Origin of the sequence: Pseudomonas sp. NFACC04-2, assembly GCF_900119265.1 — a bacterium.
Classification (GTDB): domain Bacteria; phylum Pseudomonadota; class Gammaproteobacteria; order Pseudomonadales; family Pseudomonadaceae; genus Aquipseudomonas; species Aquipseudomonas fluorescens_AA.
The window spans coordinates 1-48,087 of the sequence record NZ_FPJC01000031.1 but is presented as its reverse complement, the minus strand read 5'-3'; the positions used below and the strand labels follow the sequence as shown (position 1 = coordinate 48,087).

Here is a 48,087-nt window from a genome sequence, read left to right as displayed (position 1 = left end):
CACCCGGCAACCGCCAGAACTCGTCGGAAAATTCTTTTTGAATCAAATTTTTGTCCGACCATTCCCACAAAAGCCTGGTTGACTGTGAGGGTGGTGTGTATATCCGTTTCTGCGGTTGCGGCCGCTGGCGGTTCCGCCCTGACGGCGGCTCACTTTTGAGAAGCGCAAAAGTAAGCAAAACGCTTCTGCCCCACCACTTGGCACCTCGCTTTGGCTCGGTGTGCCCTCACTCCGGCATTGCTCCGTGGGCCCGCCGCGAAGGGCCATCCATGGCCCAGCGCGGCTATCCCGGCATCCATGCCGGGATGCCCACTACGCAATACCTGCGTTCGGCCATCGTGGTTAACGGGGCTCCGAGATCAACGTCCACCGCGAGGCGGCCTGATAGCCGACCTGGTTCTGGGTGATCGCGTTTCTCCTGTGGGAGCGGGCTTGCTCGCGAAGAGGCCGGAGCATTCAACATATTCATCGACTGTGCCATCGCCTTCGCGAGCAAGCTCGCTCCCACAATGGGATCGCACTAGGACCGGAAGAGCCAGGTCGGCTATAAGGCCGCCTCGCGAGCAAGCTTTGCTCCCACAGATCTGACAGGTGTACGAGCGGGAGAGCCAGGCCGGCTGTCAGGCCGCCTCGCTTTTGATCTTGATCTCGGACGCCCCGTTAACCACGCTGGCCGAACGCAGGCATTGTGGAGTGAGGGCATGCCGAGCCTAAGCGAGGCACCGAGTGGTGGGGCAGAAGCACTTTGGTTACTTTCGCCTGGGCCGGCATTCCGGCTTTTCGAAAGTGACCCGCCGTCAGGGCGGAACCCTAAGCAGCCGTTACCGCCGCAATGGATATGTACTCGATCAACACACAGCCGTCGCGAGCAAGCCCGCTCCACAGGAAAAACCGGACCTTACAAGCGCCCCGCCGGCGCATACGGCACAGGATCGATCACCGGCTCACGCCCCAACATCAGATCCGTAAACAACTGACACGACGCCGGCGCCAACACCAGCCCATTACGATAATGCCCGCAGTTCAACCACAACCCAGCAACCCCCGGCACCTCGCCGATGTAGGGAACACCTTCAGGCGAGCCAGGCCGCAACCCGGCCCAATGCCCCACCACCTCGGCACCCGCCAGCGCCGGAATCAGTTGCTGTGCAGAAGCCTTCAGGCTCTCCAACGCAACCTCGGTCGGGGTCTTGTCGAAACCTTCGCGCTCCAGCGTACTGCCAACCAGGATGTGCCCATCACGACGGGGGATCGCATAACGCCCCTTGGCCAGCACCATACTCGACAAGAAGTCCGACGCGCATTTGTACAGAATCATCTGGCCCTTGACCGGCTCGACCGGCAACTTCAGCCCCAGCGTCTTGAGCAGTTCACCACTCCAGGCCCCCGCCGCCAGCACCACCTGATCGCCACGCATCGGTCCCGCCGAACTGTCCACCCCCACGACACGCCCGCCATCGCGGATGAACCCGCTGACCTCGCAATGTTCATGAAGCGTGACATTGGGCAACGCCTGCAACGCCGCCTTGAGGGATTTCACCAGCCGAGGGTTACGCACGTTGGCCACGCCAGCCATGTAGATCGCCCGGGAAAAACCCGCACCCAGCACCGGCACGGCGTCGTGGACCGTCGAGATATCCACGGCCCGCAGCGGGCGCCCTTCCCGCTCGGCCCAGGCCAGCGCTTCGTCCTGGTCGTCCAGGTCCAGCCAATACAGCCCGGTCACGTGCACTTGTGGATCGATCCCGGTGGCCGCGAACAAACGCTCACCCAACTGTGGATAAAAATCCTGCGACCAATGGGCCAGCGCCGTGACCGCCGGGCTGTAGCGCCACGGGTACAACGGCGAAACGATACCGCCGCCGGCCCAGGACGACTCCTGGCCGACATTGGAACGGTCCAGCAGCACCACACGTTGCCCTTCGGACGCCAGATTGAACGCCGTCAGCAGGCCGATGACTCCGCCACCGACGATCACCACTTGCTGTTGCCTGGTCATGTTCTGATTCGACTCACTAAAACAAAGGGCGCCAACACGCGCCCGGATAAAGAAACTCAGCGGCCCCAACAATCCTTGGTGGTCAGCCCCGCAGTGGCGTTGAGCATGCCCCGTGCCCCGGTGTTGTTGAGGGTGAAGTCACCGCACTTGTCCGTGGCCATGGACGAACCGCTCTTGCGTACGGCGGTCAGGGTGAAACTCTGGTCCGCCAGCGTCTGGGTAATGGTGTAGAAATCGTTGCCGCTGCTCAGCCCGGTTGCATTGGTGTAGACGTTGTTCTTCGAATAGTAGCGCTCGAGAATTTGCGCCTGCTCGGATAAGAGCCCGGCAATTTCAGTGCGTCGGCCCTTCTTCATGTATTCGGTCAGGCTCGGATAGCCGACGGTGATCACAATACCGATGATCGCGATCACGATCATGATTTCGATCAAGGTGAAACCCCGGTTGGTTCTGCGCATGCTTTGCCCTCATTGTATTTGCCGCCACATGATGCGGCGGCTGCCGCCCACGGATTTTTCCAGCAACTCGGTGATGTTGCCGCTGGAATCGTTGACGATCATGTTGGTGGCCCCGCTGGCGCTGACGACGGCACTCAAGGTCGGGATACCGCCAGTGAAGACCACCCCGCTGGAAATCGTGTCGAGGGTATTGAGCGCACCGTCACCGTTGGTATCGAGCACCGCGTAGTTGAGCATCTTACCGTTGAACGCATCCACTTCGATCAGTTTTCCGGTACCGAAGCTGGCGCATGGGTCGGTGGTGTCCACGGCGGCCGTGGTAAAGACCACGCGCCCGCTCACCAGATTGGCCGGGTTGATCACCCGCTCCCCGGTCAACACGTTGTTGTACACCAGGGGCAGGTACCAGCCCTTTTTCGAAGGATAAGCCACGTCGGTCTGACTGGTGGTCACGAATTGCCCCGTGGTGCCTGAGAACACCCCGGTGATCGACTGCGCCTGCAGGCTCGACACCGTGATTTGCCCCGCACCGCCGATGGCGTCCCAGATCGAGTAGAACCCTTGCAGGTCCTTGTTGAGTTTGTCCGCCGTCTCGTTGAACTTACCGGTGCCGAAAAACACCTGGGTGCCGCCCTGGGGATTATCGGCCAGCAACGGTTGAACGGTGATTGGTTGGGTCGCGCCGCCGGGGGCGGTGAACAGCGGCTGGCCGGCGAACGCCAGACCCCACGCGGTGGGTGAGGTGCCGCTGAGGTCGAACTTCCACATCCGCCCCTTCAAGTCGCCACCGTACGCGGCCTGCACCACATTCTGGGAGTTGACCCGCAACTTGACCGACGACAGGCCGTTATCGGTCTCACTGCTGCTGATGACGATTTTGCGGATCAGCGAACCGTCACGGATATCCACGACGTACAACGCCGCCACGCCGCTGTTGCTGCCATAGCCGTTGGCGATGAACGCCGCCCAGCGACCGTCCGCCAGGCGCGCGACCTCGGGGCGTGCGTAGGCATAGCCCAGGTCATTGAAGGCGTTGGCGGTGCTGGCAACGGTTGGCGCGCTGATTTCCCACAGCGCCCGAAACGCATTGCCCGCCGCCGCATCGAACAGTTGCACCGCGAAGAACGTCTTGCCGCCGGCCCCCGTGCCGCCCAGGGCCACTGTCTTCCAGGCGCTCCCCGATTGCACGTCGAATACACCGACCTGTCCATCCACCAGGAACTTGTGGCTCACGCCGTTGATGTAGTTGGTGTCGGCGATGTCCTGCAACGAAGGCAGCACGTTCGAAGGCATGTAGGCGTAACGCCGCGTGCCGTTTGCACTGTTGATGACACTGAAAAAACCATCGTTGCCGTTCACCACCAGGCTGGCGCTCATGTTCGTCGCCTTGGTCGCCAGGTAGGTGCTATAGCTGGTGTCGTTGAGCAGGTCCGCAGCGGTCTGGTCATTGGGCGATGCCAGCACCAGCGGCGAATTGATAATGTCCCCCAGCAACGCGCTGCGCACCTTCAGGCCGGTCTTGTTGACGCCCTTGCTCCACTCCACCAGGTCATTGCCGGTGATCCCCGTGGGCAGGTTCTGGCTGAGGCTGGTTTGCTGGGCCGGCGAAAAGTTGCCGTAGGCCAGGGTCACCGGCACGTTGGTCGCGGTGTTCCAGGACTGATAGATCGGTGCCGTGGCGCCGGGCACGATAGCGGTATCGGTGGTCCATTGCACCGCTGCCGTGTTGACCGTGCCCGCCGAGGTAAAGCCAAACGCCCGGATGGTGCCTCGCCAGTCCTTGGGGTCATACGTGGTCTGGTAGTAGCTGGAGGTGCTCGACAATGTGGCGGCGTTGGTGGTGCCGCCGCCTCCGGAGCCAGCCTTGGATGTGATGTCGCTCAAGGCCGACGACAGAGCCGAGTTCAAGCCTTCGCTATCGCTCGCCGGATAATACTTGCCCGCTCCGTAGCGGGCAGCATCGGACAACATCTGGTTGGTGACGGCAAAACCCACGGTGTAGGTATTGAGATACTGCCGGGGAAAATCCGTGGTGTTCCAGCTTTTGCCGGTGGCGTCGGTGCCGGTGGAGCGCATGTCGATGTCGAAGGCGAACTTGGCGATGTCATCCAGGTAAAGCGTGTCGCCCTCACTGTCACCACTGGCGTTGTCGCCATCATTGCTGCTGATGCCATCCCAGTTGGGCAGCCGGGCGCCGCCCGTTGGGGTACCCTGCGGGTCGTTGGTGGGGAATGTCCGGTCATAGGTGGGCAAGCCGTCGGTGATCACCACGCCGAAGTTTTTCTGGCATCGATACTGGATCGGGCTGGTGTAGGTGGCGGGCGTTCCATTGTAGTAAGGCGCCATCCCCCTGAAATAACGGGTGACCTCGTAGTAGCTCTCGGCCAAGGGGGTATTGGCGACCGCACCCAGGCCGTTGATGGCGCTGATCAGCGCGCTATAGTTGCTGTTGGCTTGGGTCTGGGTCACGCTGCCGCTGACCGGTGACAGATCGCTGATGGCGCGAGCGATGTAGCCCCCGGGGCCGGAATTGCTGAAGTTAGGTGGATTGAACGTGGCGAGGCCGATACGCAGAGCGCGGTTATTGGCGACCAGGTCGTTAGAGACATCCCGTGCGACGTTGATGCGATAGTCATTGGGGATGGTGCCGGTGGTGAAGTCCCGACTCGAGCCGTTGGCCAAGGTCACCAGGTATGCCAGGTATTTAGCGGTGTAACGGGTATCCCCGTTCCCTACCGGGTCCGGCAACCGCAGACAGATCCGCCCGATGCTGGATCGATAGAAGCCGTACCAACCAGACGAGCAGCCGCCACGCAACAGGCTCAACAACAGGATATTCGAGTCGTCCTGGTCCAGCTCATACCTGTCATTGCAATTGCTGCTGGAACTGCATGCAAATGTGCGTGTTTGCGTCGCCGCCGGATCAAACCCCGCCGCCCAGATAATGTTGTTCATGCTCCCCGAATCATCGATCAGCAGCATCACGTTCGGCGTGACGGCGGCCGCACTCAGCAACGGCGAATCCGAAGGCGTGAACGCATAGGCCGGCGCCGCCAGGTAAAGGCTGAGCAACGCCCCCCACAGTACCTGCCACCAACCACCGCGCACCTCAGTACTTCGCATAAATGCTCTCCACCACGCTGCGCTGGTTATTCCCCACCACCGCCACCGCCGTGATCCGATACAGCGTCGCCGACGTATTGACCGGCACGTTGACCGCCGTAAGCGTCGTGCCAATATTTTGCACACCATAGAACCCACCGGCGGCAGCAACCCATAGCACCCCCGACGACGAATTGCGCCCGGCCCCCGTCAGCGTCGCCGACTCGGCCGGCGGCGCGCACTGGGTCGTGGTGGTACACACCGGCAATGAGTAGGTTTCGACCTGCACCGCGCTTTCCCCCACCCTTAGCGCCGCCTCGGCCACCTGGAACGACTGGTTGCGCTGCATGACGCTGCTGGTCATTTTTTCCTGGAGGGTGGCGCTCTGCATCGATGACAGACCGATCAGCGTCAGCAGCAACAGGAAGACCAGGCTGACCAGCAATGCCATGCCCCGCTGGCGGTGCACCTGCCCCATCGAAGTCATCTCCTTCATAACAATCGGTTGCGCAAGGCGGCAACCACATTGAAGGTCTGCTCGCGCACTGCGTTCCTCGGATCAAAAAGCGTCAGGGTCAGGCGCACGCTGCGGATCAGTGCCGGGTCAGGCGGATTGCTCGTATAGCTCGACGCCGCGATGTCCGTCGCGCTGCCGGCCACGCCAAACGTCACGTCGAACGCCCGCACATTGTCCACCAGCACCGACAAGGTCGGGTTGCCGGCGCCGCTGCCCAGCAGCAATTGGTTGTTGTTGAAGCTGTAGACCAGTCGGCGGATCGGGAAGGCCAACTGCCCCGCCGCCGGTAGCCGCGCGTTGGTATAGGCCGTCGCCGAGGTGCGGCAATCGGAGACGACGGTCCAGGTCGGAGCGCTACCGCCACTCCCTACGTCGGCGGTCACCAGGGTCAATCGGCGGTTGGCGTTATCCCAGCGGATCGGGGTGATCTGGCTGGCATTGAAGTCATTGGCGGTGGAAGCATCGGTAATGTTCCCCAGACAACCGAACATGCCCACCATACGAATCTCCTGGACCATTTTGCTCAGGACGAACCGGGCATCCTCCTGCATCACCGCCGCCGCGTTTTGGCTGACGTAGGTGTTCTTGGCGGCGATGAAAACCTGCACGACCCCCAGGATGACGATCAGGCTGAGCACCAGGGCAATCATCAATTCTATCAGGCCGAATCCCCGGCAACGCCTGTTCATGGCGGCGTCCCCGGCGGATCCACGGCGACGCGGCTGGTCAGTACGAAGCTGCGCCGCGCCTCGGCCGCGTCGGTGGTGTTGGCGGCCCGGGCGTCGTCCCAGGAAATGGTGATGGTGTAGACCCGCTGGTTCAGGGCTATGGTGCCGGTGGCCGTGGCGCCGCCGAAGGCAATGATGTTGGTCTTGAAATCGTAGAGGTCCTGGTCCCGGGCCACGTTGAGGTTCGGCGAGCTGGGCGGTGTGACGGTGTAGTCGGCGCCGGAGTTGGCGCGTATGCGGTCCAGCAGGTCGTAGGCGATGAAGCTGGCCTGGCTGGTCATGCGCGAACTGTCGGTGTACTTGAGCGCATTGAGCTGGATCATCGCCGCCCCCAGCAAGCCGACGCCGAGAATCAGCACCGCCACCAGCACCTCGATCAGCGTCATGCCCTCCTGTGCCCTTTTACTGCAATCCTTCATCCGCAACTTCCGCCCAATACGATTCTTCCATTGAGGCAAACACTCAGCGTCCTGCTCTGCGCCCCTCGTACATAATTGAAGCTCACCGGCGTGGCCGGCGCCGATAACCCACCGAGGTTGTTGAAATCGATGTTGTTCACCTCTGAGGTTAGCGTCAGAGTCGCGCCACTGCTCATCGCTGGAACAACCCGCAATACATTGGCCGGCGTGCCAGTACTGTCATACACCGTCAGTTCGCCGCTCCAGACGCTGCCCTCGGCCGTGGGGCGGATGCGCGTGGTGATACCACGGTCGATCGCCTCCAGCCGGGCAAAGTTCAGCGCCCGGCGCAAGTCGTCAACCTCGGTGTCGGCCTTGGTGCTCTGCAGCGAGCCGGTGAATGACGGCACCGCCATGGTAATCAGGATCAGCAGCACGCCAAGGGCCACCAGCACCTCGATCAGCGTGAAACCTTTTGTACGAAGATCCATCGGTGCCCTCCGTTGCCGTCGGCTATACCTGCCTCTACACGCTAGAACAAACCACCGCCTGTGGCGAGGGAGCTTGCTCCCGCTCGGGCGCGTAGCGGCCGCTATTTTGGGGCTGCTGCGCAGCCCAGCGGGAGCAAGCTCCCTCGCCACAACATGCTGGCTGCCACACTGAGTTCTTGCACTATCGCACCGCTTCACATTCTCCAGGGAGGAGATGTCATGCACCAACAGGGCTTCAGCCTGATCGAACTGCTCATGGGACTGGCAATTGCCGCAATTGTTCTGCCGTGGGCCAACGCGGGCTACAAAGAACTGATCGATTCCATCGAACGCAAGGACACCGCGCAGTTGCTGATCAGCGGGTTACGCAGCGCGCGCAGCGAGGCCATCATGCGCAACCGGACGGTCGTGCTCAGGGGGATAGGCAACGATTGGGGCCGGGGCTGGCGCATCACCCTGGACGATAAGGAGAAGACCGTGCTGATGGAGCGCAGCGTCAGCGCCCGGGTGGTCGGCAACCAGCCGGTGAAACGCCGGGTGAGGTTCAGCAGCCAAGGAGAAGCCCTGCACCCCAGTGGCGCATTCCAGGCAGGCACGCTGCATGTCTGCGCCAGACGCGGCCCGGTCAGCCATCATCAAGTGATACTGGCGCCTTCCGGCCGCGTGCGCCTGGAAAGCGTCGAAGCCAAACAGGCGCTGTGCGAAAAAGGACTTAAAGCAATGAGCGCACGCGCAGCTCTTTCGGCATCGAGAACGTGATGTTCTCCTCGCGACCGGCCAGTTCATCGGCACCGGTGGCGCCCCAAGCCTGCAATTGCTGGATCACGCCACGCACCAGGACTTCCGGCGCGGAAGCACCGGCGGTGATGCCGATACGCTCGATGCCCTCGAACCAGCTGCGTTGCATGTCCTCGGCACCGTCGATCAGGTAAGCGGGCGTGGACATGCGCTCGGCCAGCTCGCGCAGGCGGTTCGAGTTGGAACTGTTCGGGCTGCCGACCACCAGCACCACATCGCATTCGTTGGCCAGTTGCTTGACCGCATCCTGACGGTTCTGGGTGGCATAGCAGATGTCATCCTTGCGCGGACCGCCGATGGCCGGAAAGCGCGCGCGCAGGGCGTCGATCACACGGCTGGTGTCGTCCATGGACAGGGTCGTCTGGGTCACGAAAGCCAGGCTATCGGGGTTGCGTACTTGCAAGGCCGCAACGTCAGCCTCGTCTTCGACCAGGTAGATCGCACCGCCGTTGCTGGCATCGTATTGGCCCATGGTGCCTTCGACTTCCGGGTGGCCTTCATGGCCGATCAGGATGCACTCGCGACCGTCACGGCTGTAGCGCGCCACTTCGATGTGCACCTTGGTCACCAACGGGCACGTCGCGTCGAACACCTTCAGGCCTCGGCCGGCGGCTTCGCTGCGCACGGCCTGAGAAACCCCGTGGGCACTGAAGATCACGATGACGTCGTCCGGCACCTGGTCCAGTTCCTCGACGAAAATGGCCCCGCGGCTGCGCAGGTCCTCGACGACGAATTTGTTGTGGACCACCTCGTGGCGCACGTAGATCGGCGGCCCGAAGACTTCCAGGGCGCGGTTGACGATTTCGATCGCCCGGTCCACACCAGCGCAGAAGCCACGGGGGTTGGCGAGTTTGATTTGCATGCTGTGCCTCGTGTCTTGCGCGCAAGAAATTGAATCAGTGCTTGTCGATCAAGCAAAAAAAACCGAAAACAATGGAGATCCCCTGTGGGAGCGGGCTTGCTCGCGAAAGCGGAGTGTCAGTCAGCACAGATATTGGATGTGCCGACGCTTTCGCGAGCAAGCCCGCTCCCACACTAAACCGCATTCACTCAGTTACAACGCCTTGACCTCAAGGATTTCCACTTCGAAGTTCAAGGTCTTGCCCGCCAGCGGATGATTGAAGTCCACGGTCACCTGGGCGTCATCGAACGCCTTCACCACACCCGGCAGCTCGGTATTGGCCGCGTCGTTGAAGATTACCAGCAGGCCCTCGGACAGCTCCATGTCCTGGAACTGGGAGCGTGGCATGGTCTGCACGTTTTGCGGGTTGGGCTGACCAAAGGCGTTTTCCGGTGGCACGACCACGGTGCGCTTGTCGCCAGCCTTGAAACCGAGGATTGCCGCTTCGAAGCCTGGCAACAGGTTGCCATCACCGACCTTGAACACCGCTGGGGCCTTGTCGAAGGTGCTGTCGACGGTGTCGCCGTTTTCCAGGTGCAGGGCGAAGTGGAGCTTCACTTCGGTGTTTTGAGCGATACGCTGCTCAGTCATGGACGGCTTCTCCGGTTTTCTTGCTCTTGAACATGTCCAGGGCGAGCATCACGGCGCCCACGCTGATGGCACTGTCGGCAAAGTTGAACGCCGGGAAATACCAACGGTTCTGCCAATGCACTAGGATGAAATCGATGACGTGACCCAGGGCGATGCGGTCATAGAGATTGCCCAAGGCACCACCAAGCACCAAGGCCAAGGCCACGGCCAGCCAGGTCTCGTTGCGCCCCAGGCGCTTGAGCCAGACCACCAGCACGGCACTGACCACGACGGCAATCAGGGCGAACAGCCAGCGCTGCCAGCCGGAACTGTCGGCCAGGAAACTGAACGCCGCCCCGGTGTTGTAGGCCAGGGTCCAGCTGAAGTAATCAGGGATGATCACGATCTGCTGGTACAGGGTCAACGAGCTTTCAAAGTGGAACTTGCTGGCCTGGTCGATGACCAGTACCAGCACGCTCAACCAGAGCCAGCCCAGCCGTCCGAAACGGCCCGCTGCGTTAGGCATAGTGGCGAACCTCGCCAGCACCGCTGATGTTGTCGACGCAACGACCGCAGATTTCCGGATGTTCCGGGTTCACGCCGACGTCTTCGCGGCAGTGCCAGCAGCGGGCGCACTTGGTGTGGTTCGACTTGACGATCTTCAGCTTCAAGCCGCTGACTTCGGTGGTCACGGCATCGGCCGGCGCCTGCACGAAAGGTGCAACACTGGCGGTGGAGGTGATCAGCACGAAGCGCAGCTCGTTGCCGAGCTTGGCCAGGTCGGCGCTCAGGGCCTCCTCGGCGTAAAGGGTGACTTCGGCCTGCAGGTTTCCGCCGACGGCCTTGGCCGCCCGCTGGATCTCCATTTCCTTGTTGACCGCGGCCTTGACCGCCATGACCCGATCCCAATACGCACGGTCCAGTTCGAAGCCTTGCGGCAGTTCGGTCAGGCCTTCGTACCAGGTGTTGAGCATCACCGACTCGTTGCGCTCGCCCGGCAGGTATTGCCACAGCTCATCGGCGGTGAACGCCAGGATCGGCGCGATCCAGCGCACCAGGGCCTCGCTGATGTGGAACAGCGCGGTCTGGCACGAACGGCGCGCCTTGCTGTTGGCGCCGGTGGTGTACTGGCGGTCCTTGATGATGTCGAGGTAGAAACCACCGAGTTCCTGCACGCAGAAGTTGTGGATCTTGGAGTAGACGTTCCAGAAGCGGTATTCGCCGTAGTGCTCCTGCAATTCGCGCTGCAGCAACAGGGTACGGTCCACGGCCCAACGGTCCAGCGCAAGCATTTCTTCGGCCGGCAGCAGGTCGGTGGCCGGGTTGAAGCCGGTCAGGTTCGAGAGCAGGAAGCGCGCGGTGTTACGGATCCGCCGGTAGGCGTCCGCACTGCGCTGCAGGATCTGCTCGGAAACGGCCATCTCGCCAGAGTAGTCGGTGGAGGCCACCCACAGGCGCATGATGTCGGCGCCCAGGGTGTCGTTGACCTTCTGCGGCGCGATCACGTTGCCCAGGGACTTGGACATCTTGCGGCCGGACTCATCGACAGTGAAACCGTGGGTCAGCAGCTCGCGGTACGGCGCGTGGTTATCGATGGCGCAACCGGTCAGCAACGACGAGTGGAACCAGCCACGATGCTGGTCCGAGCCTTCCAGGTACAGGTCGGCACGCGGGCCAGTCTCGTGGCCCATCGGGTGCGAACCGCGCAGCACGTGCCAATGGGTGGTGCCGGAGTCGAACCAGACGTCCAGGGTGTCGCTGATCTTGTCGTACAGCGGTGCTTCGTCGCCCAACAGCTCAGCCGCATCGAGCTTGAACCAGGCTTCGATGCCTTCGGCTTCGACGCGCTTGGCCACGACTTCCATCAGTTCGACGGTGCGCGGGTGCAACTCGCCGCTTTCCTTGTTCAGGAAGAACGGGATCGGCACGCCCCAGTTGCGCTGGCGGGAGATACACCAGTCCGGACGATTGGCAATCATCGAGTGCAGGCGCGCCTGGCCCCAGGCCGGTACGAACTGGGTCTCTTCGATGGCCTTGAGCGAACGCTGGCGCAGGGTGTCGCCGCTGGTGGGCTGCTTGTCCATGCCGATGAACCACTGCGCGGTGGCACGGTAGATCAGCGGGGTCTTGTGGCGCCAGCAGTGCATGTAGCTGTGTTCGATGACGGTGGTATGCAGCAGCGCGCCGACTTCGGTCAGCTTGTCAACGATGGCCGGGTTGGCTTTCCAGATGAACTGGCCGCCGAAGAACTCCAGCGACGGCGCGTACACGCCATTGCTCTGCACCGGGTTGAGGATGTCGTCGTTGACCATGCCGTATTTCTTGCAGGTCACGAAGTCGTCGACGCCATAGGCCGGCGCGGAGTGAACCACGCCGGTGCCTGCGCCCAGTTCCACGTAGTCGGCCAGGTACACCGGCGACAGGCGGTCATAAAACGGATGACGGAAATTGATCAGTTCCAGCGCCGAACCCGGGGCAGTGGCGACCACCGAACCTTCGAGGTTGTAGCGGGCCAGACAGGATTCGACCAACTCTTCGGCCAGCACCAGCAGCTTGTCGCCGACGTCGACCAGGGCGTAGGTGAATTCCGGGTGGACGTTCAGCGCCTGGTTGGCCGGGATGGTCCACGGCGTGGTGGTCCAGATCACGATCGACGCCGGCTTGCCCAGCGTGCCCAGGCCGAACGCGGCGGCGAGCTTGTCTTCATCGGCGATCGGGAACGCGACGTCGATGGTCGAGGACTTCTTGTTCTCGTACTCGACTTCCGCCTCGGCCAAGGCCGAACCGCAATCGAAGCACCAGTTCACTGGCTTGAGGCCCTTGAACACGAAACCGCCCTCGACGATTTTCGCCAAGGCACGGATTTCGCCGGCTTCGTTCTTGAAGTCCATGGTCTTGTACGGGTTGGCAAAGTCACCCAGCACGCCGAGGCGAATGAATTCGGACTTCTGCCCTTCGATCTGCTCGGTGGCGTAGGCACGGCACAGCTCGCGGGTCTTGTCCGCGCCCAGGTTCTTGCCGTGGGTCACTTCGACCTTGTGCTCGATCGGCAGGCCATGGCAGTCCCAGCCCGGGACATACGGCGCATCAAAACCCGACAAAGTCTTGGAGCGGACGATCATGTCCTTGAGAATCTTGTTCAGCGCGTGACCGATGTGGATGGTGCCGTTGGCGTACGGAGGGCCGTCGTGCAGGACGAACTTCGGACGATCCTTGCCAATTTCGCGCAACTTTCCGTACAGGCCAATGCTGTCCCAACGCTGCAGAATCTGTGGTTCGCGCTGAGGCAGGCCGGCCTTCATTGGGAAGGCGGTGTCCGGAAGGTTTAGCGTGGCTTTATAGTCGGTCATTTAAGGCTCTTCATTAGCGATTGGCGCTGGTTGCGACAAGGGCACGGGCGGCGGCGATATCTGCATGGATCGCCGTCTTGAGCGCCTCCAGAGAGGCAAAACGCTGCTCTTCACGCAGCTTATGGTGGAAAACCACCGTCAAACGCCGGTCATACAGATCGCCGGCAAAATCCAGAACATGTACTTCAAGGTGGGCCTTGCCATCGCCCTGGACCGTGGGGCGCACGCCGATGTTGGCGACGCCGGGCCAGGTCTTGCCGTCGATCTCCACGCTCACCAGGAACACCCCGGTCAGCGGCACACGACGACGCTTGAGCTGCACGTTGGCCGTCGGCGTGCCCAATTGGCGCGCCAACTTCTGCCCGTGCAGGATCCGCCCGGCAATCCGGTACGGCCGGCCGAGCAAGCGCTCGGCCAATTCGAAGTCGGCCGCCGCCAGGGCATTGCGGACCTGGGTGCTGCTGACGCGCAAGCCATCCATCTCGACGGTCTGCGCCGCTTCAACGGTGAAGCCCTGGGCGATACCGGCCTGTTGCAGGTAATCGAAATCCCCGGACCGGTCGCAGCCGAAACGGAAATCATCGCCAACTTCCAGATGCTTCACATCGAGACCGCCCACCAGGATGGTATCGACGAATTCGGCGGCACTGAGCTTGCTCAGGCGCTGGTTGAAGGCCAGGCACAGGACCCGGTCGACACCTTCGGCGGCCAGCAGTTGCAGTTTGTCCCGCAACCGGGCCAGACGGGCCGGGGCGGTGTCCGGGGCGAAAAACTCCCGTGGCTGGGGCTCGAAAATCACCACGCAGCTGGGCACGCCCAACTCCAGCGCACGCTCGCGCAGTCGCGCCAGGATAGCCTGGTGGCCACGGTGAACACCGTCAAAGTTGCCAATAGTGGCGACACAGCCCCGATGCTGGGGGCGCAGGTTGTGGAGGCCTCGAACCAGCTGCATAACGCGCTTCTTGCTCATAAAGTGGCCGATTATAACCACACCCGGCGGCCGACGACAGGCAACACCGCACGCCAAAGTGATCGAACCGACAAAACCACTGCCCGGCCCGGCATTATCGAGGGCTCGCCCTTAGCTCAAGGCCTTGCGATTGAAGTCGCGCAGACGGAACCCCATCAGCAGCAACATGCCGAAATACGCCACCACACCGGCAACCACCAGCACACCCAGGCGCAGGAAACGCGCGAGCATCTGCCCTTCGCCCCAGGCCGGCATGAAATGCATCGCTCCAAGCAGGACCGCCGACATCACGGCCACGGCCACCAGCAGCTTGAGGCCGAACTTGCCCCAGCCCGGCTGCGGCTGATACATCTTCTGCTTGCGCAACTGATAAAACAGCAACCCGGCGTTGAGGCAGGCACCGGCACTGATCGCCAGGGCCAGGCCGGCATGAGCCAACGGACCGATCAGCAACAGGTTGAACAACTGGGTCATCACCAGGGTGAAGATGGCGATCTTCACCGGCGTGCGAATGTTCTGCTGGGCGTAGAACCCTGGCGCCAGCACCTTGATCACGATGATCCCGAGCAAGCCCACCGAGTAAGCGATCAGCGCACGCTGGGTCATCAAGGCGTCGAACGCATTGAACTGGCCGTACTGGAACAACGAGACGGTCAACGGCTCGGCCAGGATCCCCAGCGCCAGGGAGCACGGCAGCACTAGCACAAAGCACAGGCGCAGGCCCCAATCGAGAATTCGCGAGTATTCGTGGCGGTCCTGGCTGGCGTAGGTCTTGGCCAGGGTCGGCAACAGGATCGTGCCCAAGGCCACGCCCAATACGCCGGACGGCAACTCCATCAGACGGTCGGCGTAGTACATCCACGACACCGAGCCGGCCACCAGGAACGAGGCGAAAATAGTGTTGATGATCAGGGAAATCTGGCTCACCGACACCCCCAGGATCGCCGGGAGCATCTGCTTCATCACCCGCCACACACCGCTGTCGCGCAGGTTCAGCCGCGGCAGCACCAGCATGCCGATCTTTTTCAGATGCGGCAGTTGATAGAGCAGTTGCGCCAGGCCACCCACCAGCACCGCCCAGCCCAGGGCCATCACCGGTGGGTCGAAATACGGTGTCAGGAACACGGCGAAGACGATCATGCTGACGTTGAGCAAGGTCGGCACAAAGGCCGGCACGGAAAAGCGATTCCAGGTATTGAGGATCGCCCCGGCCAGGGACGACAGGGAGATCAGCAATATATAAGGAAAGGTCACCCGCAACAGGTCCGCGGTGAGCTGGAATTTTTCCGGGGTGTCGGTGAAGCCCGGCGCCGTGGCCCAGATCACCCAGGGCGCGGCGAGCATGCCGGCGGCCGTGACCAGCGCCAGCACCAAGGTCAGCAGACCGGTGACATAGGCAATGAATGTGCGGGTTGCCTCATCGCCTTTCTGGCTTTTATATTCCGCCAGGATCGGCACGAAGGCCTGGGAGAACGCCCCCTCGGCGAAGATCCGCCGCAACAGGTTAGGCAGCTTGAAGGCGATGAAGAAGGCGTCCGTCGCCATCCCGGCGCCGAATATCCGTGCGATCAGCGTATCGCGAACGAACCCCAGGATGCGGGAAAGCATCGTGATAGAGCTGACGGCGGCCAACGATTTGAGCAGATTCATGAAAAGAGTTTTTGCCTGTCGATAAACAGCAGGCGAACAACGCGCCCACTTGTGCGATACTCCGCGCCGCTAAACAGTGCAGAGCCAAAGCCCGCGAGTTTACAGGTCGCACGCCGGAAAGAAATCCTTCGGTGCGCAGCACCTGCCATTCAGCGGAACGCGTCACCCGCCCTTGACAAGACTTCAACTCATCGGCATGATTCGCGGCCTATTTTGTTTGCTATTTCCCAAAAAGTCTTTCGAGGAGCTCGACGGTGGCCAACACACCTTCCGCCAAAAAACGTGCAAAACAGGCTGAGAAGCGTCGCAGCCACAACGCCAGCCTGCGTTCCATGGTCCGTACCTACATCAAGAACGTAGTCAAGGCCATCGACGCAAAAGACGCTGAAAAAGCTCAAGCTGCTTACGTTCTGGCTGTGCCAGTTATCGACCGCATGGCCGATAAAGGCATCATCCACAAGAACAAGGCTGCTCGTCATAAGAGCCGCCTGAATGGCCACGTAAAGGCCCTGAACGTTGCCGCTGCTGCCTAAGCGACGCGCTCGTTAAAAAACCGACCCCAGGGTCGGTTTTTTATTGCCTGGCATTCTTCATCCAGAACTGTGGGAGCGAGCAAGCTCGCTCCCACAGGGCTATGTGTCGATTATTGAGTACTAGCCCACGGCAAGATCGGAATCGCCGTTACCGCATTCTGCGGGCTGCCCTCGATCACGCGGTCGCTGTAGACCAGGTAAACCAGCGTATTGCGCTTCTTGTCGAGGAAACGCACCACCTGCATGGTCTTGAACACCAGCGAAGTGCGCTCGCGGAACACCTCCTCGCCATCCTTGAGCTCACCCTTGAAGCTGATGGGCCCCACCTGGCGACAGGCGATGGACGCCTCGGCGCGATCCTCGGCAAGGCCCAGGCCGCCTTTCACGCCACCCGTCTTGGCCCGCGACAGGTAGCAGGTCACGCCATCGACCTTGGGATCATCGAATGCCTCGACCACGATCCGGTCGTTCGGCCCGACAAACTTGAACACCGTCGACACCTGGCCAATTTCCTCGGCCGACGCCAGCAGCGGTACTGCCAGCAGCAAACCGATCAATCCTTTTGCCAAACCCATGATTTTTCCTTAGACGAGGATCAGGTTGTCACGGTGGACCAGTTCAGGCTCCGCCATGTAACCCAACAGACCGACAATCGCATCAGACGACTGACCGATAATTTTCTGTGCTTCCAGGGCGCTGTAGTTGGCCAGGCCACGGGCGATCTCGCGACCGTCCGGCGCCACGCACACGACCATTTCGCCGCGACGGAAGCTGCCCTGGACCAGCTTCACACCCACCGGCAGCAGGCTTTTGTTGCCCTGGGACAACGCCGTCACGGCGCCCGCATCCAGCACCAGCGTGCCACGGGTTTGCAGGTGCCCGGCCAGCCATTGCTTGCGCGCCGCCAGCATGCCACGCTCAGGAGACAGCAAAGTGCCGATGCGCTCGCCCGCCTTCAGACGATCCAGCACCCGCTCCAACCGACCGCCGACAATGATAGTGTGAGCCCCGGAGCGCGCAGCCAGACGTGCCGCACGCAGCTTGGTCTGCATGCCGCCGCGCCCCAGCGCACCGCCCGTGCCGCCCGCCACAGCGTCCAGCGCAGGGTCGTCGGCACGGGCTTCGTAGATCAGCTTGGCATCGGGGTTATTGCGCGGATCGGCGTCGAACATGCCGTCGCGATCCGTGAGGATCACCAACAGGTCCGCCTCCACCAGGTTCGCCACCAGCGCCGCCAGGGTGTCGTTATCGCCGAAACGGATCTCGTCGGTGACCACTGTGTCGTTCTCGTTGATCACCGGGATGACCTTCAGCTCCACCAGCGCTCTCAAGGTACTGCGGGCATTGAGGTAACGCTTGCGATCGGACAGGTCGTCGTGGGTCAGCAGGATCTGCGCCGTATGGCGACCGTGCTCGGCAAAGCTCGACTCCCAAGCCTGCACCAGGCCCATCTGGCCGATGGCAGCAGCGGCCTGCAGCTCGTGCATCGCGCTGGGTCGCGACGTCCAGCCCAAACGACTCATACCGGCCGCCACAGCCCCTGAGGAGACCAATACCAGCTCGACGCCGGCCTCATGCAAGGCCACCATCTGCTCGACCCACACCGCCATTGCCTGGCGATCCAGCCCCTTGCCATCCGCCGTCAGCAGTGCGCTACCGATCTTCACGACCCAGCGCCGCGCCCCCGTCACCTTGCTCCGCATCATCTTCAACCTTTGCCAGCGAACGGCGCGACCCAGCGCCACCCATGGGATTATTCGTATTTGCGTTTTACAGATACCAAAACGCCGCTCAAATGAGCGGCGCCTTGGGAACCGGCTTGCCGGCGATGATAACACTGCGCTGAAACACTTGAACCTGCGGGAGCGCAGCTTGCTCGCGATAGCGGCGTGTCAGCTAACGACCATGTCAACTGACAGACCGCTTTCGCGAGCAAGCTCGCTCCCACAGGTCCTGGTTCAGCTGAGCGGCATCAGCACAAGATCAGTCGCGAACGTAGATGATTTCCGGACCATCTTCGTCATCCACATCCTCTTCGTCCCAATCGTCGTCACCGATGTCATGGACCGACTTGACGCCACTGCGACGCAGGGCACGCTGGTCGTCCAGCGCCTGCAGCTGGGCACGAGCCTCATCTTCGATGCGCTGGTCGAGCTCGGCCAGCTCTTCCTTGTAGGCCGGATCGTTGGCCAGGCGATCGGCGCGATCCTCCAGGTAACGCATGATGTCGTGGCACAGGCGCTCGGTGCCTTCTTTGGCGATGGCCGAGATCACATAGACCGGGCCCTCCCACTCCAGGCGGTCGACGATTTCCTTGACCCGCTCCTCATGTTCTTCTTCGAGGATCTGATCGCACTTGTTCAGCACCAGCCAACGATCACGCTCGGCCAGGGCCGGGCTGAACTTGGTCAGCTCGTTGACGATGACTTCGGCGGCATCGGCGGCGTCGGTTTCATCCAGCGGCGCCATGTCGACGAGGTGCAGCAACAGGCGGGTGCGGGACAAGTGCTTGAGGAAACGAATCCCCAGGCCCGCGCCTTCGGAAGCTCCTTCGATCAGCCCTGGAATGTCGGCGATCACGAAACTCTTCCAGCGGTCGACGCTGACCACACCCAGGTTCGGCACCAGAGTGGTGAACGGGTAATCGGCCACTTTGGGCTTGGCCGCCGACACCGAGCGAATAAAGGTACTTTTACCGGCGTTCGGCAGGCCCAGCAGGCCCACGTCGGCCAACACTTTCATTTCCAGCTTCAGGTCACGCTGCTCGCCGGGCTTGCCTGGCGTGGTCTGGCGCGGCGCACGGTTGGTGCTGGATTTGAAACGGGTGTTGCCCAGGCCATGCCAGCCGCCATGGGCGACCAGCAGACGCTGGCCGGCCTTGGTCAGGTCGCCAATCACTTCCTGGGTGGCCGAATCGATCACCGTGGTGCCGACTGGCACGCGCAGGATCAGGTCTTCGCCCTTCTTGCCGGTGCAGTCGGTGCTACCGCCGTTGGAGCCACGCTCGGCATCGAAGTGCCGGGTGTAACGGTAGTCCACCAGGGTGTTGAGGTTTTCGTCGGCGAGCATGTAGATCGAGCCGCCGTCACCCCCGTCACCGCCGTTAGGGCCACCGTTTTCAATGAATTTTTCCCGACGGAAACTCATGCAACCATTGCCGCCGTCGCCGGCCTTCACTCGAATCGATACTTCATCAACAAACTTCATGACACACGCCTCTCGCCATACGGACGAGCCAAAAAAACAAGACATAAGACTCTTGCAAAAATGAGCGCAGCGACCTGATGACACGCCCCAACCGCAGCGCTGACAGCCCATACAAACAGTTTTGCAAGAGACTCACCCCACAAACGAAAAAGCCCCGTCGCAAGACAGGGCTTTTCCAGCGGTCTCGCAATTAAGCTGCGATAACGCTTACGTAACGACGACCGAAGGCGCCTTTTACTTCGAACTTGATCACGCCTTCGACTTTAGCGAAGAGGGTGTGATCTTTACCCATGCCCACGCCGTAGCCAGCGTGGAATTGGGTGCCGCGCTGACGCACGATGATGTTGCCTGCTTTGATAGCCTGGCCGCCATACATCTTCACGCCAAGGCGTTTGGCTTCTGAGTCGCGACCGTTACGGGTACTACCACCAGCTTTTTTGTGTGCCATGAGTTCAATTCTCCTAGTGAGGAATTAGGCTGAAATTAAGCCTGAATACCGGTGATTTTGATCTCGGTGTACCACTGGCGGTGGCCCATGCGCTTCATGTGGTGCTTACGACGACGGAACTTGATGATGCGGACTTTATCGTGACGACCTTGGGAGATCACTTCAGCCACAACGGTAGCGCCAGCAACGACTGGAGCGCCGATATTCACGTCATCGCCATTGGCGACCAACAGAACGCGATCAAAAGTCACGGATTCGCCGGTAGCGATTTCCAGTTTTTCGATCTTCAGGTATTCACCTGGGGCGACCTTGTATTGCTTGCCACCAGTAACAATTACTGCGTACGACATGGTATTTCTCCGATAATCCTGCTCACCCAGCGCTTTATAAGAAGAGGTATTGGCTGGCATGGCTGCATGGGCTGGAAGGCCCGGATGCAATTGCGTAAGGCAGGTGCTGCCCAGGAAGTTCAGGGTGCGCGATTGTACGCAAGCCGCGAGAGCCTTGCAAGTAGCCGTCTATCGCGCCTTGACACCTGCGGACGTGGGTCCTAGCATGCCGCGCAACCCTTCTGGAGCACCTGTCGCTGATGCAACCCCAAGCTTTCTACCGCGCGGTGGCGGACGATTTTAGCGCCGTCGACGGCATCATCAAGAAGCAGCTGACTTCCCGAGTGCCGCTGGTATCGAAAATCGGCGACTACATCACGTCGGCGGGCGGTAAACGCCTGCGTCCTTTATTGGTGCTGCTGTGCGGCAAGGCCCTGGGTCGCGAAGGCGACGACATGCGCCTGCTGGCCGCTACCATCGAATTCCTGCACACCGCGACCCTGCTGCATGACGACGTGGTCGACATGTCCGGCATGCGCCGTGGCCGTTCGACCGCCAACGCCATGTGGGGCAATGCCCCGAGCGTACTGGTGGGTGACTTCCTGTATTCGCGCTCGTTCGAAATGATGGTCGAGTTGGGCTCGATGCCGGTGATGAAGATTCTGTCCCAGGCCACACGCATCATCGCCGAAGGCGAAGTGCTGCAGTTGTCCAAGGTACGCGATGCCAGCACCACGGAAGAGACCTACATGGAAGTCATCCGCGGCAAGACCGCGATGCTCTTCGAAGCCTCGACCCACAGCGCCGCTGCCCTGGCCGGCGCCAGCGCCGAGCAGAGCGAAGCGCTGCGCACGTTCGGCGACCACCTGGGCGTGGCCTTCCAGTTGGTGGACGACCTGCTGGACTACAAGGGCGATGCCGAGACCCTGGGCAAGAACGTCGGTGACGACCTGGCCGAAGGTAAGCCGACCCTGCCGCTGATCTACACCATGCGCGAAGGCACGCCAGAACAGGCGGCACTGGTACGCCAGGCGATCCAGAAAGGCGGGATCGAAGACCTGGAAAGCATCCGTATCGCGGTCGAAGCTTCCGGCTCGCTGGAGTACACCGCGAAACTGGCCCGGGATTATGTCGCCCGCGCAATCAAATGCCTCGACGCCCTGCCGCCCAGCGAATACCGCGATGCGCTGGTGGAACTGAGTGAATTTGCGGTGGCGCGTACCCACTGATTGCATGAAAACCTGTGGGAAACCTGTGAGAGCGAGCTTGCTCGCGATAGCGGTGTGTCAATCAGCGCCAATGTTGCTGATCCAGCGCTATCGCGAGCAAGCTCGCTCCCACAAGGGTTTTTCGCCGCCCTGCCCTCCGCAGCCTAAAACCCTATATAATGTGCGCCCTTTTGCCCTCCTGATACCCAAGGAACCTTAGTGAGCACGTTGCCTCCCTGCCCGAAATGCAATTCCGAATACACCTACGAAGACGGCACCCAGCTGGTCTGCCCGGAGTGTGCCCACGAATGGTCCGCCAGCGGCGAAGCTGAAGCGGCGTCCGACGACACCGTGAAGAAAGATTCGGTCGGCAATATCTTGCAGGACGGCGACACCATCACCGTGATCAAGGACCTCAAGGTCAAGGGCACCTCGCTGGTGGTCAAGGTCGGCACCAAGGTCAAGAACATCCGCCTGTGCGATGGCGACCACGATATCGATTGCAAGATCGACGGCATCGGCCCGATGAAACTCAAATCCGAGTTCGTCAGAAAAGTCTGATTCGGCTGCATTCCATCCCATGCCCTGCGTGTGGGATGGAGCTTCACCTCCCCCGCTTCAACCCCATTTCTCGAGCGTTCGCCAGGTGCCAGCCGCCTTGAGCTAGCACAACCCATCGTCAGAAAAACAATCGCAACGCCAATAGAGACTTGCTATTTAGCGAATAAGAATTATTCTCATCGAACCCATCAAGGAGATGAGAACCATGACTTATTTGATCGATGCCTGGCTGGACCGCCCACATCCCTACCTTAGGATCCTGCATCGGGAAACTGGGGAAGTCTGCGCGGTGCTTGAAGAAGAAGCCTTGAACGAGCTGCAGGACCAAGGAGACCTGGACCTCAACAGCCTCAATTCCAGTGAGCCGCTGGTGCTCAAGGAGCTGGTGCGCAATCTGTTCCTGTTCTGCTATGCCCGGGCGTTGCGCCCTACGGGTGATTTCAGCGGCAGGCTACACGGATGAAGGCAGAGGTCATGTGGGAGCGGGCTTGCTCGCGAAAGCGGTGGGTCAGTTCACGATAATGTCGACTGACAGTCCGCATTCGCGAGCAAGCCCGCTCCCACATATTTGCCCGGCATTAAACCGGACAGGGTCTTACAGCACGTCCAACAGCTCGACGTCGAACACCAGCACGCTATGCGGCGGGATGCTGCCAACGCCTTGAGCGCCGTAAGCCAGTTCGCTCGGCACGTACAGGCGCCATTTGCTGCCGGCATTCATCAGTTGCAGTGCTTCGGTCCAGCCTGGGATCACGCCGCCTACCGGGAATTCGGCTGGCTGGCCACGATCGTAGGAGCTGTCGAACACAGTGCCGTCGATCAGGGTGCCGTGGTAGTGGGTACGTACCTGATCCTCACGGGTCGGCTTGGCGCCTTCACCCTGGGTCAGCACTTCGAACTGCAGGCCGGAAGCCAGGGTGGTGATGCCTTCACGCTTGGCGTTTTCCGCCAGGAACGCACGGCCTTCACCTGCTGCGGCTTCAGCCTTGGCGGCTGCTTCGGCTTGCATGATTTCACGAATGACCTTGAAGCTGGCGGACATCTCGTCCTGGCCCACGCGGCTTGGCTTGCCGGCGAACGCGTCGGTCAGGCCGGCCAGGATCGCGTCCAGGCTGACACCCGGTGGCGGGTTGTCGCGCAGTTGGTCGCCCAACTGACGGCCAATGCCGTAGCTGACGCGGGTTTCGTCGGTGGACAGGTTAACTTCGGACATGATGCTGCTCCGCTGTGCGGACGGCTCGAGAGTTGCCGTGCGTGCACAGCGCCTCCCGGAGCGCCCGGAACCAAAAGGGCGAGCAGACTAGCACAGATGCCACGGCGGGTGACGAGCCCCCCGTCAAAGCAACCGCCAGAAACGACAACGCCCGCCTGCAGTTCGCCAGGCGGGCGTTGCGCCAGCGCGAGGAGCGGGCTCAGTGCTTGGTCAGTTTGTCCAGGTAGCCCATGGCGAAGGCCGAGACCACGAAGGTCATGTGGATGATCACGTACCACATCAGGTGCTCGGGATCGACGTTCTTGGCGTCCATGAAAATGCGCAGCAGGTGGATGGAGGAAATGGCCACGATCGAGGCGGCGACCTTCATCTTCAGCGATGAAGAGTCCATGGTGCCCAGCCAGTTGAGCTTTTCCTTGTCGGAGTCGATGTCCAGTTGCGAAACGAAGTTCTCGTAGCCGGAAATCATCACCATCACCAGCAAGCCGCCCACCAGCGCCATGTCGATCAGCGACAGCAGCACCAGGATCAGCTCGGACTCGGCCATGGCGAACACATTGGGGATGACGTGAAAGACTTCCTGGAAAAATTTCAGCGCCAAGGCCAGCAGGCCCAGGGACAGCCCGAAATAGATCGGCGCCAGCAGCCAGCGGGAGGCGTACATTGCATTTTCGATAAAGCGTTCCATTGAATCTCACACCTGGGCTGAAAAATCGCGGCGAGTATATCAGCCACGACCTGCCCCACAAATGCCGGGGCCATCCCTGGCCCCTGCTCTTGTGTCAAAATTTTTCTGCGAGTGCCCGTGCGGCGATGGCCTTCAATGCAGCGGACGAAACTCGAAGCCGCCGACATTGCGACAACGGCCTCCATTGATTTCACGCAGTTGGGCCTGCATGTGCAAGGACCAGATCTGCGGGTCGTTGGCCAGCTCATAGCCGTGCAAGGTCAGGCTCTGCACGATGGTATCGAGGATGGATTCGGCGGCGGTCGGGCCGGGAAATGGCCCCTGGGCCTTGATGGCGGAGGGTTGTTCGCCAGCCATTCCGGCGGCGAAGAGCAAGGTCCACATACCGGTATCTCCCGCCAGGGGACGGATGGCGCATTCGATACGGGTGACAAGGCCCAGGCATTGACGAGTGAGGCAAAGGTTGCGCGACATGGCGGCGCCCCTCGGTAGATCCGGTATTCAGTCTCGGGAAGAGGCTGTTTCGATCCAATGATGACTCTCGTTATCCTTGAGCTGAGGATAGAAGAAAAGTTCCGGTCCCACGGGATTTCGAGACCGGAATACGCCGAGCGGTCATAGTGTGAATATTGACGCCAAAGTGGCGACACTTTTGAAACTTAATCCACAAAACATTGATTGTGAGAGCAAGCCTGTGGGAGCAAAGCTTGCTCGCGATGAGGTTGCCACATGCAACACTTCTGCTGACTGGACAAATGCTATCGCGAGCAAGCTTTGCTCCCACAAGCCCGCTCCCACAGGGCTTATCGGCGATCAAGAGAACATCAAGCCGGCTTGGCCTCCGCCAAGGCCTGCTGCGCCAGTTCCTTTTCCGCTTCCTTGATGTCGTCTTCGCTGATCATTTCCGCGATCACCCGTAGCCGCTCCACCACCCGGGCGTTGACGCTGCCCTCCGGGAACTCGCCGTTTTCATCCGGCTCACCGGCAGGCTCGCCCACCAGCAGGCTCAGGGCTTCGTCGGCCTGACGCACCGCATAGACGTGGAACTGCCCGGCGCGCACGGCAGCCAGCACTTTCTCGTCGAGCATCAGCGTCGCGACGTTGGCCTGGGGAATGATCGCCCCCTGCTCACCGGTCAACCCCCGGGCTTCGCAGAGGCGGAAGAAGCCTTCGATCTTCTCGTTGACCCCACCCACCGCCTGCACTTCACCGAACTGGTTGATCGAGCCGGTGATGGCGAAGCACTGCTTCAGCGGCGTCTTCGACAGGGCCGAGATCAGCGTACATGCCTCGCCCAGGGACGCACTGTCGCCGTCCACATAACCGTAGGATTGCTCCAGGGCGATGCTGGCCGAAATCGCCAGCGGGAATTCCTGGGCATAACGGCTGCCCAGGTAACCGGTGAGGATCATCACGCCTTTGGAGTGAATCGGTTGGCCAAGGTTGACCTCCCGCTCGATGTCGACGATGCCGCTGCCGCCCGGGTACACCGTGGCAGAAATCCGCGCCGGCACGCCAAACGCCGAATCGCCGACCTCCAGCACCGTCAGCCCGTTGCATTTGCCCACAGCCGCGCCCGCGGTGTCGATCAGGATGATCCCCGCCAGCATGTCGTCGAGGATCCGCGCCGAGACGCGTCCGGTGCGGGTGGCCTTGGCCTTGAGGGCACGTTCGATATGGCCGGCATCGGTCATCTCGTCACCGGCCAGCTGGCGAATGAAATCCGCCTCGCTGACCAGTTGGAACAGGTCGCCGATACGCGCCGACAAGCGTCCCTGGTGCTCGGCCAGCCGGGCGCTGTAGGTCGCCAGGCGTGCCACCGCGTCGGCGGTCAGCGGCGCCATGCCTTCTTCCGAAGTGCGGGTCTTGAGCAACTGGGCGAACTGCTCCAGGCTCTCGTCGCCCATCGGGATGTCTTCGTCGAAATCCACCAGCACGCGAAACATTTCCTGGAAGTCCGGATCCAGGTCCTGCAAGGCGTAATAGAGCTGACGAGCGCCGATGATCACGACTTTGACCTGCAACGGGATGTGCTGCGGCGTCAGGGTCACCGTGGCCAGCCGTCCCAGCTCACCCAGGGGCGACTCCATCTTCAGCTTGCGCGATTGCAGGGCGCGCTTGAGCGCATCCCACACGAACGGCTCGCCAAGCATCTTTTCCGCTTCAAGGATCAGGAAACCGCCATTGGCCCGGTGCAAGGCACCCGGACGCAGCTGTCGGTACGTGGTGTAGAGCGCGCCCTGGTCGGTGCTGTATTCAATCCGGCCGAACAGGTTGTCGTAGGTCGGGTGCGGCTCGAACACCACCGGCGCGCCACCGCTGGACGGGTGCCCGACCACCAGGCTTGGCGCGTATTGCTCCTCCAGCAGCTTGCGGGCGATGGCGTCGGTCTTGCTGTCGTCCACCAGTTGCTCGACCACGGTCTTGAGCAGATAGACCTGCATGGCTTGCAGGTAGCCACAGACCGCGGCGTTCTCCGCGTACTTTTCCGACAGCGGCGCCAGCAAGGGTTGCAGGGCCAGGGTGATGGTTTCTTCGTTGAGCTGGCGCAACTGGTTACTGGACTCGCGCTTCCATTGCGGCAGGCTGGCGAGCTCTTCGTTCAAGCGCTCTTCCAGGCCGGAGATGTCCTCGTGGAAACGCTCGCGCTCGGCCTCCGGCAACTGGGCGAACTCCGCCTCGTCCAGGGCCTTGCCTTCGCTCATCGGCGTGAAGGCGATGTTGCTGCTGTCACGGTAAAGCGCGACATCCTTCTCCAGCGCCAGGCGCTCGATCACATCCAGGGCCCGGTCGTAGCGCTGGTTGAAAGCGCGGTCGATGGCGCTTTTTTTCTGCTGGTAGGACGGATGCTCGAACACCGCCGGAAAGGTCGCCAGCAGGTTGTCGATCAAGCCGTTGATGTCACCGATGAACGCACCGGCCGTGCCGGACGGCAGCTCCAGGGCACGGGGTTCGCGGGGCTCATCGAAATTGTTGACGTAGACCCAATCCGCCGGGGTCTGCAGGCGCTTGCCTTCCGCCTTGAGGTAGCGTTTGACGAAGGAGAACCGGCCGGTGCCGGGCTCGCCCATGACGAATACGTTGTAACCGGGGCGCGGCATGGCCACGCCGAACTGCAAGGCTTCGACCGCACGTTCCTGGCCAAGCACACCGCGGAAGGGCTCCAGATCATTGGTGGTAGAGAAGCTGAACTGTTCAGCGGAAAACGGACGGGTCAGCGCTTCGGGCGCTAGACGCAAGCTGGCAGCAACAGGATCAGGCATCGGGCTTCCTTACATCAGGCGGGGCAGATAGCGGCATTCTGGCGCTGCCTGCACCTGACTGGCAAGGAGCGCCTCAGACCAAAGCATAGTCAATGGAAAAACCCCGGGCTGGGCCCCGTAAACAGGCGATCCCCAGTAATGTTTTTGCAAAATGTCACGGAACCCTCGGATCGTGCCTAAACTCCAAAGTGCGCGGCTGGAACAATAACCGGCCCACTGGCAGCTGTAGGGGCCAGACCCTGTCCATTGGTATGCACATAAAGAGAACATAGCTATGAAACGGATTCTTCTCGGTACTCTCTTCACCGCTGTATCCCTCAACGCCATGGCTCAGGCGCCGGGCGGCCCGGATTGCGGCTGGGGCAACATGCTGTTCGAAGGTCAGCGTGGCACCCCGGCTCACTTCCTGGCATCCACCACCAACGGCACTTCCGGCAACGCCACCTTCGGCATGACCTCCGGCACTAACGGCTGCTCGACCAACGCGGCCCTGACCTACGGCGGCAAGTCCTGGCTGGCCATGAATGGCATGATGAACGAGCTGTCCGAAGACATGGCCAAGGGTCAGGGCGAAGCGCTGACCACCTATGCCGTGGTACTGGGCGTAGCGCCGGAAGATCGCGCACACTTCTCCGCCGTTACCCACGAGCACTTCCAACAGATCTTCAGCAAGGCTGACGTGACGGCGGAAGATGTGCATACCAACACCCTGGCCGTGCTGAAAAACGACCCTCGCCTGGCCAAGTACGCTACTCAAGCTTAAGCTCGACACCACTCGCTCCTCTCGGGGAGCGGGTTTTCTTTTTGGGGCCCCTTCGGTCTTTATTTTTTTCGACTTTCCAAGTAGTCAACTATGCTCAAACGCCTTGCCTGGCTGGCGCTCTGTGTGTGCGCCCCGCTGTCCGCCGCGCCTCATGTCGACCCTCAACGTTTGCAGCAACTGGCCAATGACCGCTTCTGGATCTCCCTGGGCCACTACGAAACCGCCAAGCTGGGCGGCTGGCGCAGCTATATCAGCGACAAAAAATTCTTCCTCGCCCCCGATGGCAATGAACATCCTGACCATGAACTGACCGCCACGCTGCAAGCCCTGTATGGCCCGGCCAGCGCCGGCCAGCAACATGCCCAGTGCGTGTACCCGGCGCGCACCCGCTGGCTGAAGGCGCAGCTCAACCTGACAGACCTTCCGGCGGTCAATTGCAGCGACTTCACCCAGTGGTTCAAGGACGTGTCGCCCCACAGCGCGGTGATGATCTTCCCCGCCGCGTACCTCAACAGCCCGTCCTCGATGTTCGGCCACACCCTGTTGCGCATCGACCAGGCCGATGTGCAAAGCGACAAGACCGCCCTGCTCAGCTACGCGATCAACTTTGGCGCCTACATCGAAGGCTCGGACAACAGCATCCTCTATGCCTGGAAAGGCCTGATGGGCGGCTATCCCGGCCTGTTCGCCCTGGTGCCGTATCAGGAAAAACTCTCCGAGTACCGTAGCCTGGAGAACCGTGACCTGTGGGAATATCGCCTCAACCTGAGCCAGGTGGAAACCGAACGCATGGTCGAGCATGTGTGGGAACTCAAGCAGATCCAGTTCGATTATTTCTTCTTCGACGAAAACTGCTCGTATCGCTTGCTCGAATTGCTCCAAGTGGCCCGCCCCAGCCTGCGCCTGACCGAACAATTCCCGCTGACGGCGATTCCCACCGACACCGTCAAGGCGGTGAAAGAAGCCGGCCTGGTGGAAAGCATCCAATATCGGCCATCCCGGGAACGGGAACTGCTCAGCCGCGCCGAACCGCTCAGCGATGACGAACAACAATGGGTACTGAACGTCAGCGCCGATCAGCAGCAACTGCAAGCACCGGCATTCAAGGCGCTGCCCCGCGAACGCCAGGCACTGATCATCGACGCTGCGTATCGCCTGGAACGCTATCGCGCCAACGGCCAGGAACGCGATCCGCAACGGGCCCAGCGCAGCTTCGAGCTGTTGCGGGCGATCAACCAGAACCCCGCGCCGGAACTCGACATCCCGCAACCGGGCCTGCCCGAGGATGGCCATGAGTCACGCACCTGGCAGGCCGGCCTCGGCACCCGGGGCGACCGGGCGTTCGGTGAATATGGCTTGCGCATGGCCTATCACGACCTCAACGACAACGCCGAAAGCTTCCCGCTGGGGGCACAGATCGAGATCCTGCAATTGAAACTGCGCCAGTACGAAGGCAATGACTGGCAAGTGCAACAACTGGATCTGGCGACCATTCGCTCCCTGACCCCACGCAACGAGCTGCTGCAACCGCTGTCCTGGCAGGTTACCGGCGGCCTGGAGCGGGTGCCGGGCAAACACGACGATGAAACCTTGGTCAGCCACGTCAATGGCGGTGCCGGTGGCACTTGGGCGCTGGGCGAAGATGTACTGGGCTTTGCCCTGGGTACAGTGCGGGTGGAGCACAACAACGACTTCGCCCAGTTCGTCGCCCCGGCCGCCGGCTTCAACAGCGGTGTGCTGTGGAAAAACCCGCTGGGCAACTTGAGCCTGGAAGCCAAGGGCGATTATTTCGTCAACGGCGAAGTGCGTCGTAGCCTGAGCCTCAACCAGCAGTGGGAATTGTCTCGCAACCTCGGCCTGCGCTTGAGTGCCCAGCGGGAGTTCAGCCACCTGGCTTCGCCGGAGAACGAGGTGATGCTTGAGGTGAAGTGGTATCACTATTGACCGGACCGCTCTGCACGCGCACAGAGACAAACGGATTAATCACAGGGCTTTCACATCGGCCTGACGAATTCGCCTCTAGACTTCTCGTATAAGTGGATACGGCAGGAAGGCTCAAATGAGGCGCGCGGCAGTGGTACTGGGTATGTTGATGTTGCTCGGTGGCTGTGAAACCACTCATGAAGACCTGATCGCCCGAGGTTATCCACCGGCGTTCGCCGACGGCTACGACGACGGTTGCAGCAGTGGTCGGCAAGCGGCGGGGGTAATCACCGGCCAGTTCAGGAAAGACGTACCGCGCTATCTCAAGGATGCACGCTACGCAGAAGGCTGGAGCGATGGTTTCCGGCAGTGCCAGGCGATGCGCGAAAGCGAGGAGCGCAATGCCTACCGCGATCGTCATTGGGATGACCACGAACGTGCCTGGCAACAAGAGAAGGACCGGGACGCCGCCCGGGCTTATCGCTCGCCGTGAGTCGCGTACAGACATCCGTCGAAACCAAAAGCCTGCAACCATGGCCCAAGCTCCAATAGAGGAGAACACCATGAGCCGCGCTTTCGTCAACGAAGACAACGCCGCTGCCCAGGCCGACCAGCCAGTCGAACGTCAGGTCAGTGCGCAACCCAATTACGTCACGCCCACCGGGCTTGCCCAGCTCCAGGCTCGGGTCGCCGAGTTGCAGACCTTGCACAGCCAGCAGGCGACCCGAGGGGAATTGGCGGACAAACAACGGATCGCCGACCTTGAACGGGACCTGCGCTATTTCAAGCAGCGCCTGCAAAGCGCCCAGGTCGTTGCACCGACCCCGTCCGATCAAGTGCGGATCGGGCATTGGGTGACCTTTGTCGATGAACAGGATCATGAGCAACGAGTGCAACTGGTGGGTGAAGACCAGGCCGATGCGGCCAGCGGCTTGATCAACTGGGGCTCGCCGCTGGGGCGGGCGTTGTTGGGGGCAAAGGTGGGGGATGAAGTGACATGGAAGCGACCACTGGGAGATCTCGCCATCGAGATCGTGTCGATAGATACTCCATGATATTTCCGGCCGCTTTAAACATGATTAACGCTTCTAGCACCAAGACCCAATAACAACTTGTTACTTGCCTGTAGCCATATGTAACTGCAACACGAGGTCATAACAACAAGTTTGCGTTAAATCAGGACCATGCTACTGTTTTTTCCGCACCACAACCGGTGCATTGCAACAACAAAGGAGATGCACTAATGAGCGAGCAGGTACTGGTAATGCCAGGCAACTTCGACAGAGTCTTAAAAGACTATCGACAGGTAGCTGACCTCGGTATCGAACCCGTAGCACTGACCATTGCCGCCATACACTGCACCGCTCTTTTATGCTAAATCCTGTTGCAGAACATGGACCTGCCCAACAGGTCCTTGATACGCCCTAATCCACCTATAAAACAACATCATCAACATCCTACAGTTCGGATGCGCCTGCTCGCACCCAACTGACTGTGCTTGTTGCTTGATAACTTATGAGGAAAACACCATGAGCGAACAGATCCTGAACATGTCCGGTGACTTCTATAGCGACTTCGACGCTTATCAAGCGCCCACCAAAAACATGGGCTCGATACTGGCAACGACAATGGAATGCAACACCTTTGGCACATGCACCAATCTCGAGTGCTCGACCCTCGGGTGCTAAGCCTTTCCACTGATCGTCCAAACAGGCAACACCCATAACCATAGAGCAGGCAACGCCTGCTCTATCCATTTCAGGAGCGACGGCATGCTTGTTAACGCGTTGAAGTTGAATCAGCGAGGTCAGTACAGATTCACTTCCGACGGCGACATCGCCCTTTTTGTAAACAACCTGACCCGCCTGCATGCTGATGATCAGGCCTTGCTGGATTATTTCGGGTTGAACCGGGAACAACTGGCGTCGTATGCCAAGGCACCGGGTAACCCGCGGCGCCTGCCTGACGACGGCGAAACCGTCTTGAGGGCCTTGAAGGAAAGGCTTGCTCGCCTTGATAGCCTTCACGTCGACACGGAAAAGGCCGCGAGCGGCAAAGACAATTTTTATTGGTTTGGCTATCGCTTTTTTCTTTATTTCATCGATACGTTCAAGGCGGATGAGCGCTACGCCAAAGCGTCACTGCACATTGATGGACCCGTCCTGCTGGCAAGCCTTGAGCACTATGTCTTGGCCCGTGTCCGACGTACATCGGAACAAAGCCTGGTCCACCATCTGAATACGCGGATAGCCGACGGCGATGACATTGATCTGGACGGACTCAACGAGCACCTGCGCACATTGCCGTTGCTGGTTTTTTTCGAATCCTATCCCGTGCTGGCGACACTGCTGCTGGATTTGCTGGAAGATACCCTCAATTACCTTTATGAGGTCATTTTCGATTTCGCCGACGATGTTGAAGCGCTGGAGGCGGAATTCTCGATCCCGTCTCGGAAAATCGACGCCATCGAGTTCGGCCTGGGTGACCCCCATGGTCGCGGCGAAACGGTCTGCCAAGTGAAGGTCCGCGCGATTTCATTGGTCTACAAACCAAGAGCAAGCCGCGAAGCACTTTTTTTCAACCAACTGCTTGGACAACTACATGAATGGACAGGCGCGGATTGTTTTGCCATCCACGCGCCAAGAATCCTCAGCCGTGAGCGCCATAGCTGGATAGAAAAGGTCGACAACACGCCTTGTGACAGCGCAGCTGACGTAGCGCTGTTCTATGAAAAGATGGGCGCACAGATCGCCGTCATTCATGCACTCAACGGCATCGACTTCCATTACGAGAACATCATTGCGTGTGGCAGTAGCCCGGTCATGATTGACCTGGAGTGCTTGTTCACCGCATCCACCAGTGAACTACTGCTCGAACTGCCGCTCGATAGCGCACTGTCCAACACCTTTAAATTGATCCAGCAGTCGGTGTGTTCCAGCGGCTTCGTTCCCTTTTCACAAAAATCCAATAACGACCAGAGCGGGCTGACTCGGCAAGCGCTGTTCATTTCCACCCGTCACGCCCTGGTTTTCGAAGATGGCTTTTACCATTTACGTAAAGTCGAGTTCGGACACCTTCTGGTGCAAAAGCATTTGCCGCTTCTGCAGGGTGAACGCAAAGGGCATGAAACGTATAAAGCCGAACTTGTCCACGGCTTTGAATATGCTTATGGCGAATTGATGACGCATCGGCACGGGATCATGCAGATGCTTGAGCAATCCGCAGGCGAATTATCAACCCGTGTTTTGCTCAAAAACTCTCAACGTTATGCGGACTTCATCGGGCTGAGCCGCCATCCTCGCTTCATGAAAAACATGTTGGACCGGGAGCTTCTGCTTGCAACCCTGTGGAAAGACTTGAAAGAGCCCTATCGGGCAAAGGGCATCCCCCGCCATGAAATAGCCGATCTGCAAAGATCCAGTATTCCGTGTTTCACCATGCCGCTCAATTCCAACGCGTTGATGAGCGCACAAGGTGAAACAATAGACATGACGAACGTACAACCCCCGATAAAAAGCTGCATACAGAAAATAGCCAATCTTTCCGCAGCCGACAGGGCATTACAACTCACCCTGCTCGAAATGTGTTTGTATCCAGAGTCAAATGGACAGCCGTCATCACGTGCCACCCTAAAAAAAGCGCCCCAAGCGGATCGACTCGACGCAATACTCAGCATCAGTTCCCGCCTCGAAGCGCTTGCGATCAAGGGAACGGCAACAGACATCCGTTGGTTGGCTTTTCATAAGCACCCAACGACTCATGGAAAATACCCTTCCCCCATGGATCATGGGCTGTACTCCGGTATCGCCGGGATTGGGTTGTTTTATCTAAGCCTGTTCAAGGTAAGCGGCAAACCAAACGTGCTGTCGCTCATGGATCAGGTACTGGGCTCACTGGAGCAACATTTTGGCTTTTTCAAAGCCGACCTGACCGTCAGTGCCTATCATGGCCTGGGCTCTTATCTCTATTTGCTCATCAATCGTCGCCAAATCACGGGTGATCCGAAACACGATGAGAAAATTGCCAGCCTGCTGACCCAACTGATTGATGTCCCCCCTGAACACTACGATTTCGATTTCCTGGGCGGCTGTTGTGGTGCGGTGACATTGCTGGCCAATATCCATGGGTTATCCGCGCAGGCGGAGGTGCTGCCGGCCATTCGGCGCATGGTTGATTACATAAAGAACCAGATACTGATCGAAGAAGGCCAGCTTCTTCGACGCAATGATCGCTCCGTCATTTTAACGGGCCTGTCCCATGGTCTCTCCGGCGTCATCCTGGCCTTGTGCAAAGCCTATGATGTGACCGGCGATGTGGCGCTGGTGCGCTTGGCCACTCAGGTACTGGAGGGTGAAAATCGCTTGAGCCGGGAAGGTTTCTGGCTGGACCTGAGAGACCTGGGCCCTGTCGACCATGCCACCAAGTGGTGTCACGGAGACGGCGGCATCCTCATCGCCAGGCGACAACTCATGCAGTCGATGGGAGAGGCTTTGGACGAAAACACCCGGCAGACGGTGCTCGACGACATCCAGCGTTGCGAGAACAATCTCTGGCAGCACGGCTTGAGCGATGGCTATAACCTGTGCCATGGCGATTTCGGCAATCTGATCTGCCTGTATGACCTGTATCGGCACACCGATAACCCCGAGGGCATCAGCAGGGTCAAGCAGGCCCTTGGCGAGGTCGCCCAGCAGTTTTTCGAAGGCCCCTTCCTGGACCAGGATCGGGTTCCCGATGTCAGCCTGCTGACTGGCATTGCGGGCGCAGGTTATGCCTTGCTGTATGAGATCGATCCGACCCTTCCAAATATTCTTTCGCTCGATTTCGCGAAGCAATCCGCAGGATAAAAAACAGCCACAATACCTTGTGGGAGCGGGCTTGCTCGCGAAAGCGCTGGGTCAGTCGACCACAGTGCTTGCCGATCCGACGCCTTCGCGAGCAAGCCCGCTCCCACAGGGAATTTGCGGTGGCCAAAGAAAACGGAGCCTTCGAAGGCTCCGTTTTTTTGCAACTGACCGCGAATCAGGCCAGTTTCTTGTGCCGTACACGATGCGGCTGGGCGGCCGCTTCGCCGAGGCGTTTCTTGCGATCGGCTTCGTACTCGGTGTAGTTGCCTTCGAAGAATACCGCTTGGGAGTCGTCTTCGTACGCCAGGATGTGGGTCGCCACGCGGTCGAGGAACCACCGATCGTGGGAGATCACAATGGCGGCGCCCGGGAAGTCGAGCAAGGCTTCTTCCAGGGAACGCAAGGTTTCGACGTCGAGGTCGTTGGACGGTTCGTCGAGCAGCAGGACGTTGCCGCCCTCCTTCAAGGTCAACGCCAGGTGCAAGCGACCGCGCTCACCGCCGGACAGGTCCTTGACGAACTTCTGCTGGTCGCCGCCTTTGAAGTTGAAGCGACCGACATAAGTGCGCGACGGGATTTCATAGTTGCCGATGCGGATCTGGTCGGAACCGTCGGAGATCTGCTGGAACACGGTCTTGCTGCCGTCCAGATCTTCGCGGCTCTGGTCGACGCAGGCCAACTGCACGGTTTCACCGATTTCGATGCTGCCCGAATCCGGGGTTTCCTTGCCCATCAGCATGCGGAACAACGTGGATTTACCCGCGCCGTTACCGCCGATCACACCGACGATGGCGCCTTTGGGCATGGAGAACGACAAGTTGTCGATCAGCACGCGGTCGCCATACCCCTTGGTGACGTTCTTGAACTCGATGACCTTGTCGCCCAGGCGCGGACCGGCCGGGATGTAGATCTCGTTGGTTTCGCTGCGTTTCTGGAATTCCTGGGACTGCATTTCCTCGAAGCGTTGCAGACGTGCCTTGGATTTGGACTGGCGGGCCTTGGCGCCTTTGCGTACCCACTCCAGTTCTTCCTTCATGGCTTTTTCATGGGCCGACTGCTGCTTGGACTCCTGGGCCAGACGATCGGATTTGGCTTCCAGCCAGCCCGAATAGTTGCCCTCGTACGGAATGCCTGCACCGCGGTCCAGTTCCAGGATCCAGCCGGCGACGTTGTCCAGGAAGTAACGGTCGTGCGTGATCGCAACCACGGTGCCAGGGAAGTCATGCAGGAAGTGTTCGAGCCAAGCGACGGAATCGGCGTCCAAGTGGTTGGTCGGTTCGTCGAGCAGCAGCATGTCCGGGGCCGACAGCAACAGGCGGCACAAGGCCACGCGGCGCTTTTCACCACCGGACAGGTGTTCGACCTTCGCATCCCAGGCCGGCAGGCGCAGTGCATCGGCGGCAACTTCCAGCTGACGATCCAGATTGTGGCCGTCGCTGGCCTGCAGGATCGCTTCGAGCTTGGCCTGTTCAGCGGCCAGCTTGTCGAAGTCGGCATCCGGGTCGGCGTAGGCGGCATAGACTTCGTCGAGGCGCGCCTGGGCGTCCTTGATCACGCTGACCGCTTCCTCGACCACTTCACGCACGGTCTTGCTCGGGTCCAGCTGAGGCTCCTGGGGCAGGTAGCCGATGTTCAGGTCCGGCATCGGACGGGCTTCACCGTCGAATTCGTTATCGACGCCGGCCATGATTTTCAGCAGCGTGGACTTACCCGAGCCGTTGAGACCCAGTACGCCGATCTTGGCCCCGGGGAAGAACGACAATGAAATGTTTTTCAGGATTTCCCGCTTCGGCGGAACAACTTTGCTCAGCCGATGCATGGTGAAGACGTATTGAGCCATGGTGAACCTAGCGTCAGTGACAGGTGAAAAGAACGAGCCAGGCCATGCGCGGCGCCGGCACTTGACGGTCATCAATGCCTGCGGGCGGATAGAGCCTGGGAATCTGGAGCTGGAACGCTCTTGTTTGACCGGCAAAGCTACCTCAACCGTCGGTCAAGGTCCAGCCGCCAGGGGCTGGCACTTTGCCACAAGTCAAGGCATGCTAGCCGCCCTTCGGGCGTCCGGCTTATAGTGCACGTCGCGCCAGTCCAGCAAACCGCAGGATTACAGCTTGTCCAACGTCACTCCGCCCCTGTCCCCACGCGCACCCGCTGTCGTGCCCGGCTCGCCCCTGCGCGGGACACTGAAGGGCGCGCTGGCCACCCTGGTGCTGCTGTTGCTCGGCTTGCTGTTCTGGCAACTGCTTGACCAACTGCGTGAAACCCAACAGCAACAGCGCCAATACACCATCGACTACACCGCCGATCTCGCCGCCCAAGTCAGCCTGAACATGGCCCTGAACGCGCAAATCGCCCTCAACCTGCTACCGATCGTCGAACAGCCACAAAGTGTCGACGAACAGCAGGCCCTGGTTCGCAAACTCCAGCAATCGTTACCCGAATTGCGCAGCCTGGCACTGCTGAGCCCTTCTGGCCGGGTGCTCAGTGACAGCGCCGCCGACAGCCATGACGCCGACTACCTGAGTGAACTGGTGCGGCGCAGCCGGGCCCAGGCCCATTATTTCAGCAATGCCGAAGACGGCTCCGTGGTGCATCTATTGTTGCACCAGGCCAGCGGCAGCAGCCGTGGCTATTGGGCCCTGCGCCTGACCCCGAATTTTTTCGCCACCCTGACCAAGCAGGCCGATGTGGGGCTGCGCCCGCTGTGGCTGGTGGAAAACCGCCTCAACCAGCAGATCGTCAGCCGCGACGAGAGCCTGCCCTCGAGCAGCCCTACCCATCTGTCGCCGGATGACCTGGAGAACACGGTACTGACCGTGCCCCTGAGCAGCAGCGACTGGCAACTGCGGGGGTTGTTCGACCGTCGCCAGGTGATCGAGCAACTGCTGCCGGCCTTCATCGGCAAGTGCCTGCTGGGCCTGGCGTTTTCGTTGTTGCCGGTGATCGCGCTCTTGAACATGCGTCGGCGCCAGCGACAATTGCACGAAGGTCGGCGGCGTTACCAGGATATTTTCGAAGGCACCGGCGTGGCCCTGTGCGTGCTGGACCTGTCGGGGCTCAAGGCCTTTTTTGAGCGGGCGGGCCTGCACAACGGCGATCAATTACGCGCCTGGCTGCAAACCGCTCACCAACTCGAACAATTGCGCCAGGAAGTTCACGTCACCGAAGTCAACCAGATGGCGTTGAAGCTGCTCAACGTCGACTCCTGTACCCAGGCTTGGCAGTTGCTGGTCGGCAAGGGCACACCAGACAACAACCCCATCGGCTCGAAACTGCTCGAAGCGCTGCTCGACCAACACAAGCAACTGGAACTGGAAATCAAGCTCCAGGACGCCCATGGCCGCGACCAGCACCTGTGGCTGGTGTTGCGCCTGCCGGAAAAACAGCCCGACTATAGCGCGGTCATCCTGAGCATCAGCGACATCACCAGCCGCAAGCTGATCGAACTCTCGCTGCTCGAACGCGAAGGCTTCTGGTCCGACGTGGTGCGCACCGTTCCGGATCATCTCTACGTGCAGGATGTCATCAGCCAGCGGATGATCTTCAGCAACCATCACCTGGGCCAGACCCTGGGGTACGACCGCACCGAACTGCACCAGATGGGCGAGTACTTCTGGGAAATCCTGCTGCACAGCGATGACGCCGATCACTACCACAACCTGCGCCAGGAACAACGGCGGGGCGGGTACACGCAGCTGTTGCAATGCCAATTGCGCTTTCGCCATCGCAATGGCAAATGGCGCTGTTTCGACATTCGCGAACAGGCCCTGGCCCGAGACCGGCATGACCAGGTGACCCGGATCATCGGCGTGGCCAAGGACGTCACCGAGCAGATCGAGGCCAGCGAATCGCTGCGCGACAGCGAGCAACGCTATCGAATGCTCGCCGAAAGCATCAGCGACGTGATCTTCTCCACCGACAACAAGCTTTCGCTCAACTATGTCAGCCCGTCGGTGCAAGCGGTGCTGGGCTACGCCGCCGACTGGATTTTCCAGAACGGCTGGCAATCGATCATCGCCAATCCGCAACAACTGACCGGCATCTACAGCCTGATGGACCGCGTCAGCAAGGCCCTCGACAAGCCCGAGCAACTGGCCGAGCTGCGCAACCAGATGCAGACCCAGCTGTTCCTGTTCGACTGCCTGCGCGCCGATGGGCGCAAGATCCCCATCGAGCTGCGGCTGGTGCTGGTGTGGGATGAACACGGCGCGTTCGAAGGCGTGCTGGGCGTTGGCCGCGACATCAGCCAGCAGCGTCGCGCCGAAAAAGACCTGCGCATGGCCGCCACGGTCTTCGAGCACTCGACCTCGGCGATCCTGATCACCGACCCGGCCGGCTACATTGTCCAGGCCAACGAAGCCTTCAGTCGTGTCAGTGGTTATGCCGTGTCGCAAGTGCTGGACCAGTTGCCCAACATGCTGACCGTGGACGAGCAACAGGAAGCCCACTTGCGCTACGTGCTCAAGCAGTTGCAACAGCACAGCACTTGGGAAGGCGAAGTCTGGCTCAAGCGCCGCAATGGCGAACACTACCCGGCCTGGGTCGGCATCACCGCGGTGCTGGACGATGAAGGCGACTTGGCCAGCTATGTGTGCTTCTTCAGCGACATCAGCGAACGCAAGGCCAGCGAACAGCGCATCCATCGCCTGGCCTATTACGACGCCCTGACCCACCTGCCCAACCGCACGCTGTTCCAGGATCGCCTGCACACCGCGCTGCAATCGGCCGAACGACAAAAGACCTGGGTCGTGCTCATGTTCCTCGACCTCGACCGCTTCAAGCCGATCAACGACTCCCTGGGCCATGCCGCCGGCGACCGGATGCTCAAGGAGATGGCCACCCGCCTGCTCGGCTGTGTCGCCGACGACGACACCGTGGCACGCATGGGCGGCGACGAGTTCACCCTGCTGCTGCAACCCCGCGTCAGTCGTGAAATGGCGCTGAACCGGGCCATCACTGTGGCCGAGCAGATCCTCGCCAGCCTGGTCCGGCCATTCGTGCTCGAAGGCCGCGAGTTTTTCGTCACCGCCAGTATCGGTATCGCCCTGAGCCCCCAGGACGGCAACGAACTGAGCCAGTTGATGAAGAACGCCGACACGGCCATGTATCACGCCAAGGAGCGTGGCAAGAACAACTTCCAGTTCTACCAGGCCGACATGAACGCCAGCGCCCTGGAGCGCCTGGAACTGGAAAGCGACCTGCGCCACGCCTTGGAGCAGAACGAGTTCGTGCTGTATTACCAGCCGCAGTTCAGCGGCGATGGCAAACGTCTGACCGGCGCCGAGGCCCTGCTGCGCTGGCGCCATCCGCGACGTGGTTTGGTGCCGCCAGGGGATTTCATCCCGGTACTCGAAGAGCTCGGGCTGGTGGTGGACGTCGGTGACTGGGTCATCACCGAAGCCTGCCGGCAACTCAGGACCTGGCACCTGGCCAAGGTCCGGGTACCGAAGGTCTCGGTCAACATTTCGGCCCGACAGTTCTCCGATGGCCAGCTGGGCACGCGCATCGCCAATATCCTGCGCAGCACCGGTCTGCCACCGGCCTGCCTGGAGCTGGAACTGACGGAAAGTATCCTGATGCGCGAAGTCAGCGAGGCGATGCAGATCCTCGCCGGGTTGAAAAACCTGGGCCTGAGCATCGCTGTCGATGACTTCGGCACCGGTTATTCATCGCTCAACTACCTCAAGCAATTCCCCATCGACGTGCTGAAGATCGACCGTACCTTCGTCGACGGCCTGCCGTCCGGCGAGCAGGATGCGCAGATCGCCCGGGCAATCATCGCCATGGCCCACAGCCTCAACCTGGCGGTGATCGCCGAGGGCGTCGAGACCCACGAGCAGCTGGATTTCCTGCGCGAGCACGGCTGCGACGAAGTCCAGGGCTACCTGTTCGGCCGGCCGATGCCGGCCAATCGGTTCGAAGCGCAGTTCAGCAATGATGCGTTGTTCATGCTCGACTGAGGTTCTTCGGTGGCTGTAGTGGCCTCATCGCGAGCAAGCTGCTCCCACAGGCACACAGGTCCAAATGTGGGAGCGAGCTTGCTCGCGATGGGGCCCGCCAAGGCGACGCGGAATGGCGCGTGAATCCCATTCGTCCGCGACATGACGCCCTTTCATATGCCTTCCAAAACCGGTTGAGGTAGAATGCCCCCCTTTTCTGCCCCGATCCTTGAGGACCGCCATGTTCAGCCGTGATTTGACTATTGCCAAGTACGACGCCGATCTCTTTGCCGCCATGGAGCAAGAAGCTCAGCGCCAGGAAGAGCACATTGAGCTGATCGCTTCGGAAAACTACACCAGCCCCGCGGTGATGGAAGCTCAAGGCTCGGTACTGACCAACAAGTACGCCGAAGGTTACCCGGGCAAGCGCTACTACGGTGGTTGCGAGTATGTCGACGTGGTCGAGCAACTGGCTATCGACCGCGCCAAGGAACTGTTCGGCGCCGATTACGCCAACGTCCAGCCGCACGCCGGTTCCCAAGCCAACGCCGCCGTGTACCTGGCACTGCTGTCGGCCGGTGACACCATCCTGGGCATGAGCCTGGCCCATGGCGGTCATCTGACCCACGGCGCCAGCGTTTCCTCCTCCGGCAAGCTGTACAACGCCATCCAGTACGGTATCGATGGCAACGGCCTGATCGACTACGACGAAGTCGAGCGCCTGGCCCTCGAGCACAAGCCGAAAATGATCGTGGCCGGTTTCTCCGCTTACTCGCAGATCCTCGACTTCCCGCGTTTCCGTGCAATCGCCGACAAGGTCGGTGCCTACCTGTTCGTCGACATGGCCCACGTGGCCGGCCTGGTCGCCGCGGGCGTCTACCCGAACCCGGTGCCGTTCGCCGACGTGGTCACCACCACCACCCACAAGACCCTGCGCGGTCCACGTGGCGGCCTGATCCTGGCTCGCGCCAATGCCGACATCGAGAAGAAGTTGAACTCCGCCGTCTTCCCGGGCGCCCAGGGTGGCCCGCTGGAGCACGTGATCGCAGCCAAGGCAATCTGCTTCAAGGAAGCGCTGCAGCCTGAGTTCAAGGCTTACCAGCAACAAGTGGTGAAGAACGCCAAGGCCATGGCCGGCGTGTTCATCGAGCGCGGCTTCGATGTGGTGTCCGGCGGTACTGAAAACCACCTGTTCCTGCTCTCGCTGATCAAGCAGGACATCTCCGGCAAAGACGCTGACGCGGCACTGGGCAAGGCGTTCATCACCGTGAACAAGAACTCGGTACCCAACGACCCACGCTCCCCATTCGTCACTTCGGGCCTGCGCTTCGGCACCCCGGCCGTGACCACTCGCGGCTTCAAGGAAGCCGAGTGCAAGGAACTGGCCGGCTGGATCTGCGACATCCTGGCGGACCTGAACAACGAAGCGGTCATCGACGCTGTGCGTGAGAAGGTCAAGGCTATCTGCAAGAAGCTGCCGGTATACGGCGCCTGATCAGCTCGCCAACGCGTAGCCAAGAAGGCCCGCATCGAAAGATGCGGGCCTTTTTTATTGGCATGCAAAACATACGACCAAACAACTAACGACAGCCAGCATTTAACGTCCTGCAATACAGACAACCCCACAAGCGACTAATAACTCAATAAGATCCAATTCGCCTCACCTCAAACTTAATCAACCATCACAGGAGTCAATATTCACATGGACAGTGAACATTCCTTTCATGCAACACTTGATATGTTTAGCGCTCACGTCAACCTACTGGAAAGGCTGCATGGCAAACCCGCGATGGCGACCATCAGTTCTTTCAGCGGTGGATTTTATACCGGCAAACCCCAGACCCAGGACCACTCACACCTGCTTGGCATGCGCGCCGAAGACCCGAAGACGCGCGGCGAGCCATTGCGACTGCATTTCCGGCACACGGCGGGTGGCTATCTGCTGACCATAAAAAACGCCGGCGAGCACTACAACAAACTGCTCAGTAAAAGTTGGTTTGAAGTACTTGGCGCACAAAATCCCAATACTAAAACGCCGACATTTTTTACCCTTATCGATTTTCAACAGAATGTCCTCAAGCCGGAAACCATCAAACCCGGTCACAGCCGTATTTCACTCATGACAGCCGATAGAAAACATGTGGGTGGATTAAGACTGCGGGGCTCGCCTTATCTCTATCTTGCCGAGACGAAAGAACAGTCAAAGGCGACGTTCATTCTGAGCGTCCTCTGAGAAAAAGTACCCGTAGAACATTTTAATGCAAGGCAGGAATAACCCATCTATCCCCCTGTGGCGAGGGGGCTTGCTCCCTCGCCACACTCCTGGGTTCTCTCCTTAACTGACCCACTTAGACATCTGGCGATATTTTTTTCGGGCCGAGAAAGGGCTCAAGCTCAGGGCTTACACCGCAACTGGTAAGACCGGACAAGCCAAATCCTCATCATCGGGCTTGCGTACCCCCGAAAACAGCACCTAGACTGCGCCTGCACTGGACAAACCGGTAAGACCACAATAATGAAGTCCCGACGCCAGCCAGCCTGGCGAAAAGGACACCGAACCAGGAATCCCTCCCATGCTCAAATGGTGCTCGCGGTCGATCTTCCTACAAGTTGTCCTCGGACTGGTGCTTGGCATCGTCTGTGGGCTTACCCTTCCCGAATACTCCGCACAGCTCAAACCCCTTGGCGACGGCTTCATCAAGCTGATCAAGATGCTCATCGGCCTAATCGTTTTCTGCGTGGTGGTCAGCGGCATCTCTGGCGCCGGTGATCTCAAGAAAGTCGGGCGCATCGGCCTCAAATCGGTCATCTACTTCGAAGTCCTCACCACCATCGCCCTGGTCATCGGTCTGGTCCTTGCCTTCAGCACAGGCATTGGCAGCGGCGCGAACATCCATCTGGAGCAGCTCTCCAGCGCGGACGTGAACGATATCGCCCAACGCGGCCAGCACATGGTCACTACCACCCAGTTCCTGATGAACCTGATCCCGAATTCGGTGATCGGAGCGTTCGCGGAAAACAACATCCTGCAAGTGCTGCTGTTCGCCGTGCTGTTCGGCAGTGCGCTGAACCTCGTCGGTGACGCCGCTTCCGGCATCTCGCGGCTGATCAACGAACTCAGCCATGTGATCTTTCGCATCATGGGCATGATCGTACGCCTGGCCCCTATTGGTGTGTTCGGGGCCATTGCCTTCACCACCAGCAAATATGGCCTGGACTCGCTGCAGCACCTGGGCAGCCTCGTCGGCCTGTTCTACCTGACCTGCATCGCCTTCGTCACGCTGATCCTTGGTCTGGTGATGCGTGCGTCGGGCCTGCCGATGCTGCCGTTTCTCAAATACCTGCGCGAAGAGCTGCTGATCGTACTCGGCACCGCTTCGTCCGATGCCGTACTGCCCCAGATCATGCGCAAGCTCGAACACCTAGGGATCGGCAGCTCCACCGTGGGCCTGGTGATTCCAACCGGTTACTCATTCAACCTGGACGGGTTTTCCATCTACCTGACCCTGGCGATTGTCTTTATTGCCAACGCCACCGGTACGCCCTTGGCCCTGAGCGATCTGTTGACCATCCTGCTGGTATCCCTGATCACGTCCAAGGGCGCCCACGGCATTCCCGGCTCGGCGCTGGTGATCCTGGCGGCGACGCTGACCGCGATCCCGGCGATCCCGGTGGTCGGCCTGGTCCTGGTGTTGGCCGTGGACTGGTTCATGGGCATTGGCCGGGCCCTGACCAACCTGATCGGCAACTGTGTGGCGACCGTGGCGATTGCCCGCTGGGAGAAAGACATCGACGTCCCCCGGGCGCGCAAGGTGCTGTCCGGCCAACAAGGCTATACCTTCCAACCCAGAAAACCGGTGGGCAGTGCCCATCACCAGCAATTCTGAAAAATGGCGATGCCGGCCCGAGAGTCGGCATCGCCTGATTGATTTCCAAGGAGTCACATGTGATCAGCTCATCGACCGTCGTCAATTCCGTGGTGGAGAAACTCCGCGCCGCCCTCGCCCGGGGCCAGTGGCGCTCGGGCGACATGCTGCCCGGCCAGCGCGAGTTGGCCGAGCAACTGGGCATCAGCCGGCCAAGCCTGCGTGAGGCGGTGATTGTCCTGGAAACCCTGGGCCTGGTGCGCTCGATGCCCGGCAAAGGCGTCGTGGTGCTGGAGGCCAATCCCGGCGATGCCGTCAGCGAAGGCAGTGCCATGGTCGGCGCGAGCCTGGAAGACCTATTGCAACTGCGCTACACCCTGGAACCCTTTATCGTCGGCCTGGTGGCCCAGTCCATCAGCAGCAAGGATGTCGGCCAGTTGCGCCTGACCCTCATGGACATGCGCGAAGCCCTGGAAGCCAACGACAGCGACGCCTGCGCCAACGCCTACATCGCTTTCCATGAAGAGCTGTTTGCCCTGACGTCCAACCCGATCTTCCAGAACGTGGTCCAGCAGACCAGCAACGCCCTCAAGCAAAGCGCCGATGTATTGCGCAACTCACCCGAGCACCTGGCCGAACGCCTGGAAGAGAACGAAGCCGTGGTCCGTGCCATTCGTGGCAAGAACAGCGCCCAGGCCAGCGCCGAAATGCGTCGGCACATTCTCCGGGAAGGCCAGCGCATGGGCATCGAACTGAATATTCCGGACGACAACCTCGGCACTTGAGCCTGGGCCTGCGGAGACCGCCATGGACACCCTCATTTCCCATCGACACAACCGCAATGTACTCGCCGCCCTGCCCCTGCCCGGCCAGATCGGCAAACCGTCGGTGGACGATATCTACCCGCGGATCTTCGACGCCATCCTCGAACAACGCATTGCCCCGGCCAGCCGCTTCACCGAGGAAAGCCTGGGGGACGTGTTCGGTGTCAGCCGCAGCATCATTCGCCGCGTCCTGGCGCGCCTGTCCCATCAGCAAGTGGTGATATTGCGGCCCAACCACCGGCCACAAGTCGCCGCGCCGGATCTGGAGCAGACGCGGCAGATCCTCCATGCTCGCCGCTTGGCAGAAGAGACCCTGGTGCGCCTGGCCTGCAAGGCGCCGCAACCCAAGGACTTGCAGCACCTGCGCGATCTGGTGGAGCACGAGCGCCAGTGCCTGGACCGCGGCGAGCGTGGCCCGGCGATACGCCTGTCCGGCGAGTTTCACTTGCACCTGGCCGCCATGGCCGGCAACGCGCCGTTGATGCAATTCCTCGGCAGCCTGGTACCCTTGACCTCGTTGGCCCTGGCACGCCACGAGGTCAAGTACCGCAGGCATTGCGCCTGGCAGGAACACTTGGCGATCGTCGACGCGGTGGAAGGCCGCAACGTCAATGAAGCGGCGCGACTGATGGACGAGCACCTGGACCATCTGGAGCAAAAACTGCTGCGGGTCGCAGGCGCGGGATCGTCAAAGTAGCGCGGCTTCGAAGCCAGCGCGGATCTTCTCTTCGGGCAGTTCGTCGGCGATGAACACGATCACGCTTTCCCGGGCTTCGCCGGGCGCCCATTCAGTGTCCCAATCGAAACCGTACAGCTTGAGCACACCCTGGAACACCAGCCTGCGAGGTTCGCCGGCGATGTTCAGCACGCCTTTGTAGCGCAGCAATTGCTTGCCGTGCTCTTCCAGCAACTGGTTCATGAACTCGCTGAGCTTGTCGATATCCAGGGCCTTGTCGGTGCGCAGCACCAGGCTGCTGATGCGATCGCCCGGGGTTGCCTTGCCCACCGGGCGCAGGCTGAACCCTGCGCCCAGGTCCGCATTGAGATTGAAACCGCGAATGTCGAGCAACTCGGCCAGGTCGATCTGGCCGTGTTCAACCACCCTGATCGGTGCCCGTCGGTTGATGCGCGTCAGGCGCTCGCCAAGGGCCTGGACCTGGGCGGCATCCACCAGGTCGGTCTTGCTCAGGAGCAGGCGGTCGGCAAACCCGACCTGGGCCTGGGCGATGGCCTGGGTCAGGTGGATATCGGCGTGGGCCGCGTCCACCAGGGTCAGGATCCCGTCGAGGATGTAGCGCTCGCGCAGGTCCTCATCGATGAAGAAAGTCTGCGCCACCGGGGCCGGGTCGGCCAGGCCGGTGCATTCGATCACCAGGCGGTCGAAGGCGATCTCGCCACTGTCCAGCCGCTCGAGCAACAGGTACAGGGCTTTGGTCAGGTCGGTGTGAATGGTGCAGCACACGCAGCCGTTGGCCAGGGTCATGACTTGCACCGGCTCATCGCCCAACAGTTGGGTGTCGATGCCGGCATCGCTGAATTCATTCTCGATCACGGCGATTTTCAGGCCGTGCTCGGCCTTGAGCAGATGGCGCAACAGCGTGGTCTTGCCGGCGCCGAGGAAGCCGCTGAGGATGGTGACCGGGATGGGAGAGGACAAACTGAATCTCCTTGATGCCTGAAAAGGAAAGCGATTTTGTGGGAGCGAGCCTGCTCGCGAAGGCGTCGGGTCAGTCGACATTATCATTAACTGACGCTCCGCCATCGCGAGCAAGCCCGCTCCCACAAGGGGATCTGTGGCGTAAGCAAATCCTGAGACCACCCCAAAAGCAACTGTGGGAGCGGGCTTGCTCGCGAAAGCGGTGTGTCAGCCACATCAATGGCGACTGACCCGACGCCTTCGCGAGCAAGCCCGCTCCCACAGGGGGTTGGGTTTAGCTCAATTCAACAGCACTTGGGCCCACCCTTGCCACCGTAACGGGCCTCCTGGCGTTCACGAAAGAACGCCTCGTAGTCCATCATCGGTTTGTCCGGGTGCTTGGTTTGCATGTGCTCGACGTAGTTGTCGTAGTCGGGCATGCCGACCATCAGGCGGGCGGCCTGACCGAGGTATTTACCCAGGCGACTCAAGTCATTGAACATCGTTGCAATCCTCTGTCAAGCGTCCGGCAGGGCCTGGAATGGCGCTTCTTTGTCCGTGCGTTCCTTGGTGCCCCAGGCGGCGATGCCGACCTTGAGCGCGTAGAACAGGATGCTGAAGACCACGAACAGGAACAACACCGTCAGCGTCGCGTTGGTGTAGGCATTAAACACCACGTGCTGCATCTGCTCGATGCTCTTGGCCGGGGCCAGGATCTGGCCGGCGGCCAGGGCATCGTTGTATTTGCGCGCCAGGGCCAGGAAGCCGATCGCCGGGTTGGCGTCGAACAGCTTGATCAGGCCCGCGGTGGTGGTGCAGATCAGCAGCCAGGAAGCCGGCAGCAGCGTGACCCAGACGTAGCGCTGGCGCTTCATCTTGATCAGCACCACGGTGGCGAGCATCAGGG

The 48,087-nt window shown here is 60.6% G+C and carries 42 protein-coding genes and 1 pseudogene; 17 read left to right on the top strand and 26 right to left on the bottom strand.

Annotated elements, in window-relative coordinates; genetic code table 11:
• Positions 1 to 898: 898 nt before the first annotated feature.
• The 7 genes from thiO to BT125_RS26500 are packed head-to-tail and all read right to left on the bottom strand — an operon-like array spanning position 899 to position 7,693.
• The gene (gene thiO / locus BT125_RS26530; protein ID WP_072411916.1) at positions 899 to 1,999 is read right to left on the bottom strand and encodes a glycine oxidase ThiO; all 1,101 of its coding nucleotides are present in this window, start codon (positions 1,997 to 1,999) and stop codon (positions 899 to 901) included.
• 56 nt (positions 2,000 to 2,055) lie between these two features.
• The gene (locus BT125_RS26525; protein ID WP_072411914.1) at positions 2,056 to 2,457 is read right to left on the bottom strand and encodes a type IV pilin protein; all 402 of its coding nucleotides are present in this window, start codon (positions 2,455 to 2,457) and stop codon (positions 2,056 to 2,058) included.
• 9 nt (positions 2,458 to 2,466) lie between these two features.
• Positions 2,467 to 5,580 carry a pilus assembly protein gene (locus BT125_RS26520; RefSeq protein WP_072411912.1) on the bottom strand — a complete coding sequence of 1,038 codons (3,114 nt, stop codon included), beginning with the start codon at positions 5,578 to 5,580 and terminating at the stop codon, positions 2,467 to 2,469.
• Entirely contained in the window at positions 5,567 to 6,046 is a 480-nt protein-coding gene (locus BT125_RS26515) for a pilus assembly PilX family protein (protein ID WP_371856646.1), read from the bottom strand. Before BT125_RS26515 ends, BT125_RS26520 begins: the two co-directional genes overlap by 14 nt.
• Positions 6,047 to 6,051: 5 nt before the next feature.
• Entirely contained in the window at positions 6,052 to 6,765 is a 714-nt protein-coding gene (locus tag BT125_RS26510; protein ID WP_072411910.1) for a PilW family protein, read from the bottom strand.
• The gene (pilV, locus tag BT125_RS26505) at positions 6,762 to 7,223 is read right to left on the bottom strand and encodes a type IV pilus modification protein PilV (protein WP_072411909.1); all 462 of its coding nucleotides are present in this window, start codon (positions 7,221 to 7,223) and stop codon (positions 6,762 to 6,764) included. Before pilV ends, BT125_RS26510 begins: the two co-directional genes overlap by 4 nt.
• Positions 7,220 to 7,693 carry a GspH/FimT family pseudopilin gene (locus tag BT125_RS26500; protein ID WP_072411907.1) on the bottom strand — a complete coding sequence of 158 codons (474 nt, stop codon included), beginning with the start codon at positions 7,691 to 7,693 and terminating at the stop codon, positions 7,220 to 7,222. Before BT125_RS26500 ends, pilV begins: the two co-directional genes overlap by 4 nt.
• A 219-nt stretch (positions 7,694 to 7,912) precedes the next feature.
• Here BT125_RS26500 and BT125_RS26495 point away from each other — a divergent pair, with 219 nt between their 5' ends.
• The gene (locus tag BT125_RS26495; protein ID WP_072411906.1) at positions 7,913 to 8,452 is read left to right on the top strand and encodes a GspH/FimT family pseudopilin; all 540 of its coding nucleotides are present in this window, start codon (positions 7,913 to 7,915) and stop codon (positions 8,450 to 8,452) included.
• Here BT125_RS26495 and ispH read toward each other — a convergent pair.
• From ispH to murJ, 6 genes are all read right to left on the bottom strand, one after another.
• Complete coding sequence (gene ispH, locus BT125_RS26490; protein ID WP_072411904.1) at positions 8,406 to 9,353, bottom strand: 4-hydroxy-3-methylbut-2-enyl diphosphate reductase; 948 nt, start codon at positions 9,351 to 9,353, stop codon at positions 8,406 to 8,408. The genes BT125_RS26495 and ispH overlap by 47 nt on opposite strands.
• A 192-nt stretch (positions 9,354 to 9,545) precedes the next feature.
• Positions 9,546 to 9,983, bottom strand: a complete 438-nt coding sequence (gene fkpB / locus BT125_RS26485) for an FKBP-type peptidyl-prolyl cis-trans isomerase (protein WP_072411902.1) — start codon at positions 9,981 to 9,983, stop codon at positions 9,546 to 9,548.
• Positions 9,976 to 10,488: a signal peptidase II gene (gene lspA, locus BT125_RS26480; RefSeq protein ID WP_072411900.1), complete on the bottom strand. Its 513-nt coding sequence runs from the start codon at positions 10,486 to 10,488 to the stop codon at positions 9,976 to 9,978. The genes fkpB and lspA overlap by 8 nt, the downstream gene beginning before the upstream one ends.
• Entirely contained in the window at positions 10,481 to 13,312 is a 2,832-nt protein-coding gene (gene ileS / locus BT125_RS26475) for an isoleucine--tRNA ligase (RefSeq protein ID WP_072411898.1), read from the bottom strand. The genes lspA and ileS overlap by 8 nt, the downstream gene beginning before the upstream one ends.
• Before the next feature lie 13 nt (positions 13,313 to 13,325).
• Positions 13,326 to 14,264, bottom strand: a complete 939-nt coding sequence (gene ribF, locus BT125_RS26470) for a bifunctional riboflavin kinase/FAD synthetase (RefSeq protein WP_083564563.1) — start codon at positions 14,262 to 14,264, stop codon at positions 13,326 to 13,328.
• Between the two features lie 129 nt (positions 14,265 to 14,393).
• Positions 14,394 to 15,932 (bottom strand): murein biosynthesis integral membrane protein MurJ, encoded by a 1,539-nt coding sequence (gene murJ / locus BT125_RS26465; RefSeq protein ID WP_072411894.1) that lies wholly within the window; start codon positions 15,930 to 15,932, stop codon positions 14,394 to 14,396.
• 254 nt (positions 15,933 to 16,186) lie between these two features.
• On the opposite strand from murJ, the gene rpsT reads away from it, so the two are divergent.
• The gene (gene rpsT, locus BT125_RS26460) at positions 16,187 to 16,465 is read left to right on the top strand and encodes a 30S ribosomal protein S20 (RefSeq protein WP_003185593.1); all 279 of its coding nucleotides are present in this window, start codon (positions 16,187 to 16,189) and stop codon (positions 16,463 to 16,465) included.
• A gap of 110 nt (positions 16,466 to 16,575) precedes the next feature.
• Here the strand turns inward: rpsT and BT125_RS26455 are convergent, their stop codons facing one another.
• The 5 genes from BT125_RS26455 to rplU all read right to left on the bottom strand — a co-directional run bounded on the left by BT125_RS26455 (position 16,576) and on the right by rplU (position 20,470).
• Positions 16,576 to 17,040, bottom strand: a complete 465-nt coding sequence (locus BT125_RS26455; protein ID WP_072411892.1) for a CreA family protein — start codon at positions 17,038 to 17,040, stop codon at positions 16,576 to 16,578.
• Between the two features lie 9 nt (positions 17,041 to 17,049).
• Positions 17,050 to 18,168 carry a glutamate 5-kinase gene (gene proB, locus BT125_RS26450; RefSeq protein WP_072411890.1) on the bottom strand — a complete coding sequence of 373 codons (1,119 nt, stop codon included), beginning with the start codon at positions 18,166 to 18,168 and terminating at the stop codon, positions 17,050 to 17,052.
• Positions 18,169 to 18,448: 280 nt separating this feature from the next.
• Positions 18,449 to 19,672 (bottom strand): Obg family GTPase CgtA, encoded by a 1,224-nt coding sequence (gene cgtA / locus BT125_RS26445; RefSeq protein WP_060740551.1) that lies wholly within the window; start codon positions 19,670 to 19,672, stop codon positions 18,449 to 18,451.
• Positions 19,673 to 19,862: 190 nt separating this feature from the next.
• Complete coding sequence (gene rpmA / locus BT125_RS26440) at positions 19,863 to 20,120, bottom strand: 50S ribosomal protein L27 (protein WP_003205738.1); 258 nt, start codon at positions 20,118 to 20,120, stop codon at positions 19,863 to 19,865.
• A 35-nt stretch (positions 20,121 to 20,155) separates the two neighbouring features.
• The gene (gene rplU, locus BT125_RS26435) at positions 20,156 to 20,470 is read right to left on the bottom strand and encodes a 50S ribosomal protein L21 (RefSeq protein WP_003176051.1); all 315 of its coding nucleotides are present in this window, start codon (positions 20,468 to 20,470) and stop codon (positions 20,156 to 20,158) included.
• 239 nt (positions 20,471 to 20,709) lie between these two features.
• On the opposite strand from rplU, the gene BT125_RS26430 reads away from it, so the two are divergent.
• The 3 genes from BT125_RS26430 (at position 20,710) to BT125_RS26420 (ending at position 22,681) form a co-directional block, all read left to right on the top strand.
• Entirely contained in the window at positions 20,710 to 21,678 is a 969-nt protein-coding gene (locus BT125_RS26430; protein ID WP_072411888.1) for a polyprenyl synthetase family protein, read from the top strand.
• A gap of 198 nt (positions 21,679 to 21,876) precedes the next feature.
• Positions 21,877 to 22,218 carry a zinc ribbon domain-containing protein YjdM gene (locus BT125_RS26425; protein WP_072411886.1) on the top strand — a complete coding sequence of 114 codons (342 nt, stop codon included), beginning with the start codon at positions 21,877 to 21,879 and terminating at the stop codon, positions 22,216 to 22,218.
• 205 nt (positions 22,219 to 22,423) lie between these two features.
• The gene (locus BT125_RS26420) at positions 22,424 to 22,681 is read left to right on the top strand and encodes a PA4570 family protein (protein WP_072411884.1); all 258 of its coding nucleotides are present in this window, start codon (positions 22,424 to 22,426) and stop codon (positions 22,679 to 22,681) included.
• A gap of 132 nt (positions 22,682 to 22,813) precedes the next feature.
• Here the strand turns inward: BT125_RS26420 and BT125_RS26415 are convergent, their stop codons facing one another.
• From BT125_RS26415 to BT125_RS26395, 4 genes are all read right to left on the bottom strand, one after another.
• Positions 22,814 to 23,431 carry a BamJ family beta-barrel-assembly machinery protein gene (locus tag BT125_RS26415; protein ID WP_003205746.1) on the bottom strand — a complete coding sequence of 206 codons (618 nt, stop codon included), beginning with the start codon at positions 23,429 to 23,431 and terminating at the stop codon, positions 22,814 to 22,816.
• A gap of 199 nt (positions 23,432 to 23,630) precedes the next feature.
• The gene (locus BT125_RS26410; RefSeq protein ID WP_025215565.1) at positions 23,631 to 24,119 is read right to left on the bottom strand and encodes a TIGR00645 family protein; all 489 of its coding nucleotides are present in this window, start codon (positions 24,117 to 24,119) and stop codon (positions 23,631 to 23,633) included.
• Positions 24,120 to 24,251: 132 nt separating this feature from the next.
• Complete coding sequence (locus tag BT125_RS26405; protein ID WP_072411882.1) at positions 24,252 to 24,593, bottom strand: PA4575 family protein; 342 nt, start codon at positions 24,591 to 24,593, stop codon at positions 24,252 to 24,254.
• Positions 24,594 to 24,943: 350 nt separating this feature from the next.
• Positions 24,944 to 27,382: a Lon protease family protein gene (locus tag BT125_RS26395; protein WP_060740549.1), complete on the bottom strand. Its 2,439-nt coding sequence runs from the start codon at positions 27,380 to 27,382 to the stop codon at positions 24,944 to 24,946.
• Positions 27,383 to 27,656: 274 nt separating this feature from the next.
• Between BT125_RS26395 and BT125_RS26390 the strand changes: the two genes are divergently transcribed.
• The 6 genes from BT125_RS26390 to lanM all read left to right on the top strand — a co-directional run bounded on the left by BT125_RS26390 (position 27,657) and on the right by lanM (position 34,915).
• On the top strand, positions 27,657 to 28,145 hold the full coding sequence (locus BT125_RS26390) for a DUF3015 domain-containing protein (RefSeq protein WP_024780764.1): 489 nt from the start codon (positions 27,657 to 27,659) through the stop codon (positions 28,143 to 28,145).
• Between the two features lie 90 nt (positions 28,146 to 28,235).
• A complete protein-coding gene (locus BT125_RS26385) occupies positions 28,236 to 30,089 on the top strand; it encodes an Lnb N-terminal periplasmic domain-containing protein (protein ID WP_072411878.1) in 1,854 nt (617 codons plus the stop codon).
• Between the two features lie 115 nt (positions 30,090 to 30,204).
• Positions 30,205 to 30,561, top strand: a complete 357-nt coding sequence (locus BT125_RS26380; protein WP_072411877.1) for a hypothetical protein — start codon at positions 30,205 to 30,207, stop codon at positions 30,559 to 30,561.
• A gap of 70 nt (positions 30,562 to 30,631) precedes the next feature.
• Complete coding sequence (locus BT125_RS26375) at positions 30,632 to 31,123, top strand: GreA/GreB family elongation factor (protein WP_072411875.1); 492 nt, start codon at positions 30,632 to 30,634, stop codon at positions 31,121 to 31,123.
• Positions 31,124 to 31,597: 474 nt separating this feature from the next.
• Positions 31,598 to 31,756 (top strand): hypothetical protein, encoded by a 159-nt coding sequence (locus tag BT125_RS29520; RefSeq protein ID WP_170842353.1) that lies wholly within the window; start codon positions 31,598 to 31,600, stop codon positions 31,754 to 31,756.
• Positions 31,757 to 31,840: 84 nt separating this feature from the next.
• On the top strand, positions 31,841 to 34,915 hold the full coding sequence (lanM, locus tag BT125_RS26370) for a type 2 lanthipeptide synthetase LanM (protein WP_072411874.1): 3,075 nt from the start codon (positions 31,841 to 31,843) through the stop codon (positions 34,913 to 34,915).
• A 175-nt stretch (positions 34,916 to 35,090) separates the two neighbouring features.
• Here lanM and ettA read toward each other — a convergent pair whose 3' ends face one another.
• Positions 35,091 to 36,755 carry an energy-dependent translational throttle protein EttA gene (ettA, locus tag BT125_RS26365; protein WP_018601028.1) on the bottom strand — a complete coding sequence of 555 codons (1,665 nt, stop codon included), beginning with the start codon at positions 36,753 to 36,755 and terminating at the stop codon, positions 35,091 to 35,093.
• Between the two features lie 271 nt (positions 36,756 to 37,026).
• On the opposite strand from ettA, the gene BT125_RS26360 reads away from it, so the two are divergent.
• The 6 genes from BT125_RS26360 (at position 37,027) to BT125_RS26335 (ending at position 46,241) form a co-directional block, all read left to right on the top strand.
• Entirely contained in the window at positions 37,027 to 40,875 is a 3,849-nt protein-coding gene (locus tag BT125_RS26360) for a sensor domain-containing protein (RefSeq protein ID WP_072411872.1), read from the top strand.
• A gap of 220 nt (positions 40,876 to 41,095) precedes the next feature.
• Positions 41,096 to 42,349: a serine hydroxymethyltransferase gene (gene glyA, locus BT125_RS26355; RefSeq protein ID WP_060740543.1), complete on the top strand. Its 1,254-nt coding sequence runs from the start codon at positions 41,096 to 41,098 to the stop codon at positions 42,347 to 42,349.
• Between the two features lie 207 nt (positions 42,350 to 42,556).
• Positions 42,557 to 43,087 (top strand): hypothetical protein, encoded by a 531-nt coding sequence (locus BT125_RS26350; RefSeq protein ID WP_072411870.1) that lies wholly within the window; start codon positions 42,557 to 42,559, stop codon positions 43,085 to 43,087.
• 340 nt (positions 43,088 to 43,427) lie between these two features.
• Entirely contained in the window at positions 43,428 to 44,741 is a 1,314-nt protein-coding gene (locus BT125_RS26345; protein WP_072411868.1) for a C4-dicarboxylate transporter DctA, read from the top strand.
• A 59-nt stretch (positions 44,742 to 44,800) separates the two neighbouring features.
• Positions 44,801 to 45,505 carry a FadR/GntR family transcriptional regulator gene (locus BT125_RS26340; RefSeq protein WP_072411866.1) on the top strand — a complete coding sequence of 235 codons (705 nt, stop codon included), beginning with the start codon at positions 44,801 to 44,803 and terminating at the stop codon, positions 45,503 to 45,505.
• Between the two features lie 22 nt (positions 45,506 to 45,527).
• Positions 45,528 to 46,241 carry a GntR family transcriptional regulator gene (locus tag BT125_RS26335; protein ID WP_072411864.1) on the top strand — a complete coding sequence of 238 codons (714 nt, stop codon included), beginning with the start codon at positions 45,528 to 45,530 and terminating at the stop codon, positions 46,239 to 46,241.
• Here BT125_RS26335 and yjiA read toward each other — a convergent pair.
• From yjiA to BT125_RS26320, 3 genes and pseudogenes are all read right to left on the bottom strand, one after another.
• A complete protein-coding gene (gene yjiA, locus BT125_RS26330; protein WP_072411862.1) occupies positions 46,233 to 47,201 on the bottom strand; it encodes a GTPase in 969 nt (322 codons plus the stop codon). The two genes, BT125_RS26335 and yjiA, sit on opposite strands and share 9 nt — an antisense overlap.
• 284 nt (positions 47,202 to 47,485) lie before the next feature.
• Positions 47,486 to 47,683 carry a YbdD/YjiX family protein gene (locus BT125_RS26325; RefSeq protein WP_003182142.1) on the bottom strand — a complete coding sequence of 66 codons (198 nt, stop codon included), beginning with the start codon at positions 47,681 to 47,683 and terminating at the stop codon, positions 47,486 to 47,488.
• A 15-nt stretch (positions 47,684 to 47,698) separates the two neighbouring features.
• Positions 47,699 to 48,087: pseudogene (locus tag BT125_RS26320) on the bottom strand (carbon starvation protein A); the annotation flags it as partial.

Excerpts from the sequence above, each read along its gene's own strand:
- thiO (WP_072411916.1), bottom strand. The coding sequence starts at position 1,999 with ATGACCAGGCAACAGCAAGTGGTGATCGTCGGTGGCGGAGTCATCGGC.
- BT125_RS26525 (WP_072411914.1), bottom strand. The coding sequence starts at position 2,457 with ATGCGCAGAACCAACCGGGGTTTCACCTTGATCGAAATCATGATCGTG.
- BT125_RS26520 (WP_072411912.1), bottom strand. The coding sequence starts at position 5,580 with ATGCGAAGTACTGAGGTGCGCGGTGGTTGGTGGCAGGTACTGTGGGGG.
- BT125_RS26515 (WP_371856646.1), bottom strand. The coding sequence starts at position 6,046 with ATGACTTCGATGGGGCAGGTGCACCGCCAGCGGGGCATGGCATTGCTG.
- BT125_RS26510 (WP_072411910.1), bottom strand. The coding sequence starts at position 6,765 with ATGAACAGGCGTTGCCGGGGATTCGGCCTGATAGAATTGATGATTGCC.
- pilV (WP_072411909.1), bottom strand. The coding sequence starts at position 7,223 with ATGAAGGATTGCAGTAAAAGGGCACAGGAGGGCATGACGCTGATCGAG.
- BT125_RS26500 (WP_072411907.1), bottom strand. The coding sequence starts at position 7,693 with ATGGATCTTCGTACAAAAGGTTTCACGCTGATCGAGGTGCTGGTGGCC.
- BT125_RS26495 (WP_072411906.1), top strand. The coding sequence starts at position 7,913 with ATGCACCAACAGGGCTTCAGCCTGATCGAACTGCTCATGGGACTGGCA.
- ispH (WP_072411904.1), bottom strand. The coding sequence starts at position 9,353 with ATGCAAATCAAACTCGCCAACCCCCGTGGCTTCTGCGCTGGTGTGGAC.
- fkpB (WP_072411902.1), bottom strand. The coding sequence starts at position 9,983 with ATGACTGAGCAGCGTATCGCTCAAAACACCGAAGTGAAGCTCCACTTC.
- lspA (WP_072411900.1), bottom strand. The coding sequence starts at position 10,488 with ATGCCTAACGCAGCGGGCCGTTTCGGACGGCTGGGCTGGCTCTGGTTG.
- ileS (WP_072411898.1), bottom strand. The coding sequence starts at position 13,312 with ATGACCGACTATAAAGCCACGCTAAACCTTCCGGACACCGCCTTCCCA.
- ribF (WP_083564563.1), bottom strand. The coding sequence starts at position 14,264 with ATGCAGCTGGTTCGAGGCCTCCACAACCTGCGCCCCCAGCATCGGGGC.
- murJ (WP_072411894.1), bottom strand. The coding sequence starts at position 15,932 with ATGAATCTGCTCAAATCGTTGGCCGCCGTCAGCTCTATCACGATGCTT.
- BT125_RS26455 (WP_072411892.1), bottom strand. The coding sequence starts at position 17,040 with ATGGGTTTGGCAAAAGGATTGATCGGTTTGCTGCTGGCAGTACCGCTG.
- proB (WP_072411890.1), bottom strand. The coding sequence starts at position 18,168 with ATGCGGAGCAAGGTGACGGGGGCGCGGCGCTGGGTCGTGAAGATCGGT.
- cgtA (WP_060740551.1), bottom strand. The coding sequence starts at position 19,672 with ATGAAGTTTGTTGATGAAGTATCGATTCGAGTGAAGGCCGGCGACGGC.
- rpmA (WP_003205738.1), bottom strand. The coding sequence starts at position 20,120 with ATGGCACACAAAAAAGCTGGTGGTAGTACCCGTAACGGTCGCGACTCA.
- rplU (WP_003176051.1), bottom strand. The coding sequence starts at position 20,470 with ATGTCGTACGCAGTAATTGTTACTGGTGGCAAGCAATACAAGGTCGCC.
- BT125_RS26430 (WP_072411888.1), top strand. The coding sequence starts at position 20,710 with ATGCAACCCCAAGCTTTCTACCGCGCGGTGGCGGACGATTTTAGCGCC.
- BT125_RS26420 (WP_072411884.1), top strand. The coding sequence starts at position 22,424 with ATGACTTATTTGATCGATGCCTGGCTGGACCGCCCACATCCCTACCTT.
- BT125_RS26415 (WP_003205746.1), bottom strand. The coding sequence starts at position 23,431 with ATGTCCGAAGTTAACCTGTCCACCGACGAAACCCGCGTCAGCTACGGC.
- BT125_RS26410 (WP_025215565.1), bottom strand. The coding sequence starts at position 24,119 with ATGGAACGCTTTATCGAAAATGCAATGTACGCCTCCCGCTGGCTGCTG.
- BT125_RS26405 (WP_072411882.1), bottom strand. The coding sequence starts at position 24,593 with ATGTCGCGCAACCTTTGCCTCACTCGTCAATGCCTGGGCCTTGTCACC.
- BT125_RS26395 (WP_060740549.1), bottom strand. The coding sequence starts at position 27,382 with ATGCCTGATCCTGTTGCTGCCAGCTTGCGTCTAGCGCCCGAAGCGCTG.
- BT125_RS26390 (WP_024780764.1), top strand. The coding sequence starts at position 27,657 with ATGAAACGGATTCTTCTCGGTACTCTCTTCACCGCTGTATCCCTCAAC.
- BT125_RS26385 (WP_072411878.1), top strand. The coding sequence starts at position 28,236 with ATGCTCAAACGCCTTGCCTGGCTGGCGCTCTGTGTGTGCGCCCCGCTG.
- BT125_RS26380 (WP_072411877.1), top strand. The coding sequence starts at position 30,205 with ATGAGGCGCGCGGCAGTGGTACTGGGTATGTTGATGTTGCTCGGTGGC.
- BT125_RS26375 (WP_072411875.1), top strand. The coding sequence starts at position 30,632 with ATGAGCCGCGCTTTCGTCAACGAAGACAACGCCGCTGCCCAGGCCGAC.
- BT125_RS29520 (WP_170842353.1), top strand. The coding sequence starts at position 31,598 with ATGAGCGAACAGATCCTGAACATGTCCGGTGACTTCTATAGCGACTTC.
- lanM (WP_072411874.1), top strand. The coding sequence starts at position 31,841 with ATGCTTGTTAACGCGTTGAAGTTGAATCAGCGAGGTCAGTACAGATTC.
- ettA (WP_018601028.1), bottom strand. The coding sequence starts at position 36,755 with ATGGCTCAATACGTCTTCACCATGCATCGGCTGAGCAAAGTTGTTCCG.
- glyA (WP_060740543.1), top strand. The coding sequence starts at position 41,096 with ATGTTCAGCCGTGATTTGACTATTGCCAAGTACGACGCCGATCTCTTT.
- BT125_RS26350 (WP_072411870.1), top strand. The coding sequence starts at position 42,557 with ATGGACAGTGAACATTCCTTTCATGCAACACTTGATATGTTTAGCGCT.
- BT125_RS26345 (WP_072411868.1), top strand. The coding sequence starts at position 43,428 with ATGCTCAAATGGTGCTCGCGGTCGATCTTCCTACAAGTTGTCCTCGGA.
- BT125_RS26335 (WP_072411864.1), top strand. The coding sequence starts at position 45,528 with ATGGACACCCTCATTTCCCATCGACACAACCGCAATGTACTCGCCGCC.
- BT125_RS26325 (WP_003182142.1), bottom strand. The coding sequence starts at position 47,683 with ATGTTCAATGACTTGAGTCGCCTGGGTAAATACCTCGGTCAGGCCGCC.